The sequence below is a fragment of the Mycobacterium kyorinense genome (assembly GCF_001672775.1).
Taxonomy (GTDB): Bacteria; Actinomycetota; Actinomycetes; order Mycobacteriales; family Mycobacteriaceae; genus Mycobacterium; species Mycobacterium kyorinense_A.
Window position 1 is genome coordinate 1 of sequence record NZ_LZKJ01000177.1, and the last position, 51,648, is coordinate 51,648.

The window sequence follows — 51,648 nt, forward strand, 5'->3', positions numbered from 1 at the left end:
GCACCGCCGACGAGAGCGCGCCCGTCGCCACGGCCAGCGTCAATCCCACCCAGTCCACCCGCAGCGCCTGGGTGTACTGGGTACCCAGCACCGCAATCAGTCCGAAGAACACGAACACCGCTGCTTCGCCAAAACCCGCATAGCCGTAGGGTTTCGAGCCTCCGGTGTACACCCAGGCGCTGCGGGTGGACTGGGTGGGATTGACGCTGGCCGTGGCGACGGGCGCGCTCTCGTCGGCGGTGCTGGTGGCCAACAACCTGCGGGACATCCCGACCGATGCGCAGTCCGGCAAGATCACGCTGGCGGTGCGGCTGGGCGCGGTTCGCACTCGGGCGCTCTACCAGCTGTTGCTGGCGCTCGCGGCGGCGCTGACGCTGGTGCTGGCGGCAGCCACACCGTGGTGTCTGCTGGGCATGATCGCCACGCCCTTGGCGTTGCGGGCGGTGGCGCCGGTGCGATCGGGTCAGGTGGGCGCCGAGCTGATTCCGGTGCTGCGGGATACCGGACTGGCGATGCTGATCTGGTCGATCGCCGTCGCGGTGGCACTGGCCGTCCCCAGTTGACTCTGCGGCTACCACGCAAAAGTGCGAGTAGCGTGCCTGGTCACCGCAGAGTCAACGACAAGGGTCAGTCGCCGGATGGCTCTTCGCCACGCAGCCGGGCCCGCAGCTGCTCGCGATCGCGACGACGGCGCTCGGTGGCCGCCTCCAACCCGGCCGTGGCCCGTCGACGCAGCGGGCTGAACAGCCAAATGCCCAGCGGCATGGCGATCACCAGCGCGAACAGCACTGCGATGACCACTGGGAAGTCGTGGACGCCGAGCAGTCGCGCCATCCCGTAAATGCCCGCCGCAAGCACGACAACCAGAATCAGCCGGGCCGCCGAGTACAGCACGATGTCGACGACAGCGCGGCCCGCGGAGCTTCGACCTTCTGCCACAGCTCGAGCCTACGGCGCGGGTATATTCGGTCCAAGGAGGTGTTGAGTGCTCTACCTGCTCCTCGTCCTGGTTTTGGGGACGCTGATCTACATCGGCTGGCGGGCCGCCCGGGCCCAGGTGAACCGGCCGAAGACGCGCGTCATCGGACCCGACGATGATCCGGAATTCCTGTGGCGGTTAAGCCACGGCGATAACAACCCGCGTTAGATCAAGCTAGATAAAGGCGGTGTTTCGCCGCTCGTCGTTCGGGAAGCCGTCGGCGACAACAGCCGCCAGTTCGATCAGCGCTTCGCGGGTTTCCCGCTTCAGCCGCTCCAGGCTGATCTCGGCGCCCTCCTCCAGATGCGGGTCGAACGGCACCAACCGCACCGCGCGGCACCGCCGCGAAAAGTGGTCCACCACCTTCTGCATGTCGACCTTGCCGGAGCGGGGCCGGACCGCGTTGATGACGGCGATAGCGTTGCGGACCAAATCCTCGTGGCCGTGCGCATCGAGCCAGTCCAGCGTCGCCGAGGCGCTGCGCGCTCCGTCGATCGATCCGGAGCTGACCACGATCAGCGTGTCAGCCTTCGACAGCACCGCCGACATCGCCGAGTGCAACAGCCCTGTCCCGCAGTCGGTGAGCACCAGGCCGTAATACCGCTCCAGGATCTCCAGCGTCTGGGTGTAGTCGTCGGCACTGAACGCCTCCGACATCGCCGGATCGCTTTCCGACGCCAAGACTTCCAGCCTGCTGGGCCCCTGCGAGGTGTAGCTGCGCACATCGCTGTAGCGCTGGATGCCCTCCGCGTCACGCAGCAGATGCCGCACGGTGGCCGGCGTCTCCAGCGGCACCTTCTGGCTCAGCGTGCCGCGGTCGGGGTTGGCGTCCACGGCCACCACCCGGTCTCCGCGAATCGACGCGAACGTGGCGCCCAGCGTGGCGGTGATCGTGGTTTTGCCGACGCCGCCCTTCAACGACAGCATCGCGATGCGGTAGCAGCCCCGCAGCGGGCGGTTGACCTGCACGATCAGGTCGTTGTAGCGGTTGACCCGCGGGCTTTCCCCGACGTTGATCAGCTGACCCGACAACACGTAGAGCCACCGGCGCCAGCCTTCCGACGGCGGCGGCTTGACCTGCCGTAACAACGTGCTGGTGGACAGTTCCGGATACGGCGACGGCGGGTGATGTGTGGGCGTCGCACCGTGGCGAAACGCGGCGTTGCCCGTCGTCGCAGGCGCCTGCGCTGCCTGCCCCTGCTGATAGCCGCCGTAGGGCGGTGAATCAACCACCCGCGGAAGTCCTTTGGCCGGGGTGGCCGCCCACGCTCGCGGCTCGACGCGGGTTTCGGGGGCCAACCCGCCCACCGTTTGGTTCTCGCTGAAGCGGCGCTCCGTGCGGAAGCCCGCAAACGCCTTGGTCTCGGCCGCGCTGGTCTTGGAGTCCGGCTCACCCGGGTGAGGCTGGGGCGGCAACTCCGTGGTCGGATGGTCTTCGGGGCCTCGAGGCGTTCCGGAGCCCGGGGTTGGATGCTCAGACACGTGCACTTCCCCTCGTCGCAGTACTCGGGTCGCTTACTACCGGATAACTCTTAACAACTTGCCCTGTTAACGAACATATCGCAGCGGCGCCCGACACCTCTGCTGCGCAGGTCAGCCCACACCGGCATAGGAGTGCAGGCCGACGGTCACCAGATTGACGAAGAACAGGTTGAACACCATCGCCACGAAGCCCACCACGTTGATCCAGGCGGCTTTGCGGTCCCGCCAGCCCGCCGTCGACCTGGCATGCAGGTAAGCCGCGTACACCACCCAGGCGATGAAGGCCACCGTTTCCTTGGGATCCCAGCCCCAGTACCGGCCCCAGGCTTCCTCGGCCCAGATTGCGCCGAATATCACCCCGAAGCCGAAGACCGGAAACCCGAAGATCGTCGTCCGGTAGGCGATGCGGTCCAAGGTCTGCGCGTCGGGCAGCCGCTGCACCATGCGCGCCAATGCGCCCGTGGTTTGCGGATCACCGAACCGAGAGGTCTGCAGCAGAAACAGGATGCTGGCCACACCCGCCACCAGGAACACCCCCGAGCCCAGGCTGACCACCGAGACGTGGATCGGCAGCCAATAGGACTGCAGTGCCGGCATCACGGGTGCGGCGTTGGCGTAGAGCCAGTGCCCGGACACCGCCAGCAGGATCAGCACCGGCAGCAACAGGAAGACCCACAGGGGGCGGTACTGCGGGCGGCGCAACACCACCGCGCCGGCGATCAGGCCGCAGAAGCAGGTCAAGTTGATGAACTCGTACATGTTGCCCCACGGCACTCGCGCGGTGGCCAGGCCGCGCAGCACGATGCAGGCCAGCAACAGCCCGATCCCGACGTAGACCAGGGCCAGACCGCCCCGGCCGACGCGTTCGTCGAACGGCCGTCGGGGGGCGTCCAACACGACGCCGGGTGTCGTGCTGTCGGCAGCGACGCCCGCGCTGACCAGCTGACGTTCGTCCCGCCGGCTGCGGGCATAGGCGAGCTCGACGGCCAACAGCAGTAGCGCGACGACCAGGACCACCAGCGCAGAGGTGAACGCCCAGTCGGAGGTCCGCGCCAACCCCACGTCGATGTTCGGGGTGTTCATCTCGCGTCCTTTCCGGTGGCGCCGACGGGTTGCCGCGCCGCGGCGTCGAAACCGGCCAGCAGCCGGCCGGTCAGCCGCTCGAATTCTTCGCCCCAGCCGGAGTTGTCGGTGCGGGCCAGGCCGCCCAGCTCGACGTTTACCGTAGCCGCTGCCTCGGTGGGGACCAGCCGCACCCAGACCCGCCGCCGTCGCACCAGCAGCGACACCAGCAGCCCGGCCATCATCGTGATCGCCGACACCAGCACCCAGATCTGGCCGGGGTCGTGGGAAACCTGCAGGTTGATGAAGGGGACGGCGCCGTCGAAGCGCACGGTGGTGCCGTCGTCGAGGCGGACGTCGTCGCCGGCGCGCAAGTTGACCCGCTTGAGTTTGGTCAGCCGCTTTTGGTCGATCAGCCGGGGGTCCAGGGTGTACAGCGACTGCGGTCGGCCGGTGTCCAGACCGGTGTCGCCCTGATAGATGTCGACGGCCACGGCGGGGGCGTTCAACGCCGGAAAGCTCGACGACAGCAAGGTGCCGTCGAGCTGCTCGGTCGGGGCGAGCAGACCCTGGATCGCGAGCTGGTGTTGACGACGTTCGGCGGGGTCGGAATAACTGCCGGCCGGCGGGTCGATCCGCGCCACGCCCGAGGACAGCAGGGTCTGCGGGTTGTCGGGTCGCCATTGCACGGTCGACGTGCGGGTCTGCCCGTCGGGGTACGTCACGGTGAACGTCGGGGCGTAGCCGTGGCCCTGGAGATAGACCCGGTCGCCGCCGGTGCGCAGCGGGTGGTTGACCTCCAGCCGGTAGGGCTGCCAGGTGTTGCCGGTCAGGTCGGCACCGGTCTGGTAGTCGATGTTGGCCGCGAACGACGTGGCCTGCCCCGACGGCAGGTAGTGCGCGTCGAAGTCGTTGACGCGGATACAGATTGGATGCAGCGACGTGCCGTCGACGGTGTTGCCGGCCCGGAACGAGTCGAACGCGGCCGGCGAGGCCGAGCAGAACCCGGGCCCGCCGTCGGCGATCACGATCACGTTGCCCTCGTAGCCGAACATCTTGCCGACGCCGACCGCCACCAGCAGGCCCAGCAACGCGAAATGGAAAGCCAGGTTGCCGAATTCGCGCAGATAGCCCTTCTCGGCGGAAATCTCGACAGTTCCGTCGTGGCGACGGATGGTTTTGCGCCAGCCGCGCAGCCGGTGCGCCATCGTCGCGGCCACCTCGTCGGGTTCACCGGCGATGGTCGCGGTGGCGTGCTTGGGCAGCCGGGCCAGGTTGCGGGGGGCGGCCACCGGGGTGGCGCGCAGGCTTTTGGCGTGCTCGATCATCCGCGGGGTCAGGCAGCCCACCAGCGACACGAAGAGCAGCACGTAGATCGCGGTGAACCAGAAGCTGCCGAACACGTCGAACGCCTGCAGTCGATCCAGCCACGGCCCGAGCAGCGGATGGGCGGCCAGATACTCGTCGACCTTGCTGGCGTTGAGGCTGCGCTGCGGCAACAGCGCGCCGGGGATCGCGCCCAGCGCCAACAGGAACAGCAGCACCAGCGCGGTGCCCATCGACGTCAGCGCCCGCCAGGTGTTGCGGCTCCACGCGATCAGGCGGCTCATATCGGCAGCCTCACGTCGGTGACGAACGCGTCGCGCAGCCAGGACACGAAGTCGTTCCACACCCCGCTGACCAGCGCCGCGCCCACCGCGATCAGCAGCACGCCGCCGACGATCTGCAATGCCCGGGTATGCCGGCGCAGCCAGCCCAGCCCAGACACCGCGCTGGCCGAGCCGAACGCCAACAGCACGAACGGGATCCCCAGGCCGAGGCAGTAGGCGATCACCAACACGACGCCGCGCGCCACGCTGGCGCCGTCGGTGGCCGAGGCGACGGCGATCACCCCGGTCAGCGTCGGCCCCAAACACGGTGTCCAGCCCAGCGCGAACACCGCGCCCAGCACCGGCGCCCCGGCCACCGTCGACAATTGCCGCGGCGTGAAGCGGGCCTGCCGCTGCAAAGCCGGGATGAATCCGATGAACACCAGGCCCATCACGATGGTCAGCACCCCGCCGACCCGCTGCAGCAGCAGTTGATTGGTGATCAGCGTGGTGGTCATGCCGAGCACCGCGACGCTGCCCAGCACGAACACCACGGTGAACCCGGCCACGAACAATGCCGCGGACCCGGCGACCCGCCACCGCGCGGTCGGCGGCGCTTTGAGCGCACCGGCCCCGGGCGCCTCGTCGACCCCGACGACGGCGGCCAGATACGACAGGTAGCCGGGCACCAGCGGCACCACGCACGGCGAGGCGAACGACACCAACCCCGCCAACAGGCAGACTGCCAGGGCCACCAACAGCGGTCCCGCGGCGGCGATTTCAGTGAACCCGCTGCTCATTGCGGTCCCGGCGGCGCCTGATCCTCTGCTGCCAACCTTTGCACGACCGGCTGCAGGTCTTCGGCGAGCAGTTCGCGCAGAAAGACTGCCGCGACCCGGTGCTGGCGGTCGAGCACCAGGGTGGACGGAATGACCGTGGTGGGGTATTTGCCGCCGAACGCGATCATGGTCCGCATCGCGGGGTCGTAGATCGACGGGAAGGTCACGTGGCGGTCGGTGACGAAGTCCTGGGCGGCTTGGCGGTTGTTGTCGCGCACATCGATGCCCAGAAACGCCACCCCGTCCCCGCGGGTGGCGTCGTAGACCTGCTGCAGGCGGGTGACTTCGGCCCGGCACGGCCCGCACCACTGGCCCCACACGTTGATCACAACGACCTTGCCGGGGAAGTCGTCAACCGACAGGGTGTGTGCCGGGTTCATCAGGTCGGGTCCGCTCACCGGCCCGGGGTGGCCCCGGCGGTCGGGCGGGTCGTAGAAGATGTCGGTTTTCCCGCCGGGAGCGACGAATTCGAACGTGCCGCCCTGGGCGACGGCGTCGTCACCGGTCGAGCAGCCGGCGAGTAGACCGGCCACCGCTGCGGCGACGATCGCCAGCCGCCACATGCTCAACAGCCGCCCGGTTCGGAGTACAGCACGTCGACCAACCGGTCGCCGTCGTACACCAGGGACGTCACCGACCCGACGGCGCATTCGCGACGCCGCGGATCGTGCCAGAGCCGTTTGCCGGTCAGGTGCAGTCGCAGCGTCCACACCGGCAATTGGTGGCTCACACACACCGCCTCGTGGCCGGCAGCGCGGGCACGCGCCTTGTCCACGGCGGTCGCCATCCGCGCGGCGATCTGCGCGTAGGGCTCCCCCCAGGACGGAGTGAACGGATTGCGCATGTGCCACCACACCCGCGGGTCGCGCCAGGCGCCGTCACCGGGCGAGATCCGCCGGCCTTCCAGCACATTGGCCGATTCGATCAGGTCCCCGTCGGTGTCCACCGGCACGTCATGGCGGGCAGCGATCGGGGCGGCGGTCTCCTGCGCGCGCTGCAGCGGGGAGGCGATCACCGCGACGACGTCCCGGTCGGCCAAGGCGTCCGCCACGGCCTGCGCCTGCCGAATGCCCTTGTCGGACAAGTGAAATCCGGGCAGGCGTCCGTAGAGAACTCCTGTCGGGTTGTACACCTCACCGTGGCGCACCAAATGGATTCGGGTCTGTTCAGCCATCAGGGTTTGGGCTCCTTGGCGGCGGCGGCGACCGCCGCGGGTAATGCATCGGCGATGCGGTTGAAGGCGTCGTCGTCGAGGGCAGCCGAGACGAACCAGGCCTCGAACGCGCTGCACGGCGGGTAGACGCCGGCGTCGAGCAGCGCGTGGAAGAACGGCGGATAGCGCCAGGTTTGGCTGGCTTTGGCCGAGGCGAAGTCGGTCACCGGCTCGTCGGCGAAGAACACGCTGAGCATATTGCCTGCGCGCGGAATCTGATGCGGCACACCGGCTTCCGTCAACACCTGGGCCAGGATGCCGGCCAGCCGGTCGGCGTTGGCATCCAGCGTGCGATAGACGCTGTCGTCGGCGGCGCGCAGTGTGGCCAGTCCGGCGGCCATCGCCACCGGGTTACCCGACAGCGTGCCTGCCTGATACACCGGTCCCAACGGCGCCAACCGCTCCATCACCTCGGCGCGCCCGCCGAACGCCGCGGCCGGTAGCCCGCCGCTCATCACCTTGCCGAAGGTGAACAGATCGGCGTCCACCGGATCGATTCCGTACCAACCGCTTCGGCTGACCCGGAAGCCGGTCATCACCTCGTCGAGGATGAGCAGCGTGCCATGCTCAGCGGTGATGGCTCGCAGTGCGGCGTTGTAGCCGGGTGCGGGCGGGACGACGCCCATGTTGCCGGGGCTGGCCTCGGTGATAACCGCCGCGATCTCGTCGCCGAACCGGGCGAAGGTTTCGTGCACCGCGTCGACGTCGTTGTACGGCAACACGATCGTGTCGGCGGCGGTGGCGCCCGTGACCCCGGGCGAGGCCGGCAGCGCCAGCGTCGCCACCCCGGACCCGGCGTCGGCCAGCAGCGCGTCGACGTGGCCGTGGTAGCACCCGGAGAACTTGACGATCTTGGCCCGCCCGGTGAAGCCGCGGGCCAGCCGCACCGCGCTCATGGTGGCCTCGGTGCCGGAGTTGACCAGCCGGATCCGATCCACCGGCGCCACCCGATCGACGATCTCGGCGGCCAGCTCGGTCTCGGCCGGCGTCGGCGCCCCGAATGACACCCCGTCGGCGGCGGCCCGCTGCACGGCGTCGACCACCGCGGGGTGGGCGTGGCCGAGGATCATCGGGCCCCACGAGCAGACCAGGTCCACGTAGCGGTTGCCATCGGCGTCGGTCAGCCGGCAGCCGTTGGCCTCGGTGATGAAGCGCGGCGTGCCGCCGACGGCCTGAAAGGCCCGGACCGGGGAGTTCACGCCGCCGGGAATGACCGCGCAGGCGTCGTCGAACAACTTCGCCGAGGCGTCGATACCCATGGCCACCAGTGTCCCAGCTGGCAGAACCGGCTCGACTACAGGGTGTAGTTTTGCGCTTTGTGCCGTCGAGATTGACGTTAGAGCGATATTTCGGCTGGTAAACAGCTCTAACGTCGATTTCGACAACATCGGACACGGGCTCTTGAGCCGAGAGGCAGTGACCGAGTTGGATAGCACCATGCAACTACCGCAACGGCTCGCCCGGTTCAACCGGCACGTGACCAACCCCGTTCAACGGATGTGGGCCGGCTGGCTGCCCGGCTTCGGGATTCTCGAACACGTCGGGCGGCGCTCGGGCAAGCCGTACCGCACCCCGTTGAATGTGTTCAGCGCGGAGGTCGACGACAAGCCCGCCGTGGCGATCCTGCTCACCTACGGCCCCGACCGCGACTGGCTGAAGAATCTCAACGCCGCCGGCGGCGGGCGGATGCGGCGCAACGGCAAAACCTTCGGCCTCATTCAACCGCGCACGATGACCAAGGCCGAGGCGGCGCCCTACGTCAACGCCGGCTCGCGCGCGTTGTTCAGCAGGCTGCCGTTCGAGCAGGCGGTGCTGCTCACCCGGATCGACTAACCGTGCAGTTCTCCGAACGGCGGGCCCGATTCAACCGCCGGGTCACCAACCCGCTGTTTTTGCCGATCAGCGGATGGCTGCCGCTGTGGTCGATCATCGAGCACGTCGGACGCCGATCCGGCAAGACCTACCGCACGCCGGTCTCGATGTTCCGCACCGACGACGGCGTCGCCGTGCTGCTGGTATACGGACCCAACCGGGACTGGGTGAAAAATCTGCAGGCCACCGGCGGCGGACGAGTTACGCTGTACGGCAAGACATTTGATGTGACCGATCCTCGGATTGTTCCAACCGGTGAGGCGGTCCGCGCGCTGAAGACCCCGTGGCGACAGCTGTTGGGGTCGGCCGGGGTCGAATCCGCGCTGCTGCTCACCCGTGCCTGAAAACGCACGACTGGACCGAGCGCCGCAGGGGTATACCCGCGACCGGAGGCCAACTATGACCGAAACTGGACGAGAGCAACGCCTTACTCAGCGCATCGAGCAGCTGTACGCCAACGACCCGCAGTTCCGCGGCGCGGCGCCGCTACCGGAGGTGACCACCGCCGCCCACCAGGCGGGGCTGCGGCCCTGGCAAGTGGTCGAGCAATATCTGGCGGGGTATGCCGACCGGCCCGCGTTGGGCCAGCGGTGCCGTGAGCTGACCCCCGTCGCCGACGCTCCGGGCCGCGCGACGTCGACCCTGCTGCCGGGTTTCGAAACGATCACCTATCGCCGGTTGGGTGAACGCGTCGAGGCACTCTCCGCCAGCTGGCAGTCGAACCTGCCGGGCGGTTTCAATCCCGGCGACTTCGTGGCGGTACTGGGCTTCACCAGCATCGGCTACGCGATCATCTACCTGACCTGCCTGCGCCTCGGCGCGGTGTTCGTCCCGCTGCAAACCAGCTCGTCGACGCAACAGCTCAAGCCGATCGTGGCCGAGACCGCGCCGCGGGTGTTCGCGGCCAGTATCGATTCGCTGGACACCGCCATCGACGTGGTGATCGATGCGCCGTCGGTGCAGCGGCTGGTGGTGTTCGACTACTTCAACTACGACCACGAGCAACGCGAGCACTACCAGGCCGCGCTCGAGCGGCTGTCCGCCGCCGGACGCGAGGTGGAGGTGGTGCCGCTGTTGACGGAGTTGGAGGCCGGGCGTTCGCTGCCGGTGCCCCCGGCGTTCGTCCCGCCGGTCGGCGACAATCCGCTGGCCACCCTGATCTACACGTCGGGCAGCACCGGCACCCCGAAGGGCGCGATGTACACCGCGGACATGACGACCCGGCTGTGGCAACGTCCGCATAGCCCGTCGCTGGACATCGGCATCCAGATCCCGGCCATCCATCTGCAGTACATGCCGCTGTCCCATGTGTTCGGGCTGGAATGGCTGATCGCCACGCTGGCATCCGGCGGCATCGGATACTTCGCCGCCAAGAGCGACATGTCCACGTTGTTCGACGACATCGCACTGGTTCGCCCCACCGCGCTTAACCTCGTCCCGCGGGTCTGTGACTTGATCTTCCGGCGCTACCGCAGAGAGCTGGATCTCCGATCCACCACGGAGGGCAGTCCCGCCGACGACGAGGTGAATGCCGAACTGCGGCAAGACTTTCTCGGTGGACGCGTGGTCTCGGCGATGTGCGGCAGCGCGCCGCTGTCCAAGCAGATGCACGCGTTCATGGAGTCGCTGCTCGACGTCGCCGTCGCCGACGGGTACGGGGCCACCGAAACCGGCGGCGGGATCCTGCGCAACGGCATTGTCCGCCGTCCGCCGGTGACCGAGTACAAGCTGGTCGACGTGCCGGAGCTCAACTACTTCACCACCGACAAACCGCACCCGCGCGGCGAACTGTATGTCAAAGCCAGCAACGTCATCCCGGGCTATTTCCGGCATCCGGAGTTGACTGCCCAGATCTTCGACGACGACGGCTTCTACAAGACCGGCGACATCATGGAAGAGCTCGGCCCCGACCGGCTGAAATATCTCGACCGCAGCAACAACGTCATCAAGCTCTCCCAGGGCGAATTCGTCGCGGTGTCCCAACTCGAAGCCACCTATGCGGCCAGCCCCTATATCCGGCAGATCTTCCTGCATGGCAGTAGCGACCAGCCGTTCTTGCTGGCGGTGATCGTGCCCAACCTCGACGCGGTCGGTGGCGGCGACGCACGCGCGCTGATCGCCGCGTCGTTACAGCAGATCGGCGCCGAGAACCGGCTCAATCCGTACGAGATTCCGCGGGAATTCCTGCTGGAATCCGAGCCGTTCACGCGCGACAACGGGCTGTTGTCCGGTGTGGGCAAGCTGCTGCGGCCGGCGCTGCGGTCGCGTTACGGCGAACAGCTCGACGCGATGTACGACAAGATCGCGGCGGGCCAGGAAAATCAGCTCGACCAACTGCGCGCCGCCGCGGGCGAACTGCCGACCATCGACACGGTGCGGCGTGCCGCGTTGGCAACCCTCGGCTTGGACGCCGCCGACGCGGACATGCCTGCCGACGCGAGATTCATCGAGCTGGGCGGAGATTCGCTGTCTGCGTTCTCATTTGGTTCGCTGCTGGAGCAGATCTATCACGTCGACGTTCCGGTACAGACGATCGTCAGCCCCACCGCGACGCTGGCCACCATCGCAGGCTACGTCGACGGTGAGCGTGACTCGGCCTCCACGCGGCCCACGTTCGCGTCGGTACACGGCCGTGACGCCACCGAGGCCCGGGCAGCAGATCTCACGCTGGACAAGTTCATCAACGCCGAAACTTTAGCTGCCGCAACGGAACTGGGGAAAGCCGACGAGACGGTCAGCACCGTCCTGCTCACCGGCGCCAACGGATATCTGGGCCGATTTTTGTGTCTGGAGTGGCTGGAGCGGCTCTCGCAAAGTGGCGGGCGGCTGATCTGCATCGTGCGCGGCGCCGATCCGGTCGCGGCTCGGCAGCGTATCGAGGCGGCGATCGACAGCGGCGATACGGGGCTGTCTGCGCACTATCGCGCGCTGGCTGCCGAGCACCTCGAGGTGTTGGCCGGTGACCTCGGCGCGGCCAATTTGGGTGTCGACACCCCGACGTGGAATCGGCTCGCCGAGTCGGTGGACCTGATTGTGCACGCCGCCGCGATGGTCAATCACGTGCTGCCCTACAGTCAGCTGTTCGGCCCGAACGTGGTGGGCACCGCGGAGATCATCAAACTGGCAATCACCAAGCGGCTCAAGCCGGTTAGCTATCTGTCGACGGTCGCAGTCACCGCGCTGCCCGACGGCAGCTTCCTTGGCGAGGATGTCGACGTGCGCGACGCGTCGGCGTCGCGGTCGCTGGACACGTCGTATGCCAGTGGCTATGCGACCAGCAAGTGGGCTGGTGAGGTGCTGCTGCGCGAAGCACACGATCTGTGTGGGCTACCGGTGGCGGTGTTCCGCTCCGACATGATCCTGGCGCACAGCCGCTATTCCGGACAACTCAACGTCACCGACATGTTCACCCGGCTGATCCTGAGCCTTCTAGCGACTGGCCTTGCGCCGCGCTCCTTCTATCAGCTCGACGCCGACGGCAACCCGCAGCGCGCGCACTACGACGGGCTGCCAGTCGATTTCACCGTCGAAGCGATCACCACCTTGGGTATACGGGCGACCGACGGCTACCACACCTATAACGTGCTCAACACCAACGACGACGGCATCTCACTGGACACCTTCGTCGACTGGCTCATCGCCGACGGCCAGAAGATCGAACGGATCGACGACTACGGCCAGTGGCTGAGCCGATTCGAGTCGGCGATGCAGCAACTGCCCGAAGACCAGAAGAAGAATTCCGTGCTGCCGCTGCTGAGTGCCTACGCCCGCCCGGCAGCTCCGATGTCAGGGGCGGCGATGCCCGCCGAGAAGTTCCGTGCCGCAGTGCAATCCGCCCACATCGGCGCCGACAACGATGTGCCGCACCTCAGCGAGCCGTTGATCGACAAATACGTCGCCGATCTTCACCAGCTGGGTCTATTGGACGGCGAAGCCGGCGGGCAGGTGGCCTGACGGGACCGGTTGGCGCGATACCACATGGGTGACCGGAATCGGATGCGTCGAGCGGGCCTTGTCGACCAGCCCCAGTCGTAGCCAGGACTGCCGGCCCTCGGCGATGACCAACTGATCCGGGCCGAAGCTCTGCACCGCGCTGGCCAGCGCGCGTAGCGGACGGTAGTCGCCGAGTTCGCCGCCCGCGGACAGTCCAATGTCGCGCATTTCGGTCAGGATGGCATCCAGGCGTTGTTGCGCGGCTTGTACCGTCGCGTTCATCACATAGACCGGGCCGGTGTTGCCGGCTTGGCCGGTGTCGGCGGGGCTGGCCGGCACGCAGACGAAATATTCGGCTCGCCGTTTGGTATCCACCCGTCGTAGAGCGTCGAAAAGCTCACTGCCGGAAACGTTTTTGTTCGCCAGCACCAACACCCGGGTGGCCTTGCCCGTCGGTTGCATGCCGGCATCAAGCTGTCCGGACCGGCGCCATACTCTGGGCAGGAAGTACAACACCAGAACAACCAGCCAGGACAACAGGCCCAGCCACAGCTGGGCGCGGGCGCCGTCGTCGAATGCCATCTGCACGAGCACCGCAACGATGCCGGCAACGGTGAGGATCGACAGCACCGGGAAGCACCACATCCTGACCCGCAGCTTGTCCGGCGCTGTCCGCCGGCGCAGGACGATCTGGGATAGCGCGATCAACAGGTACACGAAAAGAACAATGGCGCCCGACGATTTCAGCAGGAAGTCAAAGACGGTGTCCGGGGCGATCCAGGCCATCAGGACCGACAAGAAGCCCACCACCGACGAGAACAAAATGGCGGTCGCCGGGACCCCGCGCCGGCCGACTTTGACCAACTGCAGTGGCGCCTCGTGGTGGGCGGCGAGCACGAACAGCATGCGAGATGCCGTATACAGTCCCGAGTTCAGACACGACAACACCGCGGTGAGGATCACCGCGTTGACCAGATGACCGGCACCGTGGATACCCATCGCGGTGAGCGCCGCGATGTAGGGCGAGGTGCCGGGCTCGAGTGAGTCCCAGGGCAGGATGGCGGCGAGCAGAAAGACCGAACCGACGTAGAAGATCAGGATGCGAACCACGACGGTGTTGGTCGCGCGCCGCACCGCGCGTGCCGGATTGGGGGTTTCGGCGGCAGCGATGGTGGCGACCTCCGCACCGGTCATCGCCGAAACCACCACGGCCGCCGCGGCGACCACGGAGCCCATCCCGGTCGGGAAGAAGCCGCCGTGAGCGGTGAGGTGGCCGAAATCCATGTGATGGTGCGGCCACATACCGCTGACGAAAAGCGTGCCCAGCCCGATGAAGGCGATGACGGTCGCGACTTTGATTCCGGCGAACCAGAATTCGAACTCGCCGAAGGATGCCACCGAGAACAGATTTGTCGCCGTCATCGTCACCATGAGGATCAGCGACAACACCCACAGCGGCGCATCGATCCAGTAGCCGAGGACTTTCCCGCCGGCGACGGCCTCGAAACCGACCACGATCACCCAGGAGTACCAATACAGCCAGCCCACCGAGAAGCCTGCCCAGCCCCCCAGAGCCTGCCGCGCGTAGTCGGCGAACGACCCCGTCGACGGGTTGGCGGTGGCCATCTCCCCGAGCATCCGCATCACCAGCACGATCAGCACCCCGGCGAGCGCATAGGTCACAAACGTAGCCGGGCCGGTAGCACTGATGACCACGCCGGATCCGATGAACAAGCCCGCGCCGATCACCCCGCCGATCGCGATCATGTTGAGCTGCCGCTGCGATAACCCGTGGGGAAGCGTCGAGCTGGTGCGCACGCTGGATCGAGTGGGCGTCTGCAGCATTAGCGGACGCTAACACCCGCCGACGCTCACACCGGTGCGGCGCGCGCCTACGTCACGGAATCGATTTGTCGCAATTTCACGGAAGTGCTTGAGGGCGTTCGGGCATCGCACCAGCAGCGCTCAGCAGGCGCCGCTTCTGCTCACTGAATTCCTCGTCGGTCAGGATCCCTTCGTCGTGAAGTGCGGCGAACTCGCGCAAATCGTTGGCGAGTGACGCCGCCGGGCTGGGCGGCGGCGTCTGCGGTGGCTTCGCGCGTCGACCGGCCGCCACCCCGGCACGCTCGGCCCGAGCCGAGCCGACAGTGCCGGCCAGCGCACTGCCGCCCATGCCGGCGAGGGCCATCTCGCTGAACGCGGTCCCCGCAGTGCCCGCTAATGCCGTCGGCGCGGCAGCCAGGCTGCTGGCCTGCAGGGCATAGCCGACAGCGCGTATCTCCGGCGCGGCCGCCGCCCAACTCGTCGGCACCGACAACCCACCGACCGGGACTGCCCGGCCCACGGCTGCCGTCACCGGCGTCGCGCCACTCGAGCTCGTCACCGCCGCCGTGGTTCGCGACTGGCCGATCGCGTTCAGGATTTCGCGGTGCTCACCGGAGAGTTCGTCTTGCGAGGCGAGGATCTCTTGAGAATCCAGCGACGCGGAATTCCACGCCCCGCCCGACAGGATTGCGCCGGCAACCGACGCACCGACGCCTGCTGGTGTGATGCTCAGGCCCTCCGCAACGCCGATTACATCGGCAAGGTCACCGAACCCCGGTGGCAGGACCTGCAACGGCTGCACCGCGGTGGGCGCTACCGAGGCCAACTGCGAGACTGTCGCCTGCGTGTTCGTCGCCGCCGACGTGCCGAGGGCCGAGCTGACCGGCCCGGCCGGGCCGGCCGGGTTGCTGTTCTGCAGCGGCGCGGTGAACGGTGCCAACCTCGCGGCGGCCGCCGACGACGCGGCGTAGCCGTACATTGCCGTCGCGTCCTGGGCCCACATCTCGCCGTAGAGGGCTTCGGTGGCCGCGATCGCCGAGGTGTTCTGCCCTAACAGGTTGGTCGCGATCAGCATCATCAGTTGAGCGCGGTTGGCCGCGATCACCGGCGGGGGCACGGTCGCGGCAAACGCTGCCTCGTATGCAGCCGCAGCCGCGCCGGCCTGATTAGCCGACAGCTCGGCCTGCCCGGCGGTGCTGCGCAGCCATGCCACGTACGCCGCGGCCGCGGCGGCCATCGAGGCCGATGCCGGCCCCAGCCACAAGGCACCCGCCAACTCGGCGACAACCGCCTCGTACGAACTTGCCGCCGTGTTCAATTCAGCGGCCACCCCGCCCCAGGCCGACGCGGCGGCCAGCATCGGTGCCGGGCCGGGCCCGGAATATATTCGCGCCGAGTTGATTTCCGGCGGAAGCGCTGCGAAATCCATGTCTTGACCTCCGTCAGCCCGCAGCAACGGCGTTGGCGGATTCGGTGGCCGCATACGCACCGGCGCTGGCCCCCAACGTGGCCACGAACATGTCGTGTACTGCCGACGCCTGGGCACTGACCGCCTGATAGTTCGCGGCATGTGCGGCGAACTGCATCGCTACCAGTGCCGATACCTCATCGGCAGCGGCGGGAACCACGGTGGTGGGAGCGGCGGCGGCCGCGTTCTGGGCGGCCACCGCCGAGCCGATTCCGGCCAGGTTGTCGGCCGCCGCCGTCAACATTTCCGGCTGTGTGGTCACAAACGACATGTGCTTTCCTCCTAAGCGATGTCGGTTGAGCCCGCGTGCACGGGCTGAGTAACCACCTAATAGTCGCCTGCCGCGGCGGCGGCCGAGACGCATTCGGTGAACCGGTCGATTCTGTCCCGGCACACCGAAATCTGGATCTACACCGGCACGGCGCGCAGCGTAGCCGGCAGGCTGGGCAGAAAATGCTCCGTGGCGAACCGGCGGACGTCGTCGGCGGTGGCCAGCGGGTGGTTGCTTGGCAGGAGCAGCACCATTGCCGCGTAACGCAGGATGGTGTCGGCCAATTCGTCGACGGCTCGGGCGCCGATGCGCTCGGCGAACCCGTCGGGGAAGATCACCCGCAGCGCGGTCGCCATCCGCTCGACCGCCGCGTCCCAGTGCTGGTGGGCCAACTCGAGCATCAGACCGGGCTCGTCGGCGATCATGCGGGTCAGCACCCGATGCTGGCGGAACCGCAAGATCGACAGTGTGAACGCCTCGACATAGTAATTTGACTGTGGCCGAATACTTTTCAATTCGGTAGCGATGTCGGCGAACAGCACCGCGTTTTCCCGGTCGATGACGGCGGCGACCAGCTCGTCGCGGCCGGCGAAGCGGCGGTAGATGGTGGTGCGGCTGACCCGGGCACGGCGGGCGACCTCGTCGAGCGCAACCCGGCGAAAGCCGTGCTGGCCGAACTCGACGACGGCGGCGTCGAGGATGGCGCGGGTCGCTGGGTCAGCGTTGTCAACGGGCATAGCCCGCCCGGGCAAACCTGTTGTAGCGCAACCGCATCGGCAGATGATCCCACAGCCAGTTGACCGGCCGCGAGCGCCACACCGCGGCGAAGCGCTGGTAGCGACGCTCGTGGCGCTCGCTCCATGGCAGCTCCAGCAGGGCGCGCGCTTGCGGCGGCAGACCACCGGTCGTCAGGAACGCTGCGATCGGGTTGAACGCCACCGACATCACCCGCCACACCAGCGGCGGTACACCTTTGGGGCACGGGAAGCCTTTGGTGACATAGCCGACGCCGTATTTGGCGGTCTTGTGCGCGACGACGACGTTGTCGAGCATGTCGTCCCAATACCGCTGGAACTCGGCGTAGTCGGCCGGCATCGGCCGATCGCTGACCCCGTATCGGCGGTACCAGGTCTTCGACTCGGCGTAGATCTGTTGTTTCTCCGCGTCGGTGAGGCGCTTGACGAACGTGTCGGCGAAGTAGAGCACCTGCTCGACGAAGGTGGCGTGCGCCCAGTAGTAGGTCTCGGGGTCCAGGGCGTGGTAGCGCTCCCCGGTCGGCATCTCGCCTTTGATCTCGTGGTGGAAGTCGCGCACCTGTTGGCCTGGGTGGTCGGTGTCGGAGCCGTAGACGGTCATGAAGATCGGCGGCAGCGAACGTTTGACCCGCGCGGCGGTGTCGGAAAAGAACACCGAGTGGTCCAGCACGCCCTGCCCGAGTTCGGCGAGCATGTTCTGCAGCACCGCCGGCCGCGGACCGATCAGGAACATCCGGTTGTCGCCGAAGTAGCGCCACACTAGCGACTGCGGCCCCAGCGGCAAATCCGTCGACGTGCCGGACGCAGCGGGCTCCCTGAGTTCGGTCATGTGAAACAGTGTTACATATTTTGAACTTTGTACCAACCCGGGGCGCTCGACCATCCGCCAGCGTCGGGCCGTTACCGGGCTGTGGCCGGATAGTGTGGCGCACCGATACCTGCCGCGCTTCTGTGCTTGGCATGATGCGCTGGTGAAATCGCTGACCCGCCGACAGGCGCTGCGTCTGGGTCTCACCGGCGCGGCTGCGGGAACGGGTGCCGCGGGGTTGTTGGCGCTGGGAGCCCTCCTCGATCCGCCGAAGCCCCGCGCGTTGCCTGACCCGGTGGAACCGCCCGCGGCCGCGGCAAGCCCGCTGCCCACCCGGGAGTCCGGTTCGTTCGTCTCCGCGGCCCGCGGCGGCATCCTGACCAACTGGATCATCGCCCGCCCGCCGGGCCAGACCGGCGTATTGCGCCCGGTGATTGCCCTGCACGGGATGGACAGCGACGCCGCGGGCGTGATGAGCCTGGGCGTCGAGGATGCGTTGGCGCGATTGGTCGCATCCGGTCGGCCGCCGTTCGCGGTCATCAGTGTCGACGGCGGAAACTCCTTCTGGCGCCCGCGGGCCTCCGGGCAGGACTCCGGGGCGATGGTGTTGAACGAACTGATCCCGATGCTGGCCACCAAGAACATCGACACCACCCGGGTGGCTTTCATGGGGTGGTCGATGGGCGGTTACGGCGCGCTGATGCTGGGCTCCCGGTTAGGTCCGGCGCGCACCGCGGCGATCTGTGCGATCAGCCCGGCGCTGTATATGACGTATTGGGGTGCACCGCATGACGCCTTCGACAGCCTCGACGACTGGCGCAAGAACTCGGCGTTGAGCCTGCCGCCGCAACTGGGGTCGATCCCGCTGCGCATCGATTGCGGCACCGGCGACGGGTTCTACGTCGCGACGCAGCAATTCGTCAACCAACTACCCACGCCGCCGGCCGGCGGGTTCTATCCGGGCGGACACGACGCGGACTTTTGGCACCAGCACCTACCGGATGAGTTGGCCTGGCTGGACTCCTGACCGGATGCCGGTCAGATCTGGCCCGGGGTCCCCATGTTCATCGGGTTCATCGGACTGATCGGGTTCATCGGACTCATCGGATTCGCCGGATTGTCCGGGTCCATCGGACTGGCGGGATTTAACGGGCTGTCCGGGTTCAACGGGCTATTGATGTTCGCTGGATTAGTAAGGCTATTGGGGCCATAGGGACCCGCATTGCACATCGCGCTTGCATTCGCGATGCAGTCGGACGGGCTGAACGGGTCAGGGTCGGCGGGATCGGCGCCCGCCGGGGCTACCGCCGCAAAGGCAGGCGCGGCGACCAAACCAGCCACGACCGCAGCCTTCGCCACCCTGCGACGAACACCGGAAAACTGTACAGAATTCATTGAATTGCTCCCTAAATTCGTTTCGTCGCCGAGGTTATCCCGGTGGCAAATGGCCAGTAGCCGCGATGATCACACAGACAATTGGATTGCATCCGACAATTCCGGGAATCCGGACTTTTGCTAGAGCCGCGGCTATTCAGCCGTCAGCGGCCGAATCGCCGCAGCCGCAAGCTGTTTGCCACCACCAACACCGACGAGCAGGCCATCGCCGCGCCGGCGATCATCGGGTTCAGCAGGCCCAGCGCCGCCAGTGGCAGCGCTGCCACGTTGTAGCCGAATGCCCAGACCAGGTTCATCCGGATGGTGCGCAGGGTGCGCGCCGACAGTCGCAGCGCCGTCGGCACCGTGCGCAGATCTCCGCGCACCAGGGTCACGTCGCCGGCTTCGATCGCCGCGTCGGTGCCGGTGCCCATCGCCATGCCGATGTCGGCGGTGGCCAGCGCCACCGAGTCGTTGACGCCGTCACCGACCATCGCCACCCGGGCGCCCTCCGCCTGCAGGGCCTTGACGGCGTCGGCCTTGCCGGTGGGCAGCACCCCGGCGATCACGTCGGCGGCGTCGATGCCGACCTCCGCGGCCACCCGCTGCGCCACCGTCGCGCTGTCGCCGGTCAGCAGCAGCGGCCGGATACCCATCTGACGCAGCTGCGAAATCGCCTGTGCGCTGGTTGGTTTCACGTCGTCGGCCAGGCGGATGACGCCGCGCACGCGATTGTCCCAGCGGACCTCGACGCTGGTGCGCCCGTCGCACTCCTGCGCCTTGGTGATGCTGACAGTCACACCGTCGACGTCGCCGAGGACACCGGTGCCCGGATCGTTGGCGAAGTTGGTGACCGGCGGCAGAACGCGGTCGCCGGCGGCGGCCACGATGGCGGCGGCCACCGGGTGTTCGGACGCTGCTTCGACGGCCGCGGCGCGTGCCAACACCACGTCGGCGTCGTCGCCCGGGGCCGGTTCCACGGCGTCGACGGCCATCACGCCGGTGGTGACGGTGCCGGTCTTGTCGAGTACGACGGTGTCGATGCCGACGACGGTCTCCAGCACTCGCGGATCCTTGATCAGGATGCCCAACTGGGCGCCGCGCCCGGTGCCGACCAGGATCGCGGTCGGCGTAGCCAGCCCCAGCGCGCACGGGCAGGCGATGATCAGCACCGCAACAGCCGCGGTGAACGCCGCCGCGGCCGGCTGGCCGGCCACCAGCCAACCGGCCAGGGTCAGCGCGGCCAGCACCAGCACCGCCGGCACGAACACCGCCGAGACCCGGTCGGCCAACCGCTGAACGGACGCCTTGCCGTTTTGCGCGTCGGCCACCAGCTGGGCCATCCGGGCCAGCTGCGTGTCGGCGCCCACTTTGACCGCGCGGACCAGCACCCGCCCGTAGGTGTTCAGTGCGCCGCCGAGGACGTCGTCGCCGTCGGTGACGTCGACGGGCGTCGGCTCTCCGGTCATCGCCGAGGTGTCCAACGCCGAGGCGCCGTCGACGACCACCCCGTCAGTCGCCACCCGTTCTCCGGGGCGGACCACGAAAACGTCGCCGACGTGCAGCTCCGCGAGCGGCAACCGGACCTCTTCGCCGTCGCGCAGCACCGCCGCGTCCTTGGCACCCAGATCCAGCAATGCCCGCAGCGCCGCGCCGGCCGAGCGCTTGGCCCGCGACTCGGCGTAGCGACCGGCCAGCAGGAATACCGTGACTGCGGCCGCCACCTCGAAGTACACATGGCCCGAGCCGCGCAGCACCGCCAGCGCCGACCACAGGTAGGCGGCCAGCGTGCCCAGCGACACCAACGTGTCCATCGTCGACGCGCCATGCCGGGCGCTTTGCAGCGCGGCCCGGTGGAACGGGAAACCGCCCCACACCACGATCGGCGTGGTCAGCGCGAATACCAGCCACTGCCAGCCGGCGAACTGCCAGGCCATCACCATCGACAGCGCCACCACCGGCACCGCCAGCACCGCCGAACCGGCCAACCGCCACCGCAGCTGGCTTTCGGGGACGTCTTCGTGGTGGTGGGTGTGATCGCTGACCACCGAAGCGTGATAGCCGGCCGACTCGACGGCGCGGACGAGGTCGTCGGCCGAAACGACGGAATCGTGTTCGACGTGGGCGCGCTCGACGGCGAAGTTCACTGTCGCGCGGACGCCGTCGAGCTCGTTGAGACCGCGCTCGATCCGCGCCGCGCAGGACGCGCAGCTCATCCCGCGAAGGTCGAGATCGGTGGTGGACATAACGCCAAGGATACCCCTAGGGGGTATGCCGGGGTTGTCGCAGGTTGGTGATTCCGACCACTGCCAACACCCCCGCGAGCGTCGCCAGCAGCAGGGTCAGTAACAGCAGCGGCGGGTCGTAGACCACTGAGGTGGTGACCGGCTGGCCGTCAAGAATGGGGGCTACGGCCACTGTCGACCGCACCTGTGACCAGCTGAGTGCGCACCCCAGCACCGCGGCGCCGGCCAGCGCGAGCTGGGTGACGGCGCGGACACGGGCCATCACCAGCTTGATCCGTCCTCGTCGGCGGAATCGGCGTCGACGACCGGTCCGACTCGCTCCTCGACCAGTGGGGTCAGCGCGGCCCGCAGGGAACGATGCCGGCGGGCCCAGGCCTGCGCCGTGCGGCCACCGGTCAGCCGCAGACCGATGCCCACCCGGCCGCGCGGCACCCCGATCAGTTCACCCAGGGCGCGCGCCGACTGCCAGCGCTGCAACTCCTTCTCCGAAACCAGCGGATGCTCGGCATCGGGGTAGACCCGCACGATGTCGGCCACCTGAATGGTTTCGGTGCCCTGACGCAGTGTCTGCGTGGTCAGTTCGACCGACGTATGGATGCGCGCAGCCTTCACCTGCAGGCCGACGAATCCCGACACCAGCACCAGAAAGACCATCGGTACCAACAGCTGCCAGCCGTAACCGCTGGACTTTTCGATCATCAGCATGGCGCCGGCCGACAGCGGGCCGGCCAGCACCCATAGCCAGCTCGCGCCGGCTTCGTAGAACAACGGAGCCGGTTTGGTACCCGTCCCTGCGGTCACTGAAAATCCTGTCCCCTGTCTGAGCGGTGCGCCGCGCGCCAGCCTATCGCGGCGACGATGCCCGGCACCGCGAAGCAGACGACTGGGCTGTGGTTCCTGGCGTGATCACAGCCCTGGCTTCTGATTCGCGGCAAAAGCCGCGGCGCTCACCGGGTGAAGTAGTCGTGGGCGTCACTGCGATGCAGCAGAAACATTCCCCCGGCGATCAGCACGCAGCCGACGATGCCGCTGACCGCACAGATCACCGCCGCCACCGGCGGCCAATCCACGCTGAACAGCCGGCTCGCGATGTAGACCACCGCGGCGATCCCGCCGCCGGTCAAGATGGTGCGGGCCCAGCGGTAACCCGCCCGCATCAGGATCAGAAACGTCACGACCATTGCGCACAGTACGGCGGCGAACAGCAGGGATGCGGCTAACACCAGCCCGGATCCGGTGCTGGTCGGGGCTGCGACGAGGTCGACAACGTAGCCGATCAGCATCAACGGCAGCGCGGCCAGCCACAGCCAAAAGCCGGTATCGACGTCCACCGGCCGGGTCTGGGGTTCCCGCGGGGGCAGACCCGGCGGCGCCGGCGGCCCGGGCGGTCCCGGCGGGGAGCTCGGCCAGCTGGGCGGCTCAGTCATGAAAGCCAGCCTGCCGCCTCGGCGGCCCAGTAGCTCAGCACGATGTCAGCACCGGCGCGCCGGATGCAGGTCAGCGACTCCAGCACGGCGGCCCGCTCGTCGATCCATCCGTTGGCCGCGGCCGCGGCGAGCATCGCGTACTCCCCCGACACCTGATAGGCGGCCACCGGCACCGGCGAGGCATCGGCGGCGGCGGCGACCACGTCCAAGTAGCCCATCGCCGGTTTGACCATCACGATGTCCGCGCCCTCGTCGAGATCCAACTGCACCTCGCGCAGTGCTTCTCGGGCGTTGCCGGCCTCCTGTTGATAGGTGCGGCGGTCACCGCAGAGGCTCGAGCTCACCGCGTCCCGGAACGGGCCGTAAAACGCCGAGGCGAACTTGGCGGCGTAGGCCAGGATGACCACGTCGGTGTGTCCGGCGGCATCAAGCCCGTCGCGGATGGCAGCCACCTGCCCGTCCATCATTCCGCTGGGCCCGACCACATGAGCGCCCGAATTTGCCTGCGCCACAGCCAGTTCCACATACCGCGTCAGCGTAGCATCATTGTCGACCCGGCCACGCTCGTCGAGGACACCGCAATGCCCGTGATCGGTGAACTCGTCTAAGCAGGTGTCGGCCATCAGCACCGTCGCCTCACCGAGATCCTTGGCCAAATCGCGCAGCGCGACGTTGAGGATCCCGTCCGGGTCACAGCCGGCCGTGCCCGTGGCGTCCTTGTCCTGCTCGCGGGGCACCCCGAACAGCATCAGTCCGCCCACTCCGGCGGTCACCGCCTCGACGGCCGCGGCGCGCAGCGAGTCGCGACTGTGCTGCACTACCCCGGGCAACGACGCGATCGGTCGCGGCTCGTCGATGCCGTCGGCGACAAACATCGGCAGCACCAAATGCCGTGGCTCGACCGATGTTTCCGCCACCAGGCGGCGCATCGCCGGTGTCGAGCGAAGCCGGCGCGGCCGCTGCCTCGGGTACGCCATGCTCATTCGCCGCCGCGAGCGTGCGCAGAATGCCAGCCCTCACCGCGTGTCGTTGTACAAACACGCACGCTCGGCGGCTCGATACCCATTACCGCCTGCGGCTCTTCTTACGCGGCGGCGGCAACGCGCCCTCGGCCCGCAGCCGGGCGGCGTGCTCGGCCAGCGCCTCGATCAGCGGACCCACCGCGGCGGTCTCCGGTTGGACGTCGACGCGCAAACCGAACTCGGCGGCCGTCTCGGCGGTCTTGGGGCCGATGCAGGCGACGATGGTGCGCGCGTGCGGCTTGCCGGCGATGCCGACCAGGTTGCGCACCGTCGACGACGACGTGAAGCAGACCGCGTCGAATCCACCGGTCTTGATCATCTCGCGGGTGGCCGCCGGCGGCGGCGCGGCCCGCACCGTCCGGTAGGCGGTGACGTCCTCGATCTCCCAGCCGCGTTCGCGCAGCCCCTCGGCCAGCGTCTCGGTCGCGATGTCGGCCCGCGGCAGCAGCACCCGGTTGACCGGGTCGAAAACGCTGTCGTACGGCGGGAATTCGTCGAGCAGGCCCAGCGAGGACTGCTCACCGGAGGGCACCAGCTCCGGGCTGATTCCGAAGGCGCGCACCCGATCGGCGGTCGCCTCGCCGACGCAGGCGATCTTGACCCCGGAGAACGCGCGGGCATCCAGCCCGAACTCGCCGAACTTCTCCCACACCGCGCGCACCGCGTTGGTGGAGGTGAACACCACCCACTGGTAGCGGCCGTCGACCAAGCCCTTGACCGCGCGTTCCATCTGCGCGGGGCTGCGCGGCGGCTCGACGGCGATCGTGGGTACCTCGATCGGCAGCGCGCCGTGTCCGGTCAGCCGCTCGCTCATTTCGCCGGCCTGATCCTTGGTCCGCGGCACCAGCACGGTCCAGCCGTACAAGGCGCGGCTCTCCCACCAGTTCAGCTTGGCCCGGTTGGCCACCGTCTTGCCGATGGTCATCACCACCGGCCCGGTCAACGGCCCGGCCGGGTCGGTGCCGCCCAGCGCGGCACCCTCGGCCAGCACGCCCAGCGTCGACTCCACCGACCGCTGCGCGCAGGTGGTGCCGGCGGCGGTCACCACGCACGGTGTTGACTCGGTGAGCCCGTACTCGACCAGGGTGCGGGCCGCCTCGGCCACGTGCGACGCGGTGGCCTGCAGGATCAGCGGGCCCGGCGCGGCGGCCAGTGCCGACCAGTCGTCCTCTTTGAGGTCGGCGCGCACGTCAGCGACGGTGTGCGACGAACCCAGCGGCAACCCCGCATACGTCGGGGTCGCGCAGCTGGGCGCCAGCCCCGGCACGATTTCGAAGTGCAGGTGGCTGCGCGCCACCGCATTGACCTCGGTGATGACCGCGTCCACCGACAGCGGGTCACCGGCCACCAGCCGTATCACGTCGGCCCCGGAACGAGCCTCGGCGACAAGCGTTTTGGCCACCTCCGCCGCATCTCCCAGCGCCGGCCGGATGTCCGGCCCGACGGACACCACCGCGGCAGGGGTGTCGTCAGCCGCACCCTCGGCGGTGTCTGGACCGGGCTCGGCCGGCCCGGATACCGGCGGCAGGTCCTTGCCGATCAAAGCCAGCACCGACTCCGGCACGTCGGGGTCGGTGAAAACCAGGGCCGCATTCGCCAGCGCGACGACGGCCCGCGTCGTCAGCAGACCGGGATCTCCCGGACCAGAGCCCACAAACGTGATGCGCCCCGGCTTCGGCTTACGTCCTCGTACGCCTACTTGGCGAGTCATGTGCTACTCCCACCTCGTTCTCGCGCGGGTTCCTACCGCGCGCTGCCCGACATGAGTTCCCGTGCTCCCAGCTCGAACAGCTCCGCGGCCACCGAGAGCCCCAGCTCTCGTGCCCGCCCCGGACTGCCGATACCGGACGCGCGGATCACGTCGGATCCGTCCAGCGCCGCCACGCAGCCGCGCAGCGACAGCTCCTCGAAGACATGTGAGTCGTCCTCGTCGATGGACTCGACCACCTCGGCGATCGCGCCCACCGGCGCGGAGCAACCTGCCTCCAGTTCGGCGAGCAGGGCACGCTCGGCGGTGACGGCCGCGCGGGTGTCGACGTCGTCGAGCTCCGCCAGCAGTGCCGCCAGTCCGGTGTCCCCGGCGCGGCACTCGACGGCGAGCGCCCCTTGAGCCGGCGCTGGCAACATCTGCACCGGTTCGAGCGTCTCGGTGACAGCGTCGAGTCGGCCCAGCCGGGCCAGACCCGCCCGAGCCACCACGATTGCGTCGAGATCACCGCTGCTTACCCTGTTCAACCTGGTATCTAGGTTGCCTCTTAGGGGGCGGATTTCCAAACCGAGACCCAGTGCTCTAAGCTGTGCGGCCCGCCGGGGCGACGAAGTGCCCACCACCGAGCCCGTCGGCAACTCCGCCAGCACCAGCCCGTCGCGGGCCACCACGGCGTCGCGGGGGTCTTCCCGCGCAGGTATGGCCGCCACGGTGAAGCGCGGATCGTCGGCGGTCGGCAAATCTTTGTGGGAGTGCACCGCCGCGTCGACGCGGCCGTCCTCGATGGCCTCGCGCAGTGCCGCGGTGAACACGCCGACGCCGAGGGTGTCGATCGGCTCCGACGAGCGGTCGCCCGTGGTGCTGATGGTGACCAGCTCCGCGGAATGGCCCGCGGCTATCAGAGCGTCTCGGACGCCACCGGCCTGGGTGGTGGCCAACAAGCTTCCCCGAGTGCCTATCCGGATCACGTCGGTCAAGCGGCTACTCAGCGGAATCGGTTGGGACGGAGGGCAATTCGCCAGCCGTTGCGACGGCGTCGACGGCGGTCTGGTCGAGTTCGAAGAGCTCACGCAGCGCCTCGGCGTAGCTGTCGCCGCCGGGCGCACTGGCCAGCTGCTTGATCCGCACGGTCGGCGCGTGCAGCAGTTTGTCCACCACCCGCCGGACGGTGCGGGCGACCTCGTCGCGGTGGGTGGCCTCGAGCCCGGGCAGCCGGTTGTCCAGGCGCAGCAACTCCGCCTCGACGACGTCGGCGGCGCGTTGGCGCAGCGCGGTCACCGTCGGCGTCACCTCGGCCATCCGCTGACCGGCCAGGTAGGTGGCGACTTCGCCGGCGACGATGTGGCGGGCGGCCTCGGCGTCGGCTGCGGCCGCGCGTGCCGACGGTTCGCGCTGCACGCGATCCATGTCGACGACCCACACGCCGGGCAGGCCGGCCACTGCCGGGTCGACGTCGCGCGGCATGCCGAGGTCGCAGATCACCAGCGGCTGAGCGGATTCGTCCCGGCGGGCGGCGGCCAGCGCGTGGTGCACGTCGGCCAGTGAAACCACCGGGCGTACCGCACCGGTGCAGCTGACCACGACGTCGGCGTCGGCCAGTGCGCTGGGCAGCCGCTCGAGGCTCCAGGCCTCGGCTTTGGCGCCGCCGTCGCGGATTTTGCGGGCCAGTCGCTGCGCGCGGGGCAGCGATCGGTTGACGACGTGGACGTGCTCGATGCCCGCCCGGGCCAGGTGCGCCGCCGACAGCGCGCCCATCGCGCCGGCGCCGATCACCACGGCCGTCTTGCCGGTCAGGCCGGCCTGACCCAGCTTGTTACCGGCCATGCCCAGCGCCACCGACACCACCGATGCGCCGGCGGCGTCGATTCCGGTTTCCGAATGCACCCGCTTGCCCACTGCCAGCGCGCGTTGAGCCAGTTCGTGCAGCACCCGGCCGACGGTGCGGTTGGCCTCGGCGGTGGCGTAGGCGCGGCGGACCTGGCCGAGCACCTGCTGTTCGCCGAGCACCGCCGAATCCAAGCCGCCGGCGACAGCGAACAGATGCTCGACGGCGGCCTCGCTGTACCGGACGTAGGCGTATTTGGTCAGATCGCCCAGCGACATCCCGGAATGCTCGGACAGCACCTGGCCGATGACCGACAGGCCGCCGTGGAAGGCGTCGACCACCGCGTAGACCTCGACCCGGTTGCAGGTGGACAACACCATGGCCTCGGTCACCAGCGGCGACTGCAGCACCTCGTCGATGATCTTGATCTGGTCGGACTCATCGGTCGACAGTTGCTCCAGAACCGAGACTGGCGCGCTGCGGTGGGAGACCCCGAAGAGCAGGACGCTCACGGCTGAATCACCTGGCCTGCTCCCTTGCTTTCACCAGTGAACGAACTGACATCCACGGTAGTCGTTCGACAGGTTGGCCACCAAATTCGCGTTGCGCTGCTCACTGCGCGGTGGCCGCCGAGGTCACCGTTCGGCCAGATCGGCGCGCAGCCGGGGCTCGTCGACCTCCCAGTAGCTGTGCTCGCGGCCGTCGAGCAGCACGACCGGCAGCCGATCGCCGAATTCGGCGCGCAGCCCGGGATTTCCGGCGGCCGCGGCTGCGTCGACATCGGTGGCCGACAGCCCGAAACCCAACTCGGTGGCCAGTTCGGCCAGTTGCGCGTAGACCCGCGCACAGATCGCACATCCGTCGCGGGTCAACAACTCCACCTGCCGCGGGCCCATGGCCACAGTGTGGCACCCGTCTCACGGCGCAAGGCGGCAAGCCCAGGGCGGATAGGGTTGAACCGGCACAGTCGGCGCACCGAGAGGAGGTCGGAGATGACGTCTCCCGGCCCGGGCGGAGTCGACCCGCAGACGGTAGCCTCCAACGCCAGCGCCGAACGCGCACTCGACGGGTTGCACGCCGCCGACGCGCCGGACGCCGAGCAGCCGCCGATCGACCTCACCGCGGCCGCGTTCTTCGACGTGGACAACACCCTGGTGCAGGGCTCGTCGCTGGTGCATTTTGGCCGGGGGCTGGCCGCCCGCAAGTACTTCACCTACCGCGACGTGCTCGGATTCATCTACGCGCAGGCCAAGTTTCAGCTGTCTGGGCGAGAAAACAGCGACGACGTCGCCGCCGGCCGGCGCAAGGCGCTGGCGTTCATCGAAGGCCGGCCGACCACCGAGCTGATGGCGCTCGGCGAGGAGATTTACGACGAGATCATCGCCGACAAGATCTGGACCGGCACCCGGGAGTTGGCGCAGATGCATCTCGACGCGGGCCAGCAGGTGTGGCTGGTCACCGCCACGCCCTACGAGCTCGCGGTGACCATCGCCGGGCGTCTGGGGCTGACCGGGGCGTTGGGCACCGTCGCCGAGTCGGTCGACGGGGTGTTCACCGGCCGGCTGGTCGGCGAACTGTTGCACGGCACCGGTAAAGCCCATGCCGTGCGCTCGCTGGCCATCCGGGAAGGGCTCAACCTCAGGCGCTGCACCGCCTACTCCGACAGCTACAACGACGTGCCGATGCTGTCGCTGGTGGGCACTGCGGTCGCGATCAACCCGGACGCCCGACTGCGCAGCCTGGCCCGGGAACGCGGCTGGGAGATCCGCGACTTTCGGACCGCGCGCAAGGCGGCTCGAATCGGGGTGCCGTCGGCGCTGGCGTTGGGGGCGGCCGGTGGGGCCCTGGCGGCGGCCGTGTCGCGTCGCCACGAGCGCGGGTAACGCGCGAGGGGCGCACCGACCGCATGCAGCCCCGTGTCGCGTCGCCACGAGCGCGGGTAGCGCGCGAGGGGCGCACCGACCGCATGTAGCCCGTGTCGCGCCGCCACGAGCGCGGAAGCGGCTAATCGGCAATGCCGCTGATAAGCTGCGCCGCTGAGCCCATACGAGCGGAGAGCAGCGCATGGCAGTGCCCGAAGGTACCGAAGCACTCATCGGTACCCATTACCGATTCCCGGACTACTTCGAGGTCGGACGCGAAAAAATCCGTGAGTTCGCCGAGGCGGTCCAAGACGAGCACCCCATGCACTTCTCCGAAACCGCTGCCGCCGAGGCCGGATATCCCGCGATGGTGGCCTCGCTGACCTTCCTCGCCATCGCCGGGCGGCGGGTCCAACTGGATGTCTTCACCAAATTCGATATCCCGATCAATCTCGCCCGGGTCCTCCACCGCGACCAGAAGTTCATCTTCCACCGGCCGATCATGACCGGCGACCGGCTGTATTTCGACACCTACCTGGACTCGGTGATCGAATCGCACGGCACCGTGATCGCCGAAATCCGCAGCGAGGTCACCGACGCCGACGGCAAACCCGTGATTACCAGCATCGTCACGATGCTCGGTGAGTCGTCCCACCCGGACGCCGACGCCAGCGCGACGATCGCTGCGATTGCGTCGATTCGGGGCGGGGCTTAGTGTCAGCGCGATGAACCAGGGGGCGAACGACCCGATGAGCACCGATCTGACGCCGCATTTCGACGACGTCCAGTCGCACTACGACCTGTCCGACGACTTCTACCGGCTGTTCTTGGACCCGTCGCAGACCTACAGCTGCGCCTACTTCGAGCGCGACGACATGACCTTGGAAGAAGCGCAACGCGCCAAGGTCGACCTGTCACTGGGCAAGCTGGATCTGCAGCCGGGGATGACGCTGCTCGACATTGGTTGCGGTTGGGGCGCGACCCTGCGGCGCGCGATCGAAAAATACGACGTCAACGCCATCGGCCTGACGTTGAGCAAGAACCAGGCCGCGCATGTGCAGAAGTCGTTCGACGCGATGGACAGCCCGCGCTCCAAAGAGGTGCGGCTGCAGGGTTGGGAGCAGTTCCACGAGTCGGTGGACCGGATCGTCTCGATCGGCGCGTTCGAACATTTCGGCCGCGACCGCTACACCGAGTTTTTCAAGATGGCGAGCGAGGCCCTGCCCCCGGGCGGCGTGATGATGCTGCACACCATCATCAAGCCCAGCGACGAGGAGTTCGCCGAGCGCGGGCTGCCGGTCACGATGCGGCACCTGCGGTTTTTCAAGTTCATCATGGACGAGATCTTCCCGGGCGGAGATTTGCCGCAGGCGAAGGTGGTGGAGGAGCACGCGGCCAAGGCGGGCTTCACGCTGACCAAGAAGCAGCCGCTGCGGCTGCATTACGCACGCACCCTAGACATTTGGGCCCAGACGCTGGAGTCGCGCAAGGACGAGGCCATCGCGATGCAGTCCCAAGAGGTCTACGACCGGTACATGAAATACCTGACCGGTTGCGCCGACCTGTTCCGCGAGGGCTACACCGACGTCTGCCAATTCACGTTGGTCAAGCCAGCAGCCTAATTCACAGCCCCGAACGTCGACTTATCGTTGAAATTCAAGGATTTTCGCCCAACAAGTCGACGTTCGGCCGCTAAGCGGTGCTAGCCGAGGAACACGTTGCGCCGACCGGCCAACAGGCGGTACAGCGTCTGCTGGATCGTCTCGCGAACCTGGTCCGTCAACTCGAACGTGACCATCGGGTCATCGGCATCGGCTGCTTCGTAGTCGGCGGTGGAGATCGGCTCACCAAAGGCGATGTGCCATTTCGACGGCAACGGCAGCAGCCCGGCCGGACCGGCCAACGGGAACAACGGCGTGACCGGGAAGTAGGGCAGGCCGAACAGCCGTGCCAGCAGCTTGATGTCGGCCACCATCGGATAAATCTCCTCGGAGCCGACGATCGAGCACGGCACGATCGGTGCCTTGGTGCGCAGCGCCGCCGACACGAACCCGCCGCGGCCGAAGCGCTGCAGCTTGTAGCGGTCCTTGAACCGCTTGCCCAGGCCCTTGTAGCCCTCCGGGAACACCGCGGTGAGCTCGCCGGCGGCCAGCAGCCGGTGGGCGTCGGCGGTGCAGGCCATGGTGTGACCGGCCTTTCGCGCGGTCTCACCGATCACCGGCAGGTCGAACACCATGTCGGCGGCCAGCAGCCGCAGGTCGCGCTGGGCCGGGTGTTCGTCGTGCACCGCCACGGAGGCCATCAGCCCGTCGAACGGCAGGACCCCGGCGTGGTTGGCGACGACCAGCGCGGCACCCGTCTCGGGCAAGTTCTCCACACCGCTGACCTCGACGCGGAACCAGGATTTGAAGAAGAACCTCAGCAAAGGCCGCACGATCGCGTCGTTGAAATGCGGATCGAAGCCGAACTCGTCGATGCTGTAATCACCGGTGAGCCGCTGCCGCAGGAATTCGGCGACGGCGCCCACGCGCTGTGCGAGGTCGTTGCCGGGCGAGGCGGCTTCGGGCTTACCGCCGGCCGCCCGGCGGTGCTGATCGATCTCGCTGACAACCGCGGCGATCTGCTCGGCCGATGCCCGCGCGTCCGGATCGGACAGCAGCGAGGGGTGTCGACGCGAGGCCTCGGTGCGTTGGCCAGCACGCCGTTGCGCGGCTGCACGATTTGGATTCGAGTGCAGCGGAATGACTTTCGCCCTGTTTTCGCCCGCCACGATATCTACCTGCCCCCACCCCATGGGATTGATTTCAGGTTGCCTAGGCGCTGCGCTGCGGATACGGCATGACCTTCCAAGGAGAGTACCAACTCCGGTCTAATAATGGGAGTCATGGCTCGGCCGCGAAGATAATCATCGAATGCTTCAGCCGTCGTCCACTTGGGGTGAAAGTCGAGTTCGTCGCGCATTCGCGTGGTGTCCATAACTCGGCCATAACTGAGATAGTCGAGTTGCTCACGATTTATTTCGGTATAGCGATTAGCCCGTCTCAGCGAATCGAGCGCCCACAGCCCGAATCCGGGTACCGGCAGCGGGATCCGGCCGGCGCGCCGGATCGCTTGCGACAGCATCATGATCCCGCTGGCGCCGACGTTGAAGGTGCCGGCCTTGCCGGCCATCGCGGCGCGCTCCAGCGCCCCCAGGGCGTCCTGCTCGTGCAGCAACTGCAGCCGGGCGTCGCGGCCGGCGACCGTCGGGACCAGCGGCCCGGCCAGGTAGCGCGACAGCGTGGTGTCCATCGCCGGCCCGATCATGTTGGCCAGCCGCAGAATGGTCACCGAGATATCGGACCGACGCCGGCCCAGCCCGCGGGCATACCCCTCGATGTCGAGGCTGTCCTTGGGGAAGCCTTCCCGGAAGGGGCGACGGCTGCTGCAGTCCTCGGTGAACATCACCGGGTCATGCGGGCTAGATCCGTAGACCTCCGACGTCGACTTCAACACGACGCGGCGCAACGAGGGCGCCTTTTGGCAGGCCGCGAACAATTGCATCGCGCCCATCACGTTGATTTCCTTCAACGCCGCCCCGCCCCCGGCCCGCGGTACATACGACGCCGCCGCCGCGTGCACCACGGTGTCGACGTCGCCGTTTCGAATCACCTTGGCGATAAAGGGGTTGCGTATATCGGCGCGGACGAATTCGGCGCGGCCCATCCGGCGCAGCATGTCCTTGCTGGGGGCGATCGCATCGACGGCGATGACCCGGTTGATCAACGGGTTCTGGGCAAGCCGGGCCGTCAGGTAACCGCCCAGAAACCGGCACGCGCCGGTGACCAGCACGACTTTCGGGTAATGGACGGTATCGGTGCCTGTGCCGCGTGATTTGGCGCCCGTTTCCGCACCGGGTTGACCGTCCGACGAATCCACTCCGCCAGCCTAACGGGCTGGTGCTACCGCAGCGTTACCAAACAACGGTCGCCAGCGACGAGTTCGGGCCGAAATTACTTGCCGAGTTTTCTGCGCTGCACCCGGGTACGGCGAAGCAGCTTGCGGTGCTTCTTCTTCGACATCCTCTTGCGCCGCTTCTTGATTACTGAGCCCATAACTCCGCTATCTGTGTGGCCATCCGAGTCCACCGTGGCCGCTGCTGAAATGACCCGGTTACTCTACCTGGGCCGCCACCCGGAACGGAAAAGCGTCGACTGGGCATCCTGGGCGACGACGCACGCCGCCGTGAGCGCACAGTGAGCGCCGTGAGCGCACTCTCAACGCAGGTTCGTGTTAGCCGGCGTCGAAGTAGGAGCTCTCCAGCATGTCGTGCACGGCCTTGGCGTGCACCCGGAAGGATCGCCCGACGCGAACCGCAGGCAGTTCACCGTTGTGAACCAGCCGGTAGACCGTCATCTTGCTGACCCGCATCAGCGCCGCCACCTCGGCCACAGTGAGAAATTGTGTCCTGGGCTGTTGGCCGTCGGGCGAACCCGTGTCACGTGCCGATTTACCGCCAGCTGAATCCCGCGCCGATGGCCCGTTCATAGACGTCATCGCAACCCAATCAGTCAGGCCCGCGCAGTCCCAGTGGCTTCCCCTCCGCTGGCACTTACGCGTGCATACAAAGAGGAGAATAGCGGGACTAGTGGGGTTCCTGCGACGGGTGGTAGGAAATCAGAAAAAATTTATGAATTACTCTGATGTGATTCTTAGCTGCTCAGAGCGCCTTTTCGCGGCTTGCACCGCGTCGTCGACCGCGCTGCGCAAACCACCGCGTTCGAGTTCCCGCAGCGCAGCCGCGGTGGTACCGCCGGGTGAGGTAACGGTCGCCCGCAGCCGCGCCGCCGTCGTATCGATGGTGAGATCGGGCGGCGCTTCGCTAGCTGGCGCGCGGTCCTGCTCCATGCGCTCCAACAACATTGCCGCAGACCCGGCCATGGTCTGGGCGACCAGCTCGGTGGCGACCTGACGGGTCAGGCCCACGGCGACGCCCGCATCGACCAATGCCTCGACCACCAGGAAGAAATACGCCGGCCCCGACCCCGACACCGCGGTCACGGCGTCCAGCTGGTTCTCCGGGACGGTCAGCACGCCGCCGACGCAGTCGAACAAGGCGGCGACCTCTTTGAGCTGTTCGGGGGTCACGAAGCGGCCCTTGGCCAGCGCGCTGACTCCCGCCCCGACCAACGCCGGCGCGTTGGGCATCACTCGCACCACCGGTGTGCCGGCCGGCATTTTGGCTTCCAGGTAGCTGGTGGTGACGCCAGCCGCGACGGTGATGAAGACCTGCTCGGGGCTGTCGTCCTCGGCCTGGGCGGCCGCGTGCGCGATCTCGCCGACGACCGACTCGACATCGGAGGGCTTCACGGCGACGATGACGAACGTCGCGTTTTCCACCGCGTCGGTCAGCGAGGCCACCAGCACCGAGTACGTCTCGGCTAGATACCGGGCGCGGTCGGGCTGCCGTTCGGCCACCACGAGGTCTTTGACCTGCCGGCCCGCCCGCAGCAGGCCTGACAGCAACGCCTCCCCCATGTTGCCGCCGCCGATGATCGCGATTCTGGCCATGGGGGCAAGCATGGCAGACCCACGGTGACTAGCGCCCAGGCACCATCGCCAGCTGACGGGTCTGCACCACGATGCGGCCGTCGCAGTCGACGACGGTGTGGTCCTCGTCGAACCAGTCCTGGCCGATCTGCATGCACGTGCACACCACCCGCAGCCAACCGTCGGCGGGCAATCCGCGCAGGTAGGCGGTGAGTTGCACGGTGGGCGCCCAGCCGGTGCGGCCCACCGCGAAGCTCACCGGCGCCGACACGTCGCCGCACATCAGCGCAAACAGCACATCGGGAGCCATGCCGCGCGGCCGCACCCACATCTGGATCATCGGGGGCTGCCCGTCGGTGGGCTCCAGCGTCGAAACCAGCGGCCGCACGTCGCAGCCCTCGGCCAGATGCACCAGCCCGGCCATCGGATGTCCCGGACCGATCGGCGCGACGTCGGCGGGCGGTTCGGGCGCCATCAGCTCGGTGACCGGGTTGGCCGACAGCAACGGCGGGACCACGTGTTCCGGCTCGCCGAGGGTGACCACCGCGTGCACAGCAGTGCGGTCGCCCTGATTGAGCTCGACGTCGACCACGCCGATTCGCCGACCGCGCTTGCGGATCGACGTCACGAGTTGCATCGGGCCGGGGTCGGGCGCCCACAAGAAACTGCCCGACACCGCGACCGGCTGCACGTTGGGGTCACCGTGGACGGTGCGCGCGGCGTTGGCGCACAACGCCAGCATGGCGCCGCCGTGCACCTTGGGCCCAATGGTCCAGTGCTCGTTCAGCTCCCCGTCGAATACGCCGTCGACCTCCGACTGGCGCAACAGCATCGCGTCGCTGAACAGGGTTGATCCAGAGCTCATCGGTTTCCTTCGCGTCCTTGGGGCCTCAACGCAGCAGATGCGTCCGGGCGAACTGCAGCGACTCGGCCAGCATGGCTTCCCGCTCGTGGGCCGACCGCGCCGCCGAGGTGGACACTTCCAGCACGACGTGGCCCGCGAAGCCGCCGGCGGCCAGCATCTCGCACACCTCGACCACCGGTTGGCTACCCCGGCCGGGCACCAGGTGTTCGTCGGCGGGCAGCCCGCTGCCGTCGCACAGATGCAGGTGCACCAGGCCCGACCCCATCCGCTCGGCCATTTCCAGCGCGTCGCTGCCGGCGGTCGCGGTGTGTGACAGGTCCAGCGTGTAGTGCGCGTGGTTGCCGTCCAGCGGATCGTAGGACGGCGAGAACGCCGAAATGCCCAGACCGGGCCCCCCGCCCCGGCGGCGCATCCGTTCGATGGACTGCTCGGCGCCGAAGAACCGGTCGGCGCGGAACGGGAACATGTTCTCGACGGCCACCAGCACGTCGCTGGCGGCTTCCAGCTCGGCGACCTGCTCGGCGAACCCGTCGGCGTAGCGCCGCTGCCACCGGAACGGCGGATGTACGACGACGGTTTGGGCGCCCAGCTTTTCGGCGGCCCGCACGCTGCGTTCCAGCTTGGGAATCGGGTTGGCGCCCCAGACCCGTTGTGAGATCAGCAGACAGGGCGCGTGCACCGACAGCACCGGCATCCGGTAGCGCCTGGAGAGCTTGGCGACCGCGGCGACATCCTGGCTGACCGACTCCCCCCACACCATCAGCTCGACACCGTCGTAGCCGAGGTTGGCGGCATACTCGAAAGCGGCCTCGGTCCTCATCGGATAGACCGAGGCCGTCGACAGACCGACCTTGATGGCTGGGCGCACTGACCAGTTAGCCGGACTGCAACAACGCCAACGGCCCCAGCGTCACCAGTGCCCCCACCGCGACCGCGATCAACGTGCTGGCGATGTCCTCCGTCTTGCGGACCACCCGCACCCCGACCACCAGGCCGAGAATGACCAGCACCGACAGCACCAGGGCCACGATGTTGTTCCACCGCCACAGTTGGTCGAACGCGATGAACAGCCCGGCACCGAAGGCGACGGCCAGGATCGACTGCAGCACAACCAAACCGCCGCGCATCAGGGTTTCGGTGCGACCGGGCCACGCGTAGGTGTCGTCGGCGTCAGCGGCCACATCGTCGTCGAGATCGTCGATGTCGGGGTAGTCCTCGTCGACGTCGTCGCCGTAGTCTTCGTCGGCCTCAGCCTCGGCTTCGGCGTCGACGTCCGCAGAAGCGCTCTTGCCGCCGAAAAGTCGGCTGGCCGAGGAGCGCAGATACGACCGCACGTAGGCGGAGTCGTCGGTGGCCGGTTCGGCCTCCCGCACGTCGGTGTCCATCACGTCGACCGGCATGCCGGCGTAGTCCTCCAACGGATCCGGGTTCATCCCTTCGGCGCCTGCCGCGGCCCCGTCGGCGTCGTCGGTTTGCTCGTCGTCGACCGGGAGGGGTTTGCGTACCGGCAGCGGGTAGGGGCTGCGCTCGGGCCGCGATTCGCGCGCGGGCTGCGGCGGGGACTCCGGCCAGCGGGGCTGCGGTTCGGACCAGTAGGCAGTGGTGTCGGCGGTCTGGTCGTCCGTCGGCTGGTCAACCCGGACCGCGCCATTGGGGCGACGGGAGTGCGATGCGGGCGCGGGGGTCTCGTCGGGCTCGGTGTCCTCGCTGACGACCGGGATTTCGCCGGTCAGTTCAGCGACGGTGACCGCGTCGTCGTTGCCGCGCCGACGTCGACGACGGCCGGCGGGCGGCGGCGCGCCGATAGTGCCGTTCTTGGCCAGCAGTTCGGCTACCGAGATCGGCCGGCTTGAGCTGTCATTGGGTCCAGTCATGGTGTGTTGCTCCTCGATCGGCCAACAGCAGCCCGATCAGCGTGCTGGTTACCAGCATCCCGTACGGACGTCTCGACGAGGGCGGTTCCGTCGGCTTCGCTGTCGAGTTTGCGCAAAATGAGACCTTCCCGTAGCGCCCACGGGCAGATGTCCACGGTTTCGATCGACAGCGCTCGCATACTCGCCTCGGCCACCAGAGCTCCCGCCACGATCTGCGGCGCCCGCTCGGCACTCACTCCTTCCAGCTCGGCACGGTCAGCGGTCGTCATCCTAGAGATGAAAGATATGAGTTGTCTGAGGCCACTGGCGGTGAGTGTCCGCTTCACCCGGGTCCCGGCCGCCGAGGGCGCCGCGCCGGTGAGCCGGGCCAGCGACCGGAACGTCTTCGACGTCGCCACCGCGAGGTCGGGGCTGCCCGCTTCCAGGACGGTTTGGCTGGCGTCGGCCAGCTCGGAGTCCAGCCAGTCGCGCAGCATGCCGACTCGCCGCCGGCCGGGCGGATCGTCTTGCAGCCAGTCGCGGGTCAGCCGTCCGGCGCCCAGCGGCAGCGACAACGCGACTTCGGGTTCCTCGTCGACGCCGCTGGACAGCTCCAACGACCCGCCGCCGATGTCGAGGTTGATGATTCGTCCGGCACTCCACCCGTACCAGCGGCGCACCGACAGGAAGGTCAGCCTCGACTCGTCGACCCCGCGCAGCACCTGCAGCTCGACGCCGGTCTCGGCGCGCACCCGGGACAGCACGTCCTCGGAGTTCTCCGCGTCGCGAACCGCGGACGTGGCAAACGCCATCAGCTCCGCGCAGCCCGAGCTGACCGCGATCTTGCTGAACTCGTCGATCGTCGAAATCAGTTTGTCGGCGCCGCGGCGCGTGATCTTGCCGGAGCTGTCGGTGGCCTCGGCCAGCCGCAGGGTGGCCTTGGTCGAACTCATCGGCGTCGGGTGTCCACCCCGACGCGCGTCGACAACCAACAGATGGACCGTGTTGCTGCCCACGTCAAGCACACCCAATCGCACGAAACACCAGCCTACGTTGGCGTTGAGCGGACCGAACGTCGCCCGGCGACGATGCCGGGCCGTGACACGGCGCGAGGAGGAGCCGGCCAAGACAGCAGTGGTCTACCGTGGAAATCGTGACCAGCTCGCATCCCACCCATCCCGGTGAGGTCGAATTGGACTTCGCGCGGGAATGGGTGGAGTTCTACGACCCGGACAATCCCGAGCATCTGATCGCAGCCGACCTCACCTGGCTGCTGTCGCGGTGGACGTGCGTGTTCGGCACGCCGGCCTGCCAGGGCACCGTGGCGGGGCGCCCCGACGACGGATGTTGTTCGCACGGAGCGTTTTTGTCCGACGACGACGACCGCGCCCGGCTCGACGATGCGGTCTCCCAGTTGACCGACGACGACTGGCAGTTCCGCGAAAAAGGTCTGGGCCGCAAGGGTTATCTCGAGCTCGACGAGCACGACGGCGAAGAGTCTTGGCGCACCCGCAAATACAAAGGTGCGTGCATCTTCTTGAACCGGCCCGGGTTCGAGGCCGGGCCGGGCTGCGCGCTGCACGTCGCGGCGCTGCGGCTCGACGTGCAGCCGCTGACCATGAAGCCCGATGTCTGCTGGCAGTTGCCGATCCGGCGCAGCCAGGAGTGGGTGACCCGCCCCGACGGCAGCGAGATCCTCAAGACCACCGTCACCGAATACGACCGCCGCGGCTGGGGTGCCGGCGGCGCCGACCTGCACTGGTATTGCACCGGCGATCCGGCCGCCCATGTCGGCGCCAAACAGGTGTGGGAAAGCCTGGCCGCCGAACTGACCGAGCTGCTCGGCGATAAGGCCTACGCCGAACTGGCCGCAATGTGCAAGCGGCGCAGCGCATTAGGGCTCGTCGCGGTCCACCCGGCAACCCGGGCCGCCGAATAGCTGCGTCGCGCCTGCCGCCCTACTCCTCGGGGTATGCCTGCCGGAAGCACTCGACCATGCGCAGCGCGCTGGCTTCCAGATAGGCCTCGACGCTGGCGGCAGCCGTCGCCGCTTGGCGCGCCAGCACCGCGTCGGTGATCGCACTCAGCTCGGCCAGCACCGTGTCGGCGTCGTCGTAGGCGGCGGTGAGCTCGTGTTCGCGACCGCCGAAGGCGTCTTCGACCCAGCGGTACAACAATCCCAGCGCCCGGTTGCCGGTGGCGTGGATCAGCACCCGGAAGAACGCCAGGTCGGCCTCCTGGCGCGCTTCGGATGTCGTCGCGCCGCGGACGGCGGCCAGCGCCGCGCGTAGCGCATCCGCGTCGTCGACGGTGCCGCGCTCGGCGGCCAACCGTCCGATGAACCGGCCGAACGCCGCGCGGATCTCCAACACCTCGCCCAGAAAGTCCGGGCCCAGCTTGCGAACCAGCGCCTCGACCACCGCCGGGTGGGTGAGCTCGTCGGGGTCGCAGACCACGTTGCCGCTGCCGTGCCGGGCCTGAATCAGACCCATGTGCTGCAGCCGGGCCAGGCCTTGCCGCAGCGAGGTGCGGTTGACGCTGAGTTGCTCGGCGAGTTCGCGCTCCGGCGGCAGGGTCGATCCGGGCGGGAAGACGCCGTCGAGGATCGCATCGGCGATCGACGCGGCGATTTGCTCGTCGATGCGCTGACGATCCGGCGGCCGGATTGGGCTTGACTGGTTCATTGGCTCAACCAATATACTCGAGCCCCATGGACGACGAGCTGCGCTCGGCTGCCGCGCCGCGCTGGCGTGGCCAGGCCGGGCGCCTGGAAGTCTGGTACGCCACGCTCTCGGATCCGATCACCCGCGCCGGGCTGTGGGTGCATCACGAAACGGTGGCGCCGACGCAGGGGCCGCCGTACGCACACGGTTGGTCGACATGGTTCCCGGTCGACGGGCCGCCGCGCACCGAACGCTTCGGCCCTGAACCGGTTGAGCCGGCGAGCGGGCCCGACTGGTTCCGGGTCGGCGACGCGCGAATCGGCTGCGACGAATGCGCCGGCCACGCCGGGTCACTGCGATGGGAGCTGCGCTGGAAGGACGCCGGCCGTCCGCTGTGGACGTTTCCGCGTGCGGCCTGGGAGCACGGGCTGCTGCCCGGCGCCCAGGTCGTGTGCGCCCCGACCGCACAGTTCACCGGCTCGATCAGCGTCGACGACACCGTGCATCGCCTCGACGGGTGGCGCGGCGGGGTGGCCCACATCTACGGCCGCGGTAACGCCAAGCGCTGGGGCTGGATTCACGCCGACCTCGGCAATGGCGACGTACTCGAGGTGGTCACCGCGGTCTCGCACACACCCGGGTTGCGCCGGCTGCCGCCGATGGCGTTCGTGCGGTTCCGCATCGAGGGGAAGGATTGGCCCGCCGGCGGTTTGCCGGCCCTGCGGATGCGCACTGCCCTGGGGCGATCGCAAGCGCGGCGGAGCCGGGCGCAGCGGGTCGCGCCGCCAGCCCTGGGGCGATCGCACTGGCAGCTGGAGGGCCGTATCGGCCGGCAGCCGGTGCTGATCCGTGTCGATCAGCCCGAAAACCGTTGTGTGAGCTTGGTCTACACCGATCCGGATGGGGCCACCGCGGTGTGCACCAACACCGAGCAGGCCGATGTTCACGTCGAGGTCGGTGATCGCCGGTGGTCGGTGATCGGCAGCGGGCACGCCGAAGTCGGCCTGCGCGGGCAAGCGGCGCCCGTCGTCAACGAAAGGATTCCGCGATGAGTTTTCTGCTCGATCCACCGATGCTGGTCGCCTCCGGGGTGATCATCGAACGCGGTCTGCCCGCCGAGCAACGTGACGCCGCCGAAGCCGCCACGCTCGGGGTGTTCTTCGGCGGCTCGTTCGGGCTGTACAACAACGTGCCGGGGCTGGGCCTGCTGTGGCGGCCCTTCCGGGCGCAGAACGGGCGCGACTTCATGTGGAACAGCGGGGTTTTCGGCGTGCGCACCCAGCAGTTGAATTGGCCGATGCATGCGGTGGCTGCCGCGATCTTTGCCACCTACCCGATCTTCCTCAAGCTCGGCCGCCGGCTCGGACGAACATGACTGGGCTCGCCGAACGGGTAACCGCCGCGTTCGGGGCTGCGCTTCTCCCGCCGGAACGCGGCGGGCCCTCACCGACCCAGCTGGTCGAACGCGTCGACCGCTACGTCACACAACTGCCTACGACATCCCGGCGTGCGATACGCGCAGGACTGCTATCTCTTGCTGCGGCAAGCTATCTCACCACGGGTCGGTCGATGTCCCGGCTCAGCCCGGATCGACGCACCGCCGTACTGGCCCGAATCGCCGCACTCAGCCCTGATGCCGGCGCGGCAATCGAGGGGCTCAAAGCCATTGTGCTGCTGGCCAATGGCGCCGACAGCTACGCTGCGGAGTTACTGCACCGCGGAACCGAATACGACGTGGCCCGCCCCGACGCGGCACTGACGGTCACCGCGTCGACCGACGCCCCGTCGATGATCCACGCCGACGCGGTGGTGGTGGGCTCCGGGGCCGGCGGCGCCATGGCGGCCCGCACGCTGGCCCGCGCCGGCATCAACACCGTCGTGCTCGAAGAGGGCCGGCGGTGGAGCGTCGAGGAATTCCGCGACATGCACCCGATCGACCGCTACGCCGGGCTGTATCGCGGCGGGGGTGCCACGCTGGCGTTGGGCCGCCCGACGGTGGTGCTGCCGATCGGGCGGGCGGTGGGCGGCACCACCGTCGTCAACTCCGGTACCTGCTATCGGCCCCCGCTGCCCGTCCAGCAGCGTTGGCGCGACGAGTTCGGTTTGGGGCTGGCCGATCCGGCTCGGCTGGCCGGTCACCTCGACGACGTCGAGCAGACGTTGCAGGTGGCGCCCGTGCCGTTGGAAATCATGGGCAACAACGGGCGGCTCCTGCTCGAGGGCGCTGCGGCACTGGGCTGGCAAGCGGCACCCATTCCACGCAATGCGCCGGGCTGCGGCGCGTGCTGCCAATGCGCCATCGGCTGTCCGCGGAACGCCAAATTCGGGGTGCATCTCAACGCGTTGCCGCAGGCCTGCGCGCACGGCGCACAGATCGTGTCGGGTGCCCGGGTCGAGCGGGTGCTGCACTCCGGTGGTCGCGCCCGCGGCGTGCGGGCCCGGCGCTCCGACGGTACCGCCGTCGACGTGCTTGCCGACATCGTCGTCGTTGCTGCCGGGGCGACCGAGACACCGGGATTGTTGCGCCGCAGCGGACTTGGCGGCCATCCACGGCTCGGCCGCAATCTCGCACTGCATCCGGCCGCGATGTTGGCCGGCTACTTCGGCGCCGAGATCATGGCCTGGCGCGGCGTTCTGCAAAGCGCCGCGGTCGACGAACTGCACGCGACGCACGGCGTGCTGATCGAAGCGACGTCGACTCCGCCGGGCATGGGGTCGATGGTGTTTCCCGGCTACGGCACCGAACTGCTGAGCTGGCTGGAGCGGGCGCCACAGGTCGCCACGTTCGGGGCGATGATCGCCGATCGCGGTGTGGGCCGGGTCTATTCGTCGCGCGGGCAGGCACTCGTCCGCTACGACATCAGCCCGGACGACACCGCCAAGCTGATCACCGCGCTGGAAGCCATCGGCAAGCTGCTGTTCGCCGCCGGTGCCGTCGAGGTGCTCACCGGCTTGCCCGGCGCGCCCACGGTGTCGTCGCAGCCTGCGCTGCAACGCCTGCTGCGGCGAACAAACCCGAAAAGCCTGCACCTGGCTGCTTTTCACCCCACCGGCACCGCCGCCGCCGGTGCCGACGAGCAGCGCTGCCCGGTCGACGCGACGGGCCGGCTGCGCGGTGTCGACGGGGTCTGGGTCGTCGACGCCTCGATTTTGCCCAGTTGTCCGGAGGTCAACCCACAGGTGTCGATCATGGCGTTGGCGTTGGCGGTCGCCGACGAAATCGTCGCTGCCTGAGCCGGATCGGCTCAGCCGGCTGGCGCGAGCATGGCCTTCCAGCCGTCGTCTCCGACTTCGGCCGAGTTGTGGACGGCCCACGTCACGCCGTCGGGACCCATCACTTCCCCGCTGGTCGGGCTGTAGATCGCGGTGGGGCTGGCAGGGGTGTAGACACACGGGTTGGGTTGCTGGCCATTGCATTGTACGGTGCCCGTTCCCGGGCGTTGCAGTGGATCGCTGCGCGGAGGAGTCGGCCCCGGCAGCTTGTCGGCGGGAGCCGGATTCAGGCCGTTGTTGACCGAGGGCGCCGGTATCACCTGGCCGGGGTTGACCGGCTGATCACAGCGCGCTCCGGGGGCCGGGCAGTTGAGGATCTGGTTGGGATCGCCGTACCACGGGTTGGTGCCCAACGGAACATACGGCTTGTCGTCGCGGCATTCCTTCGGGGTGGCCCTGCGCTTCCCGGGAACGTCGACACACGGCAGGTTACGCGCGCCGCGCACGGCGTTGGCCGGCGTGTCCTGTGGAATCTTGCAATAGGTTCCGCTCGGTAACGGCGCACGGCTGGTATCTGCCGGAGAGCGCCACTCCGAGGCGGGGATAAAGCCGGTCAGACACGGCGGCGGATTGTTGAGCGACAAGTTGAAGTCCATGATCACCGAGCCGGGCGACCCCGCGACCGCCGTCTGTGCGATTGATGCGACTTCCGGTAAGAACACCAGCAGCTGCTCGAGGTTCTTGTTGTACCGCTTGAGCATGTCGGTGACGATGGCAAGGTTCGCCAGGGTCTGCGGTAGCGCCTCTCGCACATCGCCGAACACCGCATTGACCTGATCTGCAGTCGGCGCGGCTTGGCGCAGAATGCTTTTCACGTTTTGGTCCTTGGCGGCGATCTGCTCACCCACCACATCGAGGTTGTGGGCCCACCGTTCGATTTCGTCCGTCGAGTTGACTTGGCTGTCCAGGATCGGTGCCGAGTGGGCAATGATGTCGTCGATGTCGGCAATGTTCGACTTGAAGTCGCCGACGATGGCCTGGGTAGAGTCGACGAGTCGCTGCAGCGACGGCCCTAATCCTCCGACGGCCTGCGCTGTCTCGTCGAGCAGCGATCCGATCTTTTCTTTGGGGAGCACCGACAGTCCCCGGTTGGCGGCGTCCAGGGCCGGACCGATCTCGCTGGGGACGGTGCTTTTGGTGATGGTCTGCCCAGGCGAGAAGAACTTGCCCGGATTCCCCGTCGAGACCAGATCCAAATACTGTTCGCCGATCGCTGACACCGAATGCACATTGGCGGACGCGTCGATCGGAATCCGGTACCGCTTGTCGATGCTGAGCGTGGCCCGGACCCCCTTTTTCGTCGGCTCGACCTTGGTGACCTTGCCGATCTGGATTCCCCCGTAGGTCACGTTGGAGGTCCGGTACAACCCGCCCGAAGCCGGTAACTCGGCGGTCAGGGTGTACTGGCCGACGCCGACCTGGCTCGGGATACGCAGGTAGTACCAGCCGAGCACCACCAGCGCGACCACCGTCAAAACGGTGAACACGATCAACTGGGCACGGATCATCCGCGTCAACATCGCGTCATTCCCCCCGCTCTACCGGAGCATCGGCCGGGTTGGGGGTGTAGCGGATGTCGGGAATCATCGTGGCGGGATCGCGACCCCAGGACTGCTCGAGCGCACGCAGGGCTCCCGAGAATCCAGTACCGGTCAGAGCCGCGTTGTCGATGGTGCTCAGCGTCAGGTCCAGTGACCCGGACACGTTGATGTAGTCGCCGCGCACCACCTTGGGCAACGCGTCGAGGGTGAACGGTGGCGAAAGCAGCAGTTTCAGCGACTCCACCAGATACGGCGAGGCACGGCCGAGTTGCTTGAGCGGCCGCTGCAGTAGTTGCAGGTCTTGATGCAGGTTGTCCTGCGACGCCGACAGCGTCTTGTCGGTGACGGCGCTGATGCGGCCCACCGCGTCGACGGCTTCGACGAACCGCTGGTGCTCGTCGGCGAAATGTTTGACCAGCGGCGGCAATTCGGTGAGTGCTCGATCCAGCACGTCAGTGCGGCTGCCTAGGTACGACAGCAGCCGGTTGGTCGAGTCGATAGCTCGAGTGATGTCGTCGCGCTGCTGGTTGAGTTGGCGGGTGAAGGTGTCCAGCTTGTGTAGGAAATCGCGGATCTGTCCGGCCCGTCCGGTCAAGATGTTGTTGACCTCGTTCTGGACGACCTCCAGATTCGGGATGCCGCCGCCGCGCAGCACCATCGCTACGCTGGCCAAGGTCCGCTCGATAGAGGGATACGCCGATGAGTTTTTCAGTGGGATGGTGTCGCCGTTCTGCAGCAGTTGCGGCGACGGGTCCCGCGGTGCGGCCAATTCCACATGCTGAGAACCCAATAGGCTGGTCTGGCCGATCTTCGCGGTGGCGTTTTTGGGCAGCCGGATGCCCTTGTCCAAATCCAGTGTCAGCGTGGCGATCCAGTTCTTCAGCTCGATTGCCCGCACCGTGCCGACGAAGACATCAGCGACGAGAACCCGACTGTTGCCGTTGAGCGCCAACGTGTCCGGCATCTGGACGTAAATCGTGTAGGAGCCGGGTCCGCTGCCCGGGCCGCCGGGCAGCGGGACATTGGCGATACCGCGCCAGTTCGCACACGACGTCAGCATCACGGCTGCCGCCAGCAACGCTACGCCTTGCCAAACCCGCTGGCGCACAGCGCATGCCGCGCTCCTCGTGCGCCTCACGAGCCGGGACCTGCCGGTCCGGGTGCCTCCGCGGCACCGAGTGGGGCCTCGGCCGGCGGTCCCGGTGCCGGCGCCGGCGCCGGCGACGGCAGCGGTTGCGGATACCACGGCGGCGGCAGCGGGTTGTTCTCGTCATAGGCATTCGGTGGCCCGGTCATGTTCTGGCGTGGCGGCGGTGCCGTGATATCCGGGCCACCCATGAGTTCGGCCAACGACGCTGGCGTCAGCAAGCCGGCGGTAGCAGGCGATACCTCGACGCCTTGCATACCGGGCGCGACAATCCAGCCCGGCTCGGAATTGCGGTGCGACCACGGAGTATCCGGGGAGAAAATTCCAGGCACCGTGGTGTCCTTGTAACCTGGCGGCGGCCGCAGCCGCTCTTCTGAGTACGCGATGTTTTTGGGCAACGTATCGGCGGTGGTGAACACGTTGATCCCGAACGGGGCGTAGTTGAATTTGATCGCATCCAGGACCGGAGCCAGATACTGGGCGCAGAGTTCGGCCGAGTCCTGATACCCCAGTCGGCTGCCGGCCTGAATCATGCTGCAGATGAACTGCATTGGGTTGGCGAAGTTGACCAGCGCCGGCACGCCGGTCAAGCCGCCGTGCGCCGGCTCGTAGATCCCGAGGACATTGGCGGCCATGTGGGGCAGGATGTGTAGCGCGGTCTCCAAGCCGTCTATCGGCGTCGGTTGCACAATGGCAGTGGTCACCTCGGCGAGGTTGTTGACATCATGCGTCAGCACGTCGCGGTTCTTGGACAAAAACTCCTGGCCGGTCGACAACAAATCGTCAGTCTGCTGTATCGCGCGGGCGACCGCCTGATCCGAGCTGGTGAAGATGTTGCTGAAGTGCGCGAGTTGTTGGTTGAGTTCGACGAATTGCTGGTCGTTTCGGTGCAGCGCGTTGACAAACAAGGCCAGGCTGCGCGCCACGGCGAAAAAGTCGCCGCGGCCCTCGTTGAGCGCGGTCAGCGCCGTCGAAAGCCCGTCCAGCGTGGTATTGAGTTGCTTGCCCTTGCCCGCCAGCCCGTCGGCGAACGACTCGATAACGTCGCCGAACGGGCCTTTGGGCTGTTCGGGTGTGGGGCCCAGCTTGTCGATGATGTTGGTGACCTGGTTGCGCAAATCGTCCCACTCGACCGGTACCTGGGTGCGTTCGATGGGGATTACGGCGTTGTCGCCCATCACCGCTCCACCGTCGTAGGGCGGCTCCAACTGGATGGCGCGCGAGGCCACCAGCGTGGGATTGAGAATCGCCGCCGAGGCGTCGGCGGGCACCTTGTATTTGTTTTGGTAGTGAAAGGTGACTTTCATCTTGTCGCCGGTCGGTTCGATCGCGTCGATCGCACCCACCCGCACGCCCATGATCTGGACCTTGTCGCCGACGTAGAGCGCGTTGGCCGCCGGAAAGTACGCAACGACGGTGTTGTTGGTCAGCCGATGGTAGAGCTGCCAGCCAGCGACCATCGCGACGAGCCCCAGCACCACCACGAGCGAACCGATGATGATCGTCACTCGGGAAAGCTTGGGCAGCTGCACTTTTCGAATATCAAAAATGGTGCTCATTGGCTGCTACCTCCCGTCCCGCCGGGCGTGATGAAGGGGGCCGGCAATTGCGGGCCTGGCCCCGGTGGTGCCGGCGGCCCCGGCGGGGGCGGGGCGGGCGGCACCGCGGGTAGCGGACCCGGTCCTGTTGCTGGGCCGACCGGCTCCGTGCGCGCCCCATGCGGCGCGGGCGGCAACGGCACCGGCGTGCCCGGAACGTCGGGCGGCGCAAGGCCTTGCCGCCCGCCGCTCGGGATGCCGGGTGTCGGGGGAAGGCCGTTGGGGTTGGGCGGCGAGCTCAGCACGTCGGGCAGCGCCGGGTAGGGGCCGTTGGGTCCGAATGGGCCTTGCTCCTGGTCGATACCCGCACATGGCATCGGGTTGCCCGGACGCGGAAGCAGTTCGGGCGACGGCGTATAGGAGCAGGGCGATCCCGGCGCCACGGCCGGGCCCGGATGATCCGGCGTGCCTTCCAAGACCGGCGGCGCGGGCGGCGGCGCACCATTGGGGAACCGTGTTCCGTTGGGGTCGGGGAATCGGAACGCCGGCAGCCCCGCGCTGCGCCAGAAGTCCTCCGGGTCAAGTCCCCGCTTCTTGAACGCCGCATCCACCCACGGCTGCAGAATTTGATACGGCAGCAGGTTGGCCACCATGACTTTGAAGTACGGCCCCGAACTGACCGCCTCGCTCAGCGACGCGGTGAACCTTTGCAAGCTCGTCAATACCGAGACAAGGTCGTTTTGGTGCTTGACCAGCACGTCGGTCACCGTGCGTAGTTGCTCGAGTAGGTGATTCAGGTTCGGGTTGTCGTTGATCAGGCCCTGCACTTGCCCGGAGAATGCCGCGACATTGCCGAGCAGCGCATTGATGTCGCGGTCGCGCTGGTTGAAGGCGGCTAGTAGCGCCCGGGCGTTGACGAGCAATGCGTTGATCTGTTCACCGCGGTCCCCCAGGACGCCGGCCACTTTCCTGGCCTGAGTCAGCAGGTGCTTGATCTGGTCGTCGCGTTTGCCGAGGGTGTCGGAGAATCTGGCCACCCCGTCGAGGGCTGCGCTCAGATGCGGGGAGGTCTGGCTAACCGTCTGGGACAAGACATTCAGCGATTTTTTGACCGTGTCGATATCCCAGCCGGCGGCGGCCTTGGTGACGTCGAAGAACGCGTCGTAAATCTGGTAAGGAGTGGTGCTCTGCCCTAGCGGCAGTACTCCGTTGGGGCGCAGCTTTTCTGAGCCCCACGGTTCGACCTCGAGTACCTTTTTACCCAAAACGGTCTCGGTCTTGATCGCCAGCCGGCTCTTGGTCCCGATTGTGTGGGTGCCGGTTGAGAACTTCATCACGATGTGGTTGCCCTCGATGGCGACACTCTGCACGGTGCCGACGTCCTTGCCTGCGATGCGCACCGTGTCACCCTTGGACAGTCCACCGGTGTCGGAAAACTGCGCGTAGTAGCTCGGCTGCGCAAACAGCATCGGCACACTGCTGAAACTTTGGCCCACACCGACAACGAGGGCAGCAATGACGATGGCCATCGCTCCCACCCGTACCCGGTTGGCAGGTTCCAGCGTTCTCATTGCAGCGTGCACCTGCCAGTCGGCTGTTGGAAGAGCCGCACCGTGCGTACGGGGCCGCCCGGCTGCAGTCCGTTGAGCTTGATGGAAAGGTCGCACAGGTAGAAGTTGAAGAAGTCGCCGTAGATACCGCCGATGCGGCCGACGAGGTTGAAGGCATTCGGCGTCTGCGACACCAGGTCCTCGATCTGGTCGCGCTTGTCGACCAGCGGCTGGGCGACGGTCTCCAGGTGACTCACGGTGCTACGCACCAGGTTCCGGTTGTCGGCCAGCAGATCGGCCACGGTTCCGGCCGCTCGGCTGATATGGGCCATCCCGGCTGCTAGCGGATCGGCGCGGTTTTTCAACCCGGTGATCAAGGTTTCGATGTTGTTGACAGTCTGGTCGAACTCCTGCCGATGCCGAACTGTGGTGTCCAGCAGCGTGTTCAGGTTGTTGATCACTTCGCCGATGGCCTGGTCGCGCTCGGCCAGATGGGAGGCCAGTTCGGCGGTCTGATCCAGGATGTCGTTGATGGTTCCGCCCTGACCCTGGAACACGGTGATGATCGACGAGGCGATGTCGTTGACCTTCTGTGGGTTCAGTGCCCGGAACAGTGGCTTGAATCCGCCGATCAGCGCGTCCAGGTCCAGCGCCGGCTGTGTCCGCGCCAGTGGGATGAAACCACCCGGGGGCAGGACTGTGTTGGCCGCCTCGCCCTCGCCGCGGCCGAGTTCCAGATAGCGGTTGCCGATCAGATCCTGGTAACGGATCTGTGCTGTTGTCGACTCGTAAAGCGGCACCGAGCGGTCGACGCGGAAAACGACCAGTATCCGCTTGTCGCCGTCGATCAGGTCCACCGATTTAACTTTGCCGACCTCCACGCCCGAGGCCCGGACGAACTGGCCGGCGCGTAATCCGCTGGCGCTGCTGAATTCCGCGGAGTAGCTGTTGGTCCGGTCGAATCGGATCTGACCGAAAACCACCACGATGATGGCAGTGAACAACAGCTGCACCGACGCGATGGCGACCAATCGGATAACCGGACCGGTGATTTTCATGGGTTGATCGTGTTCTCCCCGTACTGCCGTCCCCACACGTATTCGACGGCGAGTGGCTGGTTGAGTTCGAAGTGGTTGTAGGGCGCGATGTTGATGCCGGTGTCCATCACCAGATACGGTGCCGGCCACAGATCGCGGGTGATCGGCTGCCAGCAGCCCGGCGCGCCGCCCGGCCCACCTCTGGCGTTGGCCCGCGGCAGATTGTCGGGATACACATAGGGGTTCTCCGCACCGGTGATTGCCACCCCGAGCGCCGCGGAGTACTGGTTGCCGCTCTCCAACTGGGTGATCTTGGGAACGAGGTTCGCGATATTGCGGATCGTGCAGAACAGCGCGGGGCTGTGGGTGTCGAGTAGCCGGGTAGTCGGAACCAGGTCGGCGATGACACGTTCCAGATACGGTGCGGCCCGCTCGAAGACGTCGCCGGCGGTGTTGCCGAAGCCGATCGCCGCCAACAGCGCGGCATCCAGATCGTCTTGTTGCGCGTTGATCGTGTGCGCCGTGGTCAGCGCATTGTTGATGAAGTCGACGAGATCGGGTGCCGCGTTCGCGTAGGTCTCCGTCAGCGCCGCGACTTGCCGAATGTCGTGGCGGATCGTCGGCATCCGGGCATTCACGTCGTCGAGGATGGCGTTGCCGCTGACGATCGAAGCCCCGAACTTCTTGCCTAACCCGCTTAGCGCCTCGGCAACCGCGCTCAGCGTCAGGTTCACCTTGACCGGATCGACTTGCTCGGATAGCTCCATCAGCGTCTCGAACAACGTGTTGAATTCGGTGGTCACCGACAGAGCGTTGATGACGTCGCCCGGCGAGATCGACTGGGGGGACGGGTCTTGCGGCGCGGTGAACGAAACGTATTTGTTGCCGAACACCGTGGTGGCCTGGATTTTGGCGTCGACGTTGGCCGGAATCAACTTCACATATTTCGGGTCGACATCGAGCGCCAACTTGGCCGCCGGCCTACCGTCCCGGTCAACCTCGGAAATCTCAGCAACCCGGCCGACCTCGACGCCGTTATAGGTGACCTTGGCTCCCTTGTCCATCACCAGTCCGGCCCGCGCGGTCAGCATCG

The 51,648-nt window shown here is 67.5% G+C and carries 51 protein-coding genes and 1 pseudogene; 13 read left to right on the forward strand and 39 right to left on the reverse strand.

All coding sequences use genetic code 11. The annotated features are described in order from the left end of the window. Positions 1 to 167: 167 nt before the first annotated feature. Positions 168 to 563, forward strand: a pseudogene (gene menA, locus A5707_RS19530) (1,4-dihydroxy-2-naphthoate octaprenyltransferase); the annotation flags it as partial. A gap of 64 nt (positions 564 to 627) precedes the next feature. On the opposite strand, the gene A5707_RS19535 reads toward menA, so the two are convergent. Beyond that, complete coding sequence (locus tag A5707_RS19535; RefSeq protein ID WP_065016097.1) at positions 628 to 939, reverse strand: DUF4229 domain-containing protein; 312 nt, start codon at positions 937 to 939, stop codon at positions 628 to 630. 46 nt (positions 940 to 985) lie between these two features. Between A5707_RS19535 and A5707_RS23990 the strand changes: the two genes are divergently transcribed. Then, on the forward strand, positions 986 to 1,147 hold the full coding sequence (locus A5707_RS23990) for a hypothetical protein (RefSeq protein WP_156658162.1): 162 nt from the start codon (positions 986 to 988) through the stop codon (positions 1,145 to 1,147). Positions 1,148 to 1,153: 6 nt separating this feature from the next. Here A5707_RS23990 and A5707_RS19540 read toward each other — a convergent pair whose 3' ends face one another. From A5707_RS19540 to hemL, 7 genes are all read right to left on the reverse strand, one after another. Next, on the reverse strand, positions 1,154 to 2,461 hold the full coding sequence (locus A5707_RS19540) for a MinD/ParA family ATP-binding protein (RefSeq protein WP_082969572.1): 1,308 nt from the start codon (positions 2,459 to 2,461) through the stop codon (positions 1,154 to 1,156). Positions 2,462 to 2,572: 111 nt separating this feature from the next. Further along, positions 2,573 to 3,544, reverse strand: a complete 972-nt coding sequence (gene ccsB / locus A5707_RS19545; RefSeq protein WP_065016099.1) for a c-type cytochrome biogenesis protein CcsB — start codon at positions 3,542 to 3,544, stop codon at positions 2,573 to 2,575. Next, the gene (resB, locus tag A5707_RS19550) at positions 3,541 to 5,133 is read right to left on the reverse strand and encodes a cytochrome c biogenesis protein ResB (protein WP_065016100.1); all 1,593 of its coding nucleotides are present in this window, start codon (positions 5,131 to 5,133) and stop codon (positions 3,541 to 3,543) included. Before resB ends, ccsB begins: the two co-directional genes overlap by 4 nt. Then, complete coding sequence (locus tag A5707_RS19555; protein ID WP_065016101.1) at positions 5,130 to 5,912, reverse strand: cytochrome c biogenesis CcdA family protein; 783 nt, start codon at positions 5,910 to 5,912, stop codon at positions 5,130 to 5,132. The genes resB and A5707_RS19555 overlap by 4 nt, the downstream gene beginning before the upstream one ends. Further along, the gene (locus tag A5707_RS19560; RefSeq protein WP_065016102.1) at positions 5,909 to 6,514 is read right to left on the reverse strand and encodes a TlpA disulfide reductase family protein; all 606 of its coding nucleotides are present in this window, start codon (positions 6,512 to 6,514) and stop codon (positions 5,909 to 5,911) included. Before A5707_RS19560 ends, A5707_RS19555 begins: the two co-directional genes overlap by 4 nt. A gap of 2 nt (positions 6,515 to 6,516) precedes the next feature. After that, positions 6,517 to 7,125 (reverse strand): histidine phosphatase family protein, encoded by a 609-nt coding sequence (locus A5707_RS19565; protein WP_065016103.1) that lies wholly within the window; start codon positions 7,123 to 7,125, stop codon positions 6,517 to 6,519. Continuing rightward, positions 7,125 to 8,423 carry a glutamate-1-semialdehyde 2,1-aminomutase gene (hemL, locus tag A5707_RS19570; RefSeq protein WP_065016104.1) on the reverse strand — a complete coding sequence of 433 codons (1,299 nt, stop codon included), beginning with the start codon at positions 8,421 to 8,423 and terminating at the stop codon, positions 7,125 to 7,127. Before hemL ends, A5707_RS19565 begins: the two co-directional genes overlap by 1 nt. A gap of 178 nt (positions 8,424 to 8,601) precedes the next feature. Here hemL and A5707_RS19575 point away from each other — a divergent pair, with 178 nt between their 5' ends. The 3 genes from A5707_RS19575 to car are packed head-to-tail and all read left to right on the forward strand — an operon-like array spanning position 8,602 to position 12,990. Further along, complete coding sequence (locus A5707_RS19575; RefSeq protein ID WP_065016137.1) at positions 8,602 to 8,997, forward strand: nitroreductase family deazaflavin-dependent oxidoreductase; 396 nt, start codon at positions 8,602 to 8,604, stop codon at positions 8,995 to 8,997. A gap of 2 nt (positions 8,998 to 8,999) precedes the next feature. Continuing rightward, positions 9,000 to 9,380: a nitroreductase family deazaflavin-dependent oxidoreductase gene (locus A5707_RS19580; protein WP_065016105.1), complete on the forward strand. Its 381-nt coding sequence runs from the start codon at positions 9,000 to 9,002 to the stop codon at positions 9,378 to 9,380. Between the two features lie 55 nt (positions 9,381 to 9,435). Next, complete coding sequence (car, locus tag A5707_RS19585; protein WP_065016106.1) at positions 9,436 to 12,990, forward strand: carboxylic acid reductase; 3,555 nt, start codon at positions 9,436 to 9,438, stop codon at positions 12,988 to 12,990. On the opposite strand, the gene A5707_RS19590 is transcribed toward car, so the two are convergent. From A5707_RS19590 to A5707_RS19610, 5 genes are all read right to left on the reverse strand, one after another. Beyond that, a complete protein-coding gene (locus A5707_RS19590) occupies positions 12,955 to 14,787 on the reverse strand; it encodes an amino acid permease (RefSeq protein WP_419866452.1) in 1,833 nt (610 codons plus the stop codon). The two genes, car and A5707_RS19590, sit on opposite strands and share 36 nt — an antisense overlap. Before the next feature lie 103 nt (positions 14,788 to 14,890). Then, positions 14,891 to 16,222 carry a PPE family protein, SVP subgroup gene (locus A5707_RS19595; RefSeq protein ID WP_065016108.1) on the reverse strand — a complete coding sequence of 444 codons (1,332 nt, stop codon included), beginning with the start codon at positions 16,220 to 16,222 and terminating at the stop codon, positions 14,891 to 14,893. A 13-nt stretch (positions 16,223 to 16,235) separates the two neighbouring features. Beyond that, positions 16,236 to 16,532 (reverse strand): PE family protein, encoded by a 297-nt coding sequence (locus A5707_RS19600; protein WP_065016109.1) that lies wholly within the window; start codon positions 16,530 to 16,532, stop codon positions 16,236 to 16,238. A gap of 137 nt (positions 16,533 to 16,669) precedes the next feature. Continuing rightward, positions 16,670 to 17,269 (reverse strand): TetR/AcrR family transcriptional regulator, encoded by a 600-nt coding sequence (locus A5707_RS19605; protein ID WP_065016110.1) that lies wholly within the window; start codon positions 17,267 to 17,269, stop codon positions 16,670 to 16,672. After that, positions 17,259 to 18,116, reverse strand: coding sequence for an oxygenase MpaB family protein (locus A5707_RS19610; protein WP_082969568.1), 858 nt, complete (start codon positions 18,114 to 18,116; stop codon positions 17,259 to 17,261). The genes A5707_RS19605 and A5707_RS19610 overlap by 11 nt, the downstream gene beginning before the upstream one ends. A 142-nt stretch (positions 18,117 to 18,258) precedes the next feature. On the opposite strand from A5707_RS19610, the gene A5707_RS19615 reads away from it, so the two are divergent. Beyond that, positions 18,259 to 19,122: an alpha/beta hydrolase gene (locus A5707_RS19615; protein ID WP_082969573.1), complete on the forward strand. Its 864-nt coding sequence runs from the start codon at positions 18,259 to 18,261 to the stop codon at positions 19,120 to 19,122. An 11-nt stretch (positions 19,123 to 19,133) separates the two neighbouring features. On the opposite strand, the gene A5707_RS23995 is transcribed toward A5707_RS19615, so the two are convergent. The 10 genes from A5707_RS23995 to A5707_RS19660 form a co-directional block, all read right to left on the reverse strand. Then, entirely contained in the window at positions 19,134 to 19,490 is a 357-nt protein-coding gene (locus A5707_RS23995) for a hypothetical protein (RefSeq protein WP_082969569.1), read from the reverse strand. A 143-nt stretch (positions 19,491 to 19,633) separates the two neighbouring features. Further along, positions 19,634 to 21,715 (reverse strand): heavy metal translocating P-type ATPase, encoded by a 2,082-nt coding sequence (locus A5707_RS19620; protein WP_065016112.1) that lies wholly within the window; start codon positions 21,713 to 21,715, stop codon positions 19,634 to 19,636. A 16-nt stretch (positions 21,716 to 21,731) separates the two neighbouring features. Then, positions 21,732 to 21,980: a hypothetical protein gene (locus A5707_RS19625; RefSeq protein WP_065016113.1), complete on the reverse strand. Its 249-nt coding sequence runs from the start codon at positions 21,978 to 21,980 to the stop codon at positions 21,732 to 21,734. Beyond that, positions 21,977 to 22,516: a DUF3093 domain-containing protein gene (locus A5707_RS19630; protein ID WP_156658164.1), complete on the reverse strand. Its 540-nt coding sequence runs from the start codon at positions 22,514 to 22,516 to the stop codon at positions 21,977 to 21,979. The genes A5707_RS19625 and A5707_RS19630 overlap by 4 nt, the downstream gene beginning before the upstream one ends. A gap of 146 nt (positions 22,517 to 22,662) precedes the next feature. Continuing rightward, positions 22,663 to 23,142: a hypothetical protein gene (locus tag A5707_RS19635; protein WP_232000775.1), complete on the reverse strand. Its 480-nt coding sequence runs from the start codon at positions 23,140 to 23,142 to the stop codon at positions 22,663 to 22,665. After that, positions 23,139 to 24,125: a porphobilinogen synthase gene (gene hemB / locus A5707_RS19640; RefSeq protein ID WP_082969570.1), complete on the reverse strand. Its 987-nt coding sequence runs from the start codon at positions 24,123 to 24,125 to the stop codon at positions 23,139 to 23,141. The genes A5707_RS19635 and hemB overlap by 4 nt, the downstream gene beginning before the upstream one ends. An 82-nt stretch (positions 24,126 to 24,207) precedes the next feature. Beyond that, positions 24,208 to 25,875 (reverse strand): uroporphyrinogen-III synthase, encoded by a 1,668-nt coding sequence (locus A5707_RS19645; protein ID WP_065016114.1) that lies wholly within the window; start codon positions 25,873 to 25,875, stop codon positions 24,208 to 24,210. A gap of 32 nt (positions 25,876 to 25,907) precedes the next feature. Beyond that, positions 25,908 to 26,840, reverse strand: a complete 933-nt coding sequence (gene hemC, locus A5707_RS19650; protein ID WP_065016142.1) for a hydroxymethylbilane synthase — start codon at positions 26,838 to 26,840, stop codon at positions 25,908 to 25,910. Between the two features lie 13 nt (positions 26,841 to 26,853). Further along, entirely contained in the window at positions 26,854 to 28,209 is a 1,356-nt protein-coding gene (locus A5707_RS19655; protein ID WP_065016115.1) for a glutamyl-tRNA reductase, read from the reverse strand. Positions 28,210 to 28,332: 123 nt separating this feature from the next. Then, on the reverse strand, positions 28,333 to 28,593 hold the full coding sequence (locus tag A5707_RS19660; RefSeq protein ID WP_065016116.1) for a glutaredoxin family protein: 261 nt from the start codon (positions 28,591 to 28,593) through the stop codon (positions 28,333 to 28,335). Positions 28,594 to 28,689: 96 nt separating this feature from the next. Here A5707_RS19660 and A5707_RS19665 point away from each other — a divergent pair, with 96 nt between their 5' ends. The 3 genes from A5707_RS19665 to A5707_RS19675 all read left to right on the forward strand — a co-directional run bounded on the left by A5707_RS19665 (position 28,690) and on the right by A5707_RS19675 (position 31,181). Next, positions 28,690 to 29,580, forward strand: coding sequence for an HAD family hydrolase (locus A5707_RS19665; RefSeq protein ID WP_065016117.1), 891 nt, complete (start codon positions 28,690 to 28,692; stop codon positions 29,578 to 29,580). Between the two features lie 181 nt (positions 29,581 to 29,761). Continuing rightward, the gene (locus A5707_RS19670; RefSeq protein ID WP_065016118.1) at positions 29,762 to 30,274 is read left to right on the forward strand and encodes an FAS1-like dehydratase domain-containing protein; all 513 of its coding nucleotides are present in this window, start codon (positions 29,762 to 29,764) and stop codon (positions 30,272 to 30,274) included. A gap of 34 nt (positions 30,275 to 30,308) precedes the next feature. Next, on the forward strand, positions 30,309 to 31,181 hold the full coding sequence (locus A5707_RS19675; protein WP_197495384.1) for a cyclopropane mycolic acid synthase family methyltransferase: 873 nt from the start codon (positions 30,309 to 30,311) through the stop codon (positions 31,179 to 31,181). A gap of 80 nt (positions 31,182 to 31,261) precedes the next feature. Here A5707_RS19675 and A5707_RS19680 read toward each other — a convergent pair whose 3' ends face one another. From A5707_RS19680 to A5707_RS19715, 9 genes are all read right to left on the reverse strand, one after another. After that, on the reverse strand, positions 31,262 to 32,353 hold the full coding sequence (locus A5707_RS19680) for a lysophospholipid acyltransferase family protein (RefSeq protein ID WP_082969571.1): 1,092 nt from the start codon (positions 32,351 to 32,353) through the stop codon (positions 31,262 to 31,264). After that, entirely contained in the window at positions 32,335 to 33,477 is a 1,143-nt protein-coding gene (locus A5707_RS19685; protein WP_065016120.1) for an SDR family oxidoreductase, read from the reverse strand. Before A5707_RS19685 ends, A5707_RS19680 begins: the two co-directional genes overlap by 19 nt. A gap of 74 nt (positions 33,478 to 33,551) precedes the next feature. Then, on the reverse strand, positions 33,552 to 33,653 hold the full coding sequence (locus tag A5707_RS23530) for a 30S ribosomal protein bS22 (RefSeq protein WP_003402602.1): 102 nt from the start codon (positions 33,651 to 33,653) through the stop codon (positions 33,552 to 33,554). A gap of 178 nt (positions 33,654 to 33,831) precedes the next feature. After that, entirely contained in the window at positions 33,832 to 34,095 is a 264-nt protein-coding gene (locus tag A5707_RS19690; protein ID WP_065016121.1) for a helix-turn-helix domain-containing protein, read from the reverse strand. Positions 34,096 to 34,233: 138 nt separating this feature from the next. Next, entirely contained in the window at positions 34,234 to 35,109 is an 876-nt protein-coding gene (gene proC / locus A5707_RS19695; protein WP_197495383.1) for a pyrroline-5-carboxylate reductase, read from the reverse strand. A gap of 28 nt (positions 35,110 to 35,137) precedes the next feature. Further along, entirely contained in the window at positions 35,138 to 35,953 is an 816-nt protein-coding gene (locus A5707_RS19700) for a thioesterase family protein (protein ID WP_065016123.1), read from the reverse strand. Between the two features lie 25 nt (positions 35,954 to 35,978). Then, entirely contained in the window at positions 35,979 to 36,821 is an 843-nt protein-coding gene (locus tag A5707_RS19705) for a sugar phosphate isomerase/epimerase family protein (RefSeq protein WP_065016124.1), read from the reverse strand. 7 nt (positions 36,822 to 36,828) lie between these two features. Further along, positions 36,829 to 37,827 (reverse strand): hypothetical protein, encoded by a 999-nt coding sequence (locus A5707_RS19710; protein WP_065016125.1) that lies wholly within the window; start codon positions 37,825 to 37,827, stop codon positions 36,829 to 36,831. Beyond that, positions 37,824 to 38,843 carry a Ppx/GppA phosphatase family protein gene (locus A5707_RS19715; protein ID WP_065016126.1) on the reverse strand — a complete coding sequence of 340 codons (1,020 nt, stop codon included), beginning with the start codon at positions 38,841 to 38,843 and terminating at the stop codon, positions 37,824 to 37,826. Before A5707_RS19715 ends, A5707_RS19710 begins: the two co-directional genes overlap by 4 nt. A 116-nt stretch (positions 38,844 to 38,959) precedes the next feature. Between A5707_RS19715 and A5707_RS19720 the strand changes: the two genes are divergently transcribed. Next, positions 38,960 to 39,745 (forward strand): hypothetical protein, encoded by a 786-nt coding sequence (locus A5707_RS19720; RefSeq protein ID WP_419866450.1) that lies wholly within the window; start codon positions 38,960 to 38,962, stop codon positions 39,743 to 39,745. A 19-nt stretch (positions 39,746 to 39,764) separates the two neighbouring features. On the opposite strand, the gene A5707_RS19725 is transcribed toward A5707_RS19720, so the two are convergent. After that, a complete protein-coding gene (locus tag A5707_RS19725) occupies positions 39,765 to 40,490 on the reverse strand; it encodes a FadR/GntR family transcriptional regulator (protein WP_065016128.1) in 726 nt (241 codons plus the stop codon). Positions 40,491 to 40,516: 26 nt separating this feature from the next. Between A5707_RS19725 and A5707_RS19730 the strand changes: the two genes are divergently transcribed. The 3 genes from A5707_RS19730 to A5707_RS19740 are packed head-to-tail and all read left to right on the forward strand — an operon-like array spanning position 40,517 to position 43,703. Beyond that, on the forward strand, positions 40,517 to 41,521 hold the full coding sequence (locus tag A5707_RS19730; RefSeq protein WP_065016129.1) for a hypothetical protein: 1,005 nt from the start codon (positions 40,517 to 40,519) through the stop codon (positions 41,519 to 41,521). Continuing rightward, positions 41,518 to 41,844: a hypothetical protein gene (locus A5707_RS19735; RefSeq protein WP_065016130.1), complete on the forward strand. Its 327-nt coding sequence runs from the start codon at positions 41,518 to 41,520 to the stop codon at positions 41,842 to 41,844. Before A5707_RS19730 ends, A5707_RS19735 begins: the two co-directional genes overlap by 4 nt. Beyond that, complete coding sequence (locus tag A5707_RS19740) at positions 41,841 to 43,703, forward strand: GMC family oxidoreductase N-terminal domain-containing protein (protein WP_065016131.1); 1,863 nt, start codon at positions 41,841 to 41,843, stop codon at positions 43,701 to 43,703. The genes A5707_RS19735 and A5707_RS19740 overlap by 4 nt, the downstream gene beginning before the upstream one ends. Positions 43,704 to 43,714: 11 nt before the next feature. Here A5707_RS19740 and A5707_RS19745 read toward each other — a convergent pair whose 3' ends face one another. The 6 genes from A5707_RS19745 to A5707_RS19770 all read right to left on the reverse strand — a co-directional run. Further along, a complete protein-coding gene (locus A5707_RS19745) occupies positions 43,715 to 45,262 on the reverse strand; it encodes an MCE family protein (RefSeq protein WP_065016132.1) in 1,548 nt (515 codons plus the stop codon). Between the two features lie 4 nt (positions 45,263 to 45,266). Further along, complete coding sequence (locus A5707_RS19750) at positions 45,267 to 46,391, reverse strand: virulence factor Mce family protein (RefSeq protein WP_419866451.1); 1,125 nt, start codon at positions 46,389 to 46,391, stop codon at positions 45,267 to 45,269. Between the two features lie 26 nt (positions 46,392 to 46,417). Further along, the gene (locus A5707_RS19755) at positions 46,418 to 47,989 is read right to left on the reverse strand and encodes a virulence factor Mce family protein (protein ID WP_065016133.1); all 1,572 of its coding nucleotides are present in this window, start codon (positions 47,987 to 47,989) and stop codon (positions 46,418 to 46,420) included. Next, the gene (locus A5707_RS19760; RefSeq protein WP_065016134.1) at positions 47,986 to 49,539 is read right to left on the reverse strand and encodes a virulence factor Mce family protein; all 1,554 of its coding nucleotides are present in this window, start codon (positions 49,537 to 49,539) and stop codon (positions 47,986 to 47,988) included. The genes A5707_RS19755 and A5707_RS19760 overlap by 4 nt, the downstream gene beginning before the upstream one ends. Then, positions 49,536 to 50,576 (reverse strand): virulence factor Mce family protein, encoded by a 1,041-nt coding sequence (locus A5707_RS19765; protein WP_065016135.1) that lies wholly within the window; start codon positions 50,574 to 50,576, stop codon positions 49,536 to 49,538. The genes A5707_RS19760 and A5707_RS19765 overlap by 4 nt, the downstream gene beginning before the upstream one ends. Further along, on the reverse strand, positions 50,573 to 51,648 hold a 1,076-nt coding region (locus A5707_RS19770), incomplete at its 5' end, for an MCE family protein (protein WP_065016136.1). The genes A5707_RS19765 and A5707_RS19770, both read right to left, overlap by 4 nt.

Excerpts from the sequence above, each read along its gene's own strand:
- hemB (WP_082969570.1), bottom strand. The coding sequence starts at position 24,125 with ATGAGCATGGCGTACCCGAGGCAGCGGCCGCGCCGGCTTCGCTCGACA.
- A5707_RS19660 (WP_065016116.1), bottom strand. The coding sequence starts at position 28,593 with ATGGGCCCGCGGCAGGTGGAGTTGTTGACCCGCGACGGATGTGCGATC.
- A5707_RS19760 (WP_065016134.1), bottom strand. The coding sequence starts at position 49,539 with ATGAGAACGCTGGAACCTGCCAACCGGGTACGGGTGGGAGCGATGGCC.
- A5707_RS19610 (WP_082969568.1), bottom strand. The coding sequence starts at position 18,116 with ATGACCGAACTCAGGGAGCCCGCTGCGTCCGGCACGTCGACGGATTTG.
- ccsB (WP_065016099.1), bottom strand. The coding sequence starts at position 3,544 with ATGAACACCCCGAACATCGACGTGGGGTTGGCGCGGACCTCCGACTGG.
- A5707_RS19690 (WP_065016121.1), bottom strand. The coding sequence starts at position 34,095 with ATGACGTCTATGAACGGGCCATCGGCGCGGGATTCAGCTGGCGGTAAA.
- A5707_RS19560 (WP_065016102.1), bottom strand. The coding sequence starts at position 6,514 with ATGTGGCGGCTGGCGATCGTCGCCGCAGCGGTGGCCGGTCTACTCGCC.
- A5707_RS23995 (WP_082969569.1), bottom strand. The coding sequence starts at position 19,490 with ATGAATTCTGTACAGTTTTCCGGTGTTCGTCGCAGGGTGGCGAAGGCT.
- A5707_RS19700 (WP_065016123.1), bottom strand. The coding sequence starts at position 35,953 with ATGAGCTCTGGATCAACCCTGTTCAGCGACGCGATGCTGTTGCGCCAG.
- A5707_RS19670 (WP_065016118.1), top strand. The coding sequence starts at position 29,762 with ATGGCAGTGCCCGAAGGTACCGAAGCACTCATCGGTACCCATTACCGA.
- A5707_RS19565 (WP_065016103.1), bottom strand. The coding sequence starts at position 7,125 with ATGGCTGAACAGACCCGAATCCATTTGGTGCGCCACGGTGAGGTGTAC.
- A5707_RS19555 (WP_065016101.1), bottom strand. The coding sequence starts at position 5,912 with ATGAGCAGCGGGTTCACTGAAATCGCCGCCGCGGGACCGCTGTTGGTG.
- A5707_RS19600 (WP_065016109.1), bottom strand. The coding sequence starts at position 16,532 with ATGTCGTTTGTGACCACACAGCCGGAAATGTTGACGGCGGCGGCCGAC.
- A5707_RS19745 (WP_065016132.1), bottom strand. The coding sequence starts at position 45,262 with ATGTTGACGCGGATGATCCGTGCCCAGTTGATCGTGTTCACCGTTTTG.
- A5707_RS19725 (WP_065016128.1), bottom strand. The coding sequence starts at position 40,490 with ATGAACCAGTCAAGCCCAATCCGGCCGCCGGATCGTCAGCGCATCGAC.
- A5707_RS19735 (WP_065016130.1), top strand. The coding sequence starts at position 41,518 with ATGAGTTTTCTGCTCGATCCACCGATGCTGGTCGCCTCCGGGGTGATC.
- A5707_RS23530 (WP_003402602.1), bottom strand. The coding sequence starts at position 33,653 with ATGGGCTCAGTAATCAAGAAGCGGCGCAAGAGGATGTCGAAGAAGAAG.
- A5707_RS19605 (WP_065016110.1), bottom strand. The coding sequence starts at position 17,269 with ATGCCCGTTGACAACGCTGACCCAGCGACCCGCGCCATCCTCGACGCC.
- A5707_RS19730 (WP_065016129.1), top strand. The coding sequence starts at position 40,517 with ATGGACGACGAGCTGCGCTCGGCTGCCGCGCCGCGCTGGCGTGGCCAG.
- proC (WP_197495383.1), bottom strand. The coding sequence starts at position 35,109 with ATGGCCAGAATCGCGATCATCGGCGGCGGCAACATGGGGGAGGCGTTG.
- A5707_RS19620 (WP_065016112.1), bottom strand. The coding sequence starts at position 21,715 with ATGTCCACCACCGATCTCGACCTTCGCGGGATGAGCTGCGCGTCCTGC.
- A5707_RS19755 (WP_065016133.1), bottom strand. The coding sequence starts at position 47,989 with ATGAGCACCATTTTTGATATTCGAAAAGTGCAGCTGCCCAAGCTTTCC.
- car (WP_065016106.1), top strand. The coding sequence starts at position 9,436 with ATGACCGAAACTGGACGAGAGCAACGCCTTACTCAGCGCATCGAGCAG.
- hemL (WP_065016104.1), bottom strand. The coding sequence starts at position 8,423 with ATGGGTATCGACGCCTCGGCGAAGTTGTTCGACGACGCCTGCGCGGTC.
- A5707_RS19595 (WP_065016108.1), bottom strand. The coding sequence starts at position 16,222 with ATGGATTTCGCAGCGCTTCCGCCGGAAATCAACTCGGCGCGAATATAT.
- A5707_RS19635 (WP_232000775.1), bottom strand. The coding sequence starts at position 23,142 with ATGACTGAGCCGCCCAGCTGGCCGAGCTCCCCGCCGGGACCGCCCGGG.
- A5707_RS19665 (WP_065016117.1), top strand. The coding sequence starts at position 28,690 with ATGACGTCTCCCGGCCCGGGCGGAGTCGACCCGCAGACGGTAGCCTCC.
- resB (WP_065016100.1), bottom strand. The coding sequence starts at position 5,133 with ATGAGCCGCCTGATCGCGTGGAGCCGCAACACCTGGCGGGCGCTGACG.
- A5707_RS19575 (WP_065016137.1), top strand. The coding sequence starts at position 8,602 with ATGCAACTACCGCAACGGCTCGCCCGGTTCAACCGGCACGTGACCAAC.
- A5707_RS19645 (WP_065016114.1), bottom strand. The coding sequence starts at position 25,875 with ATGACTCGCCAAGTAGGCGTACGAGGACGTAAGCCGAAGCCGGGGCGC.
- A5707_RS19710 (WP_065016125.1), bottom strand. The coding sequence starts at position 37,827 with ATGACTGGACCCAATGACAGCTCAAGCCGGCCGATCTCGGTAGCCGAA.
- A5707_RS19680 (WP_082969571.1), bottom strand. The coding sequence starts at position 32,353 with ATGGGGTGGGGGCAGGTAGATATCGTGGCGGGCGAAAACAGGGCGAAA.
- A5707_RS19740 (WP_065016131.1), top strand. The coding sequence starts at position 41,841 with ATGACTGGGCTCGCCGAACGGGTAACCGCCGCGTTCGGGGCTGCGCTT.
- A5707_RS19765 (WP_065016135.1), bottom strand. The coding sequence starts at position 50,576 with ATGAAAATCACCGGTCCGGTTATCCGATTGGTCGCCATCGCGTCGGTG.
- A5707_RS19675 (WP_197495384.1), top strand. The coding sequence starts at position 30,309 with ATGAGCACCGATCTGACGCCGCATTTCGACGACGTCCAGTCGCACTAC.